Genomic DNA, 55,413 nt, shown 5'->3' on the forward strand with positions numbered 1-55,413 from the left:
AGAAGTACCAGCTGCGACCGCGCGACTGGGCGGCCGCCGAGCGCGAGGGACGGACCATCGCGCCCCTCATCACCCGGCTCAACACCGTCCGGCGGAAGCACCCCGCGCTACAGCGCCTGCGGAATCTCCGCTTCCATCAGACCGACAACGACGCCGTGCTCGCCTACAGCAAGAGCACGGGGACGGACACGGTCATCGTGGTCGTCAACCTCGACCCGCATCACACCCAGGAGGCCACGGTCTCGTTGGACATGCCGCAACTCGGCCTGGACTGGCACGCCGCCCTGTCCGTGCACGACGAACTGACGGGCGAGACGTACCACTGGGGCAGGACCAACTACGTGTGTCTCACGCCCGGCCGGACGCCGGCGCACCTGCTCCACGTCGGGCGAGCGACGCACCCGATCGGAGGGCCCGCAGCGTCATGACCGTCAACGAACCCGTACTGGACACCTTCGAGGACACCCCGGCCAAGGACCGGGACCCGGAGTGGTTCAAACGCGCCGTCTTCTACGAGGTCCTGGTCCGTTCCTTCCAGGACAGCGACGGCGACGGCATCGGTGACCTGAAGGGCCTGACGGCCAAGCTGGACTATCTCCAGTGGCTCGGGGTCGACTGTCTGTGGCTGCCCCCCTTCTTCAAGTCGCCCCTGCGGGACGGCGGTTACGACGTCGCCGACTACACCGCCGTACTGCCGGAGTTCGGTGACCTCGCCGACTTCGTGGAGTTCGTGGACGCGGCCCACCAGCGCGGCATGCGGGTGATCATCGACTTCGTCATGAACCACACCAGCGACCAGCACCCGTGGTTCCAGGAGTCCCGCCGCAACCCCGAGGGCCCCTACGGGGACTACTACATGTGGGCCGACGACGACAAGCAGTACCCGGACGCCCGGATCATCTTCGTCGACACCGAGGCCTCCAACTGGACCTTCGACCCGGTGCGCGGCCAGTACTACTTCCACCGGTTCTTCTCGCACCAGCCCGACCTCAACTACGAGAACCCGGCGGTGCAGGAGGAGATCCTGGCCGCGCTGCGCTTCTGGCTGGATCTCGGCATCGACGGCTACCGCCTCGACGCGGTGCCCTATCTCTACGCCGAGGAGGGGACCAACTGCGAGAACCTGCCGGCGACGCACGCCTTCCTGCGGCGGGTGCGCAAGGAGATCGACGCGCTCTATCCGGACACCGTGCTGCTGGCGGAGGCCAACCAGTGGCCGGAGGACGTGGTCGACTACTTCGGGGACTACGGCTCCGGCGGCGACGAGTGTCACATGGCCTTCCACTTCCCGGTCATGCCGCGCATCTTCATGGCCGTACGGCGGGAGTCCCGCTACCCCGTCTCCGAGATCCTCGCCAAGACCCCGGCCATCCCCTCCGGCTGCCAGTGGGGCATCTTCCTGCGCAACCACGACGAGCTGACCCTGGAGATGGTCACCGACGAGGAACGCGACTACATGTGGGCCGAGTACGCCAAGGACCCGCGGATGCGCGCCAACATCGGCATCCGCCGCCGCCTCGCGCCCCTGCTCGACAACGACCGCAACCAGATCGAGCTGTTCACCGCCCTGCTGCTGTCCCTGCCCGGCTCGCCGATCCTCTACTACGGCGACGAGATCGGGATGGGCGACAACATCTGGCTCGGCGACCGCGACGCCGTACGCACCCCGATGCAGTGGACCCCCGACCGCAACGCGGGCTTCTCGACGTGCGACCCGGGACGCCTCTTCCTCCCCACGATCATGGACCCGGTCTACGGCTACCAGGTCACCAACGTCGAGGCCGCCATGTCCTCCCCGTCCAGCCTGCTGCACTGGACCCGCCGCATGATCGAGATCCGCAAGCAGAACCCCGCCTTCGGACTCGGCTCCTTCACGGAACTGCCGTCCTCCAACCCGGCGGTGCTCGCCTTCCTGCGCGAGTACGGCGACGACCTGGTGCTGTGCGTCAACAACTTCTCCCGCTTCGCCCAGCCCACCGAGCTCGACCTGCGGACCTACGACGGACGCCACCCGGTCGAGCTGATCGGCGGGGTGCGCTTCCCCGCCATCGGTGAACTGCCGTATCTGCTGACCCTGCAAGGCCACGGTTTCTACTGGTTCCGGCTCACCCGAGTCGCATCCCGCATCGGCCGCCGCCGCTGACCGCGGCGCCGAGGAAAGGACGCGTCACCATGCCGAAGACCATCACGCTCCGGCCGAGAACCGCGGCCGGCGCCGACGGGCCGCTGGCCTCGCTCGGCGGGCTGTTGCGCGACTGGCTGCCCCGGCAACGCTGGTTCGCGGGCAAGGACCGGCCCGTCACCGATCTTTCGGTGCTCTCCGTGACCGAGCTGTTCCCCGGGTGTCTGCATCTGCTGGTGCACGCCTCGCACGCGCCGGTGCCCACCCCCGGCGGCACTCCCCCGCCCGGTGACTGCTACCAGCTGCTGCTGGGGCTGCGGCAGCACCTCGCGCCGCGCCTGGAGCGGGCGTTCATCGGACGCGCCGAGGAGGGTCCGCTGGCCGGCTTCGCGGTCTACGACGCGCTGCACGACCCGCGCTCGGCGAACCTGCTGCTGGAGCGGCTGCGCCGGCCGGGCACGGCGGGTCCGCTGCGCTTCGAGGCCGACCCGGCCGTCCTGCTGCCCGGAGGTCTTCCCCCGCGGCTGCTGGACGCCGAGCAGTCCAACACGTCGATCGTGTACGGCGACGCCTTCATCCTGAAGCTGTTCCGCCGGATCCAGCCGGGCGTCAACCCGGACCTGGAGGTCTCGGCGGCACTCGCCGCACAGGGCTGCACCCGGGTCCCGGCGCCGGTGGCCTGGTTCACCACCAGCGCGCCGCGGCCGGCGACGCTCGGGGTGCTCCAGCCCTTCCTGCCGGACGCCACCGACGGCTGGACGCTGGCGCTGCGCGCGCTCGCCGCCGGCGACGACTTCACCGCCGAGGCCCGGGAACTGGGCCGGGCGATGGCCGAGGTGCATCTGGCGCTGGCCGGTGCGTTCCCGCCGGCCGGGCCGGGCGAGACGGGCCGTACGGCGCAGGAGATGTGCGCCCGGCTGGAGGCGGCCGCGCACGCCGTGCCGGGGCTACGGCCGTTCGTGCCGGGGCTGCGGGCGGCGTTCGGGGCGCTCGCCACGTGCGACGCCGGTCCCCCGGCGCAGCGCGTGCACGGCGATCTGCACCTCGGACAGGTACTGCGGGCCGGACGCGACTGGTTCGTCATCGACTTCGAGGGCGAGCCGTCCCGGCCGCTCGCCGAGCGGCGGGCCCCGCAGTCCCCGGTGCGGGACGTGGCCGGGATGCTGCGCTCCTTCGACTACGCGGCCCGGCAGCGCCGCCCCTGGCGACCCGAGTGGGCGCGCCGCTGCCGGGAGGCGTTCTGCGCGGGCTACGCGGCCCGTGCCGGCTGGGATCCACGCAAGAAGCACGCGCTGCTGCGCGCGCACGAGACGGACAGGGCGGTCTACGAGGTGCTGTACGAGGCGAGACACCGGCCGGACTGGCTGCCGGTACCGATGGCGGCGATCAAGCGGCTCGCCGTGTGGGGAGGCTGAGGTCATGGCACTGCGCGACACCGCACGTCCCGAGGCGGCCGGCCCCGCACCGGCCGCGGCCCCGCCGCTCGACCCGGACGACCGGGGCCGGCTGCTGGCCGGCGCCCACCACGACCCGCACGCCCTGCTGGGCGCGCATCCGGTGCCCGGCGGCATGTGTGTGCGGGCCCTGCGCCCGAACGCCCGCGAGGTGAGCGTCGTCGCCGACGGCGTGCGCACCCCGCTCGCCTCGGAGGGCGACGGCCTCTTCGCCGCCGTCCTTCCCTGGGCGGAGATCCCGTCGTACACCCTGCTGGTGGCGTACGACGACACCGAGGTGGAGACAGACGACCCGTACCGCTTCCTGCCCGCCCTGGGCGAGCTGGACCTGCATCTGATCCGGGAGGGCCGGCACGAGCAGCTGTGGCGGGCGCTCGGCGCCGAGCCGATGACCCACCAGGGCGTGGCCGGCACCCGCTTCACCGTGTGGGCGCCGAACGCCCAGGGCGTGCGGGTGGCCGGGGAGTTCACCTACTGGGACGGCACCCAGTACCCGATGCGGTCGCTCGGCGCGTCCGGGGTGTGGGAGCTGTTCCTGCCCGGGATCGGCGAGGGCGCCCGGTACAAGTTCGAGATCACCTCCCGGTACGGCCACCGGTTCCTGAAGGCCGACCCGATGGCACGGGCGACGGAGGTGCCGCCGGACACGGCGTCGGTCGTCACGGTCTCGCGGTACGAGTGGGGCGACGCCCAGTGGATGGCGCACCGCGGCGACACCCCGGTCCACGAGGCGCCGTTCTCCGTGTACGAGGTGCATCTGCCCTCGTGGCGGCCGGGCTCGACCTATCGCTCGCTGGCGGAGGAACTCCCGGCGTACGTCAAGGAGATGGGCTTCACCCATGTGGAGCTGATGCCGGTGGCCGGGCATCCGTTCAGCGGCTCCTGGGGCTACCAGGTCACCTCCTACTACGCGCCCACTCCCCGGCTCGGCTCGCCGGACGACTTCCGGTACTTCGTGGACGCCTGCCACCGGGCCGGAATCGGCGTGATCATGGACTGGGTGCCGGCGCACTTCCCGAAGGACGACTGGGCGCTGGCCCGGTTCGACGGGGACCCGCTGTACGAACCCGGGGACTGGCGTCGGGCGGAGCATCCGGACTGGGGCACCTACGAGTTCGACTACGGGCGGACCGAGGTGCGCAACTTCCTGGTCGCCAACGCCGTCTACTGGTGCGAGGAGTTCCATGTCGACGGGCTGCGGGTGGACGCGGTCGCCTCGATGCTCTATCTCGACTACTCGCGGGACTCCGGGCAGTGGGAGCCGAACGTGTTCGGCGGGCGGGAGGACCTGGACGCGGTCGCCTTCCTCCAGGAGATGAACGCCACGGTGTACCGGCGCTGCCCCGGCGTGGTGACCATCGCCGAGGAGTCCACCGCGTGGGACGGGGTGACCCGGCCGACGGACGGCGGGGGGCTCGGGTTCGGGCTGAAGTGGAACATGGGCTGGATGCACGACTCGCTGGAGTACGTGCAGAAGGAGCCGGTGCACCGCAAGTACCACCACCACGAGATGACCTTCTCGATGGTGTACGCCTACAGCGAGAACTACGTGCTGCCGATCTCCCACGACGAGGTGGTGCACGGCAAGCAGGCGCTGGTGTCGAAGATGCCCGGCGACTGGTGGCAGCGGCGCGCGAACCACCGCGCCTACCTCGGCTTCATGTGGGCCCACCCGGGCAAGCAGCTGCTGTTCATGGGGCAGGAGTTCGCGCAGGGCGCCGAGTGGTCGGAGGCGCACGGCCCGGAGTGGTGGCTGCTCGGTGACGACTACCACTCGGCGGGCGATCACCGGGGCGTGCAGCAGCTGGTCCGGGACCTGAACGCGCTGTACCGGGCGACCCCGGCGCTGTGGCAGCGGGACACCGACCCGGGCGGCTTCCGGTGGGTGCTGTGCGACGCGGCGGACGACAACGTCTTCGCGTTCCTGCGCTACGACAGCACGGGCACCCCGCTGCTCGCGGTCTCCCACTTCTCGCCGGTCGTCCGGGAGGACTACCGGCTGTGGGTGCCCGAGGAGATCCCCGCCTGGCAGGAGGAGCTGAACACCGACGGTCTCCAGTACGGCGGCAGCGGCGTCGTCGTCGGCGCGCCGGGGGCGCTCAAGCCCGAGGACGGGTCGCTGCGGGTGACGCTGCCGCCGCTCGCCACGGTGTTCCTGACCCCGCTGCGCTGAGCACCGTCAGGTGTCGACGGCCGTACCAGGGGCATTCGGGGGTCGTACGGACCCACGACTGTCCCTGGCGGCATGAGCGGGACAGCACGTCCCGTGGCCCGACAGGAAGGAAGGGCGGCACTCGGTGCGCACGGTCGGTGTGGAGGAGGAACTCCTTCTGGTCGATCCGGACAGCGGTGACCCGAAGGCGCTGGCGGCGGCCGTGCTCGCGCAGGCCGCGCAGGACGATCCCGGACAGGAGGTCTTCGACAAGGAGCTGTTCCGGCAGATGCTGGAGTTCGCCACGCACCCGCAGTCGGACATGGCGGCACTGGGTGCCGAGATCGTGCGCTGCCGGAAGGAGGCGGCCCGGCACGCCGGGCAGTTCGGCTGCTCGGTCGCCGCGCTGGCCTCCTCCCCGCTGCCGGTCAGCCCCAGCCTCACCGTGAACGAGCGGTATCAGTGGCTGGCCGAGCATTACGGGATCGGCACCCGGGACCAGCTGGTCTGCGGCTGCCATGTGCATGTGTGCATCGAGTCGGACGAGGAGGGTGTGGCTGTCCTGGACCGGATCCGGCCGTGGTTGCCGGTGCTGTCCGCGATGAGCGCCAACTCGCCGTTCTGGCAGGGCCGGGACACGGGGTACGCCAGCTACCGAACCCGGGTGTGGGAGCGCTGGCCGTCGGCCGGGCCGACCGAGCCGTTCGGGTCGCCGGAGCGGTACCACGGGCGGGTGGCGGACATGGTGGCCACCGGCGTCATCCTGGACGAGGCGATGGCGTACTTCGACGCGCGGCTGTGCGCCCACTATCCGACGGTGGAGATCCGGGTGGCCGATGTGTGCCTGCGCGCGGAGACCGCCGTACTGATCGCCACGCTGACCCGCGGCCTGGTGGAGACGGCCGCCCGGGACTGGCGGGCCGGCCGGCCGCCGTGCGGGCACAGTGTGAGCCTGCTGCGGCTGGCCGCCTGGCAGGCGGCCCGCTGGGGGCTTCAGCGGGAGCTGCTCGATCCGGTGGCCATGCGGCCCCGGCCCGCCGCGGACGTGCTGCGCTCGCTGCTCGACTACACCAAGGACGCGCTGCGCGAGAGCGGTGACACGGAGCGCGCCGAGGAGGGTGTGGCGGAGCTGCTGCGGCGTGGCAACGGCGCGCAGGAGCAGCGCCGGCTGATGGAGCACACGGACAGCCTGCGCGGTGTGGTCACCGCGTGCGTGCGGCGCACCCTCGACTGAGGGCCGGGCCGGTCAGAGCATCAGCACCAGGGCGTACACCAGGAAGAAGGCCGCGATCAGGACGACGAGGACGAGGATCACCGTCAGCGGCGCCTTGGCCCAGCCTCTGCTCGTGGCGTCCGGCTCCCGCGGCCCGGCCTGGGGCATGCTGCTCTCGGCGGGCGGGGTCTCGCCGGGCGGGACGCCGCCTCCGGGCTCCAGGCCCGTGGTGCGCTCGGGTTCGGGATCGGGGTTCACATGGCTCATGTCTGCCGAGTCCCCAGGACACGCCGACATCATCAGCCGATCACGACTTCCGCATTCCAGACCCCGGAGGCGGTCCGCTGGGCTACATTCGAGCACCGCCGACGACAGAGCCGATCGGCGGAGTGACCCTCCGTACTCCGGGAGCAGCGCATGCGGGACGTCGCCCTCGCTCCGGCCGGCCCCTCCGTGCTGACCGGCGGTCTCGCCGACAGTGTCTTCGAGAGGGCCGACCGCCGGCCCACCCTGCCCGTGCTCGCGCACCGCGCGGACCGGACCGCGAGCCGGTGGGAGGAGGTGACGGCGGTGGAGCTGCGGGACGCGGTGGCCGACCTGGCCAAGGGGCTGATCGCGGCCGGTGTCGCCCCGGGACGGCGGGTGGCCCTGATGGCGCGCACCCGCTACGAGTGGACGCTGTTCGCCCTGGCCCTGTGGGCGGTGGGCGCCGAGGTCGTACCGATCCATCCGGCGTCCTCCCGGGACCAGGCCGAGTGGATCCTGCGGGACGCCGACTGCGAGGCGGTGGTCGTCGAGGACGAGCAGGGCGTGATGACCGTCGGCACCGTGTGCGCCCGGCTGCCCCGGCTGCGGCATGTGTGGCAGCTGGACGCGGGCGCGGTGGCCGAGCTGGTGGAGCGGGGCGCGGCCGTGCCCGACGCGACGTTGGAGTCCCTGCGCCGGCTCGTGCTGCCGGACGCCACGGCGGCCGTCGTCTACACGTCCGGCACCTCGGGCCACCCGCTGGGCTGCGCGCTCAGCCACCGCGGCCTGGCCTATCCCTGTGACACCCTGCTGACCGGCTGGCTGCACACCGCGGCACCGCCGGGCGAGCAGCCCTCGGTCCTGGCCTTCCTGCCGTTCTCGCACGTCTACGGCATCATGATCATGCTGACCTGTGTGCGCGGCGGGGTCCTGATGGCGCACGAGCCGGAGCTGACCGAGGAGGCGCTGGGGTCGGCGCTGGCCACCTTCCGGCCCACCTATCTGTACGGCGTGCCGTCGCTGTTCGAGAAGCTGTACAAGAAGTTCCTGCGCGCCGCCCAGCAGTCCGGCCGGGGCGCCCTGTTCGAGCGGGCCGCGCAGACCGCGCGGGACTTCGCGGCGGCCGAGGAGCGGCGGCGGCTCGGCACCGGGACAGGTCCCGGCCTCGAACTCAGGGTCCAGCACGCCCTGTACGAGCGCACGGTGTACCGCAGACTGCGGGCGGCGCTCGGCGGCCGGGTGCTGCGCGGCACGTCCGGCGGTTCCCCGCTCAGCCGTGAACTGTCGCTGTTCTTCGCGGGCATCGGGGTGTACGTGCACGACGGCTACGGGCTCACCGAGACCTCCGGCGGGATCACCATGCAGCCGCTCGGCCGGGAGAAGTCCGGCACGGTGGGCCGGCCGCTGCCCGGTACCGAGGTCCGGGTGGCCGACGACGGGGAGATCCTGGTGAACGGCCCGTCGGTGTTCCAGGGGTACGCCGGCGACGAGGCGGCGACCCGGGCGGCGCTGCGCGGCGGCTGGCTGGCCACCGGGGACATCGGGCATCTGGACGCGGAGGGCTATCTGACGATCACCGGCCGGAAGAAGGACATCATCGTCACCAGCGGCGGCACCAGCGTGGCGCCGGCCCCGCTGGAGCAGCGGCTGCGGCAGCATCCGCTCGTCCACCAGGCGGTGGTGATCGGCGACAACCGGCCCTGTGTGGGGGCGCTGATCACCCTGGACCCGGAGTTCCTCGCGCACTGGCGGGCGGCGCTGGCGCTGCCGCGCGACGCCCCGGGCCGGGAGGCCCGCGAGGAGAACGCGCTGCGCGAGGAGATCGCGCGGGCGGTGGCGGCCGCCAACACCACGGTGTCCCGCGCGGAGTCCATCAGGGTCTACCGTGTGCTCCAGGAACCGTTCGCCGCGGACAACGGCCTGCTGACGCCGTCTCTGAAACTGCGCCGGGACGCGATCGTGCGGCACTGGGCCGCCGAGATCGACGCCATGTACGAGGCGCGCTCCTGGACCGGGCGCAGCGTGCCGGAGCCGGCCGACTGGGAGGAGTCGGACGACGTCTTCCGCTGAGCGTGCCGAGGAGGTGCAGCCGTACGGACCGCCTTTCCGGACGCACGGATATCCCGGCCCGGGTGGGGGAACCCGCAGCGCAGGAAGAGCAGCGACGACGACCGACCCGGTCGCCACGGGCCGCAGGGGCCCGTGGCGCGTCCGGGGGCGGGGAATGCGAGATGACGACGGAGCCGCGTTGGGACGACACGCCGGACTCGGAGGAGAGGTGCGAGCGCACGTTCTCCTTCGACGGCGAGCTGCGCAACGTCACGGAGGCGCGGCTGGCCGCCGAGGAGTTCCTCGGTGCCCTCGCCCGGGACACGCCGCCGGGCGCGCACGAGTACTGGGACGACATCCTGCTGGTGGTGACCGAGCTTGCCGCCAACGTGATCCAGTACGCGCCCGGCCCGTTCGGGCTGCGGATGCGCCGGACCTTCGACGGTGTGCACGTGACGATGCGCGACAGCAGCACGGTGAAGCCGGAGCCGCGGCCCTTCCGGCCGCACACGGGCGGCGGCGGCATCGGCTGGCATCTGGTGCACACGCTGTGCACCCAGGTGAGCGTCGTCGTCCATGACACCGGCAAGGACATCCATGTGTTCCTGCCCTGGTGACCGCGGGGCAGCGGGGTATCCGCACGGGTAGCCGTACCCAGCTGGCGGAACGGCTCGGCCGGCTGTGGGATCGAAGGTGCCGCGCAGAAAGGGATGAACACCGTGACACGACCCAGGATCCTGGTGGTGGGCGCAGGCTTCGCCGGAGTCGAGTGTGTCCGCCGCCTGGAGCGGAAACTCGGCCCCGACGAGGCCGACGTCACCTTGGTGACGCCGTTCGCCTATCAGCTCTATCTGCCTCTGCTGCCACAGGTGGCCTCCGGCGTCCTCACCCCGCAGTCCATCGCCCTGTCGCTGCGGCGCAGCAAGAAGTACCGCACCCGGATCATCCCGGGCGGGGCGATCGGGGTGGACCTGAAGGCCAAGGTGTGCGTCGTACGCACCATCACCGACAAGCTGGTCGACGAACGTTACGACTACATCGTGCTGGCACCGGGCAGTGTGACCCGGACCTTCGACATCCCGGGGCTGACCGAGCACGCCTTCGGCATGAAGACCCTGGCCGAGGCGGCCTACATCCGCGACCACGTCATCTCCCAGCTCGATCTCGCGGACGCCAGCGACGATCCCGCCGAGCGGGCGGCCCGGCTCCAGTTCGTGGTGGTCGGCGGCGGCTATGCCGGCACCGAGACCGCGGCCTGTCTCCAGCGGCTGACGCACGCGGCCGTGACCCGGTACCCGCGGCTGGACCCGGGCCTGATCAAGTGGCATCTGATCGACATCGCGCCCAAGCTCATGCCGGAGCTGGGCGACAAGCTCGGCCGCAGTGCGCGGGAGATCCTGGGGCGGCGTGGCATCGAGGTGTCGCTGGGGGTGTCGATCGAGAAGGCCGGGCCGGAGGAGGTCACCTTCACCGACGGCCGGGTGGTGCCGACGCACACGCTGATCTGGACGGCGGGTGTGGTCGCGAGTCCGCTGATCGCCACGCTCGGCGCGGAGACGGTCCGCGGCCGGCTGGCGGTCACCGCCGAGATGTGCCTGCCCGGCCACGACGGGGTGTTCGCGCTCGGCGACTCGGCGGCGGTGCCGGATCTGGCCAAGGGCGAGGACGGGGCGGTCTGCCCGCCCACGGCGCAGCACGCGATGCGGCAGGGCCGGACGGTCGCGGACAACGTCATCGCGACGCTGCGGGGGCAGCCGCGCCAGCCGTACGTGCACAAGGACCTGGGTCTGGTCGTGGACCTCGGCGGCAAGGACGCGGTGTCCAAGCCGCTCGGGGTGGAGTTGCGCGGGGTACCCGCGCAGGCGGTGGCCCGCGGCTACCACTGGTCGGCGCTGCGCACGAACGTGGCCAAGACCCGGGTGATGACCAACTGGCTGCTGAACGCGGTCGCGGGCGACGATTTCGTCCGCACCGGCTTCCAGGCCCGCAAGCCCGCCCGGCTGAAGGACTTCGAGTTCACCGACGCGTATCTGACGCCGGAGGAGGTGCGGGCCCGGGTGGAGGGCGGTGCCACCGCGAGCCCCTGACCTGAGCCGGGGACGTGACCGGGCCGGTTGCCGCACCCTGGCCGAGGGCCGGTGGTGCGGCGGCTCGTGCGATGCTGGGGTTGATCGGTTTCTGGCACGGCATGCACGGACACGGGAGAGCGCGGCGGCGTGAGGGTGGCGAGGCGGTCGGGGCGGGTGCGGGTGTGGGACCGGCTGGCGGCGTCCGATCCCGGGCTGCTGCGGCTCACCGCCGGACTGCGCACGGTCACCGCGATCGCGCTCACCCTCGCCGTCCTCGCCGTGCTGCGGGTCCCGGTGCCGCTGCTGGTGGCCGGGGCGATGGCGGCGATGGTGGCGACCTTCGCCATCCGGGAGAAGCAGCGCGCGCAGCAGGCCGTGACCCTCGCGCTCGGCCTGCCGGTGGCGCTGGCCTCGGTGTCGCTGGGTGCGCTGCTGAACCAGCGGGTGGTCGTCGGCGACCTGTTCTTCGTCCTGCTCATCTTCAGTGCCGTCTACGGCCGCCGGTTCGGCGACCGCGGCACCGCGCTCGGGCTGATCGGCTTCCAGATCTACTTCCTGTCCCTGTTCGTGCACGCCACGCCCGCCGTGCTGCCGCAGCTGTACGGAGTGCTCTGCGTGGCGTTCGCGTGCAGTGCCACCGCCCGGTTCGCGCTGCTGCCGCAGACCCCGGCGGGCACCCTGGACCGGCTGCGGCGCGCCTTCCGCGCGCGGCTGGCGCAGCTCATCGCCACCCAGGCGGAGCTGCTGGACGCCGGCCCGGCCGACGCCGAGAAGGTCCTGGACGACCTGCGCACCGGCACGGCACGGCTGCACGAGACGGCGCTGCTGATCCAGGGCCGGCTGGAGGACGGCACCTTGGACGAGGGGGCGGCCCGGCTGCTCCAGCGCCGGATCGCGGACGCCGAGATCGCCGCCGAGCGGCTCGGGCTGCTGCTGCTCACCGCGCGCAGCGCCCAGCGCACCGACACCCTCACCCTGCATCTGCCGGGCGCCCCGCTGCCCTCCGGGGGCGAGCTGCCGGTGCGGGACGAGGCGTCGGCCGCGCTGCGCCGGGACCTGGGGGCGCTGCGGGAGCTGATGGTGCGTCCGCGCGGCGAGGCGTCGGGGACGGCGCTGGCCCAGGTGCGCAACCGGCTGCTCGGCTATCGCGACGAGGAGAACCTGCCGCCGGCCGCCCCGGCGGTGCAGGACGTGTTCCGCGGCCTCGGCGAGGCGGCCCGGGCGGCGCTCGGTCTGCGGATGGCACTGGACGGGCCGCAGGACGAGTCGGACGACAGCCCGGCGACCACCCGCTCGCGCGAGGAGCTGGACGCGGAGGACGCCGCGATCGAGGCCCGCGAGGAGAGCGAGCCGGAGGAGGCGGAGGCGACCGGGCTGCGCCGGCCCACCACCCGGGCCGCCGTCCAGGTCGCCGTCGGTTCCTCGCTGGCCATCGTCGGTGGTGAACTGCTGTCCAGTCAGCGCTGGTACTGGGCGGTGCTGACCTGCTGGATCGTGTTCCTCAACACCGCCTCCACCGGCGAGATCCTGGTGAAGGGCTACCGTCGGCTGCTCGGCACGGTACTGGGCGTGGTGGCCGGCATCGGGCTCGCCGGTCTGGTCGGGCAGCACACCTGGACGGCGTTCGGGCTGGTGCTGGTGTTCATCTTCGCGATGTTCTACAGCGCTCCCCTGTCGTACACGCTGATGTCGTTCTTCGTCACGGCGATGCTGGGACTGCTGTACACGCTGCTGAACACCTACAGCATGGCGGTGCTGGTGCTGCGGGTGGAGGAGACGGCGCTGGGCGCGGCCTGCGGGGTGATCGCGGCGGCGCTGGTGCTGCCGGTGCGCACCGACCGCCGTACCAACGAACTCCTCGGCACCGTCCTGGACCGGCTCGCCGGGCTCACCCGGGGCGCCGTCGACCAGCTGAGCGGCGGAGCGGGCGCCGACCTGGTGGAGCAGGCGCGGGAGCTGGACCAGGCGCTGGCCGACCTGCGCGCGGCCACCCAGCCGCTGACCCACCCGATCACCCCGCTGCGCTCCCGCCGGGACACCGCCCGGTACGTGGTGGCGCTGCTGGAGACCTGCGCGTATCACGGGCGGTCGCTGGCGGCGACGGCGGAGCTGCTGCCGACCCACCCCTCGATCGCGGCGGACCCCCGGCTGCGCGGCGCCTGCGCGCGGATCGTGCACAACATCGAGGCGATCGCCGCGCACGTCGCCGATCCGCGGTCCGCCGAGGAGCTGGAGTCGGGGCCCAGCATCGCCTCGATGCTGGAGCCCGGCACCCTGCACACGCCCCGCTACGGCCGGGTGACCGACCGGGTCCTCAGGCATCTCCAGCGCCTGGACGAGGCGGTCTCCGGTCTGGCCCGGCCGCTGGGCATGGGCGCGCGGGCCTGAGGCCGCGACGCCGGCTCAGCAGGTGCCGGTGCCGCCGGGGCGCGAGCCGAGCGCCTCGTCGCGGACGCGGGCGCAGCTGCGGCTGATCAGCCGCGAGACGTGCATCTGGGAGATGCCGAGTTGGTCGGCGATCCGGCTCTGGGTCATGTCCTCGAAGAAGCGCATGTAGAGGATGGCGCGCTCCCGCTCGGGCAGCCGGCGCAGCCCCTCCTTGGCGGCCTCGCGATCGACCACGACGTCGTAGGAGGTGTCCGGGGAGCCCAGGGTGTCGGCGAGGCTGTAGCCGTCGTCGCCGGTGTTCAGCTCGGCGTCCAGGGACAGGGTGCTGAAGCTCTCCAGCGCCTCCAGGCCGGCCGTGACCTCCTCCTCGGTGAGGCCGGTGTGCTCGGCGAGGGCGGCGACGGTGGGTTCCGGGCTGCCCGGGTGCTGGGTGAGTTCGCGGCGGGCCACCCGGACCCGGTTGCGCAGCTCCTGCACCCGGCGGGGTACGCGCAGAGCCCACATCCGGTCCCGGAAGTGCCGCTTGACCTCGCCGGTGATGGTGGGCACGGCGTAGCTCTCGAAGGCCCCGCGCGAGGGGTCGAAGCGGTCGATGGCCTTCACCAGGCCGAGCGCGGCGACCTGGCGCAGGTCCTCGACGGACTCGCCGCGGTCGCGGAAGCGGCTGGCGATCCGGTGGGCCATGGGCAGCCAGGCGGTGGTGAGCTCGTCGCGTACGGCGTCCCGCTCCGGGCCGTCGTCCAGTTCCGCCAGCCGGGCGAAGAGCGCCGCGGTGTCCGGGGCGTCGTCGTGGGGGCGCCGGGTGGGCGCGGCGGCGGTGCCGGTGTCGGTGTCGGGCGTGCCGGGACGGCTTGTCGAGAGGTCGGTCAGCATGCGGATTCGCTCCTGAACGTGGTTTCAGGGCACGACCGGAAGAGGATTTCCGGTTCCGGGCCCGAACGGTGGTGTCAGGGTTCGCCGCGGGTGGGCCGCCGGTCCGCCGGGAGGGACCCGGGCAACCGTACGGTTCCCGCTGGGCGCGCGCCTCCGGTCCGAAGCACGAGACTCCGTCTGCCCCCCGACCCGACGAGCAAACGCCCTCGTCCCCGACGGTGGAACGTCCCTGGCCGAAGGGTCCAAAGTTCTCCTCCCCGCCGGACAAACGCCCCCCACCGGACACACGGAAATCCCCGCCCCCAGCAGCCACACGCCGCCGACGAGACACACGAACACCCTCGGCCTCGCCTGCCAGACGCTCCCAGGCCAACGGCCCCACCGAGCAAACGCACCTCGCCGGACACACGGAACTTCCCGACCCCAGCGGGCACACGCCCCCGGCCAGACACGTGAACACCTTCGGCCTTGGCAGCCAGACGCTCCCAGCCGAACGGACAAAAGTCCTCGGCCCCCGCACGCAAAGGCCGCGGGCAGACACGCACAACACCCGCGGCCTCGCCAGGCAGACACTCACAGCCCAGCAGGCGAAAGCCCTCGGCGCCAACGGGCAAAGCGCTCCCCGGCCAGAAGCCCCGCCCCGACAGGCAGCCCCCAGACCGGACACGGGCAAGTTCCCGACCGGCCCAGCGGCAGAGTCCCCGGCCGAACACACGCAAGCCCCGCCCACGACAGGCAAGCCCTCCCCGGCCACACGCGCGCAAGACCGGCACCCCCACCAGCCACACGCCCTCGGCGGGACACCAGAGCCCCGGCCTCAACAGGCAGACGCCCGCCCCGGCCGGCGAAAGGCCAGGGCACGACGGGCAGACCGACCGGGTGGACGGGTGAGTCGCGCCGGACGGCGTCAGCGCAGCGGGACCACGGCCGTGACGCGCTTGCCGCCGCAGGGCAGTTCGGCCACCCGGACATCCCGGGAGAGCCGGCAGACGATGGGCCAGCCCCGGCCGCCCGGCCGGGCCAGTCCGCGCTCGTCCGTGGCGGCGAGCGCCACCGGCACCTCTTCGCTGCGGTCGCTCACCGACACCCGTACGCCGCCGGAGTCGACGGCGACGTCGAAGCCGGTGATGCCGCCGCCGTGGAGGATGGCGTTGGTGGTGAGTTCCGAGGTGACCAGCAGGATGTCCTCCATGGTCTCCGGGGCGCACGGCAGGGCCCGGTCCCGGCACCGCTCGGCCACCACGCGCTGGACCGTTCTGCGGGCGTCGGCCGGCCGGCACGGCAGCCGGCGCGGTTCCCGTCGGCTCGTCGAGGAAATGGTCCGGTGCTTGATGGACATCCGATCCCTCCTGAGACGTAAGCCCTCACCTTTCGGCTGACCTCTCAGGGCGCAGCCAAACACCCTCGGTACGGATGCCATCACCGCGCCGCGGCCGGGTACCCGAGCCACATGACCGATGTGGTGGACGCGGACGAGTTGTTGCGGCGCATCCAGCGCGCCCGGGCCTGCGCGGCCGAGGAGGAGCGGGCCTGGCACGGGCGGGCCGGAAGTCTGTCGGCGAGCGATCCGGACGGCGCGCGGGAGGCGGCGGGGCGGGCGCGGGCGTACGAGGCGGTGCGGCGGGTGCTGGACGAGATCGTCAACCCGGGCAGGGCCGCGAGGAGCGCCGACGCGGCGGCTGAGGGACCGGCGGAGGGCGCGGGAGTGAAACAGGTCACTTGACCCGTTCTCGAGTACCGGAACGCACTCCAAGTGGTTTATCGTTCATACATACGTGGTGCGGAGCGGACCGGAACCGTCCTTCTGTGCTCCCCGCATCACCGCATACGGCCCTGGCCGGCCTCCCCCGTCCGGCCAGGGCTTTTTGCTGCCCGAGATCGCCGCCGACCGGCGCAAAGCCCGCGTTTCGAGGTGCCCCGGGCGGCCGCAGCGGCTGAAATGGGCTGAGGGAAAGCACCCGAACCGCCGCCGGCGAGGAGCCCCGCCCCATGACCAAAGCGATCAAACTGCTCACCGCCCTGCCCCAGACGCAGCGCGAGCGCCTGATGGAGCTGGCCAAGGAAGTGTCCTTCCCGGAGGACACCCGCATCTTCGAGGCGGGCGGCACCGCCGACCGCTTCTGGGTGATCCGCTCCGGCGCGGTCCACCTGGACCAGCAGGTCACCGCCCGTCAGCGGGTCACCGTGGCCACGCTCGGCGCGGGCGACCTGCTGGGCTGGTCCTGGCTGTTCCCGCCGTACGAGTGGGACTTCGGTGCGGTCGCCTTCAGCAATGTGAGGGCCTACGAGTTCGACGGGCCCTCGGTGCTCGGGCTGTGCGTGGAGGATCCGCTGCTCGGGCTGTCCCTGGTGCGGACGGTGGCGGAGGTCCTCGCCAGCCGGCTGGAGGCGACCCGAGGCAAGCTGCTGGACCAGTACGCACTGCGCCGCAGCCCTCCGCTGTAGGGCGCGGCCGTCAGATCCGGTAGCGGCGCAGGGCCGGCATCGCGGCGGCCAGCGTCAGCATCACCACGACGACGAGCGCGCCGCCGCCCGCGACGGCGGCGCGCGGACCGAACGCGGAGCCGGCCGTGCCGTGCAGCACGTCGGCCAGGCGCGGGCCGCCCGCCACCACCACGGTGAACACGCCCTGCATCCTGCCCCGCATCTCGTCCGTCGCGGCCGACAGCAGGATCGCGCCGCGGAACACCATCGAGACCATGTCGGCCACCCCGGCCGCCGCGAGGAGGACCAGAGCGAGCCAGAGGTTGCCGCTCAGCCCGAACCCGGCGACGGCCACGCCCCAGCCGACGACGGCGCCGATCACCATCGCGCCGTGCCGGCGGGCGCGGGAGAACACCCCCGAGAACAGGCCGCCGAGCACCGCGCCGACCGGGATGCCCGCGAACAGCACACCGAGCGCGAGACCCTCGCCGTAGGAGTGGTACGTCTCCGCGGCCAGCTGCGGGAACAGGGCGCGGGGCATGCCGAGCACCATGGCGACGATGTCGGCGAGGAAGGACAGCAGCAGCACCTTGTGCCGGGAGATGTACCGGAACCCGGCCGCTATCTCGCGCACCCCGGCCCGGCGGGCGGGGCCGTCGCCGAGCGGGGGCAGCGCGGGGAGCCGGAACACGGCCCACACGGTCACGCACAGCGCGAGGGCGTCGATGAGATACAGCTCGGGCAGGCCGATGACCGGGATGAGCACACCGGCGAGCAGCGGGCCGGCCACCAGCCCGGTCTGCATCACCGTGGAGCCCAGCGCGTTCGCGGCGGGCAGCTCCTCCGCCGGGACCAGGCGGGCGATGGAGGCGTTGCGGGCGGGCGCGTTGAGCCCGAAGAAGGCCTGTTGCAGCGCGAGCAGGACCATGAGGACGACCACGGAGTCCAGCCCGGTGACGGCCTGGGCGAAGAACAGCAGGGAGGTCACCGCGATCCCGCTGTTGGTGACCAGCAGCAGCTTGCGGCGGTCCACGGTGTCGGCCACCGCGCCGCCCCACAGCGCGAACGCCACCATGGGTATCAGCCCGGCCAGGCTCGCGTAGCCGACCCAGGCCGAGGAGCGGGTGATGTCGTAGATCTGCTTGGGCACGGCGACGGCGGTGAGCTGGCTGCCGACGGCCGTGACGATGGTCGAGGACCACAGCCGCCGGTAGGCGGGGATGCGCAGGGGCCGGGTGTCCATGGCCCAGCGGCGCCAGCCGCGCCGGGGTGCGGGCGGGGCCGCCGGGGTGAGGGAGTCGGTTTCGCTGGTGCTGCTCTCGCTGGTGTCCACGGGTGTCCTGTTGCCGGTCCGCCGATGAAGGTTGCTCCCTCCATCTTTTTCACTTCGAGAGCCTAACTATCTCAGCAACCGCTGTGGACGCCACCGCTATTTCGCTCAGGCCCCGGCGATCAGCGCCGCGCCGAGCCCCAGCATGGTGACGGCGACCAGCCCGTCCAGCACCCGCCAGGCGCCGGGGCGGGCCAGGAAGCGGCCGAGCAGCCGGGCACCGAAGCCGAGTGCGGCGAACCAGCACAGGCTGGCGAGCGCGGCGCCCAGGCCGAAGGTCCAGCGCAGCGGGCCCCGGTCGGCGGCGAGCGAGCCGAGCAGGAAGACGGTGTCCAGGTAGACGTGCGGGTTGAGCCAAGTCATGGCCAGGCAGGTGAGCACCGCGCGGCGGCGGGAGCCGGCGGCCTCGCCCTCGGTGCTGAGGCCGGCCGTGCCGGGCCGCAGCACCCGGCGCGCGGCGAGGGCGCCGTAGCAGAGCAGGAAGGCGCCGCCGACGATGCCGACCGCGCGCAGCGCGCCCGGCCAGGTCACGACGACGGCGCCGACCCCGCCGACGCCGAGCGCGATGAGCACCGCGTCGGACAGGGCGCAGATGCCGACCACGGCGAGGACGGCGTTCCGGCGCACCCCCTGGCGCAGGACGAAGGCGTTCTGGGCGCCGATGGCGACGATCAGGGACAGGCCGGTGCCGAATCCGGCGGCCGCGGCGGCCAGGGTGTGGTTCATGCCGTCGACGCTAGGCAGGCCGACTGTCTCAAGTACAGCTAAAGATTCTTACGTACCCTTAGCCGATGTGATGACCGACCTTCCCGTGGAGCAGGTGCGGACGCTGCTCGCCGTGGTGGACGAGGGCACCTTCGACGCGGCGGCCGCGGTCCTGCATGTGACGCCGTCGGCGGTGAGCCAGCGGATCAAGGCGCTGGAGCAGCGGACCGGCCGGGTGCTGCTCCAGCGCACCAAGCCGGTGCGGCCCACCGAGTCCGGCGCGGTGCTGGTGCGGTTCGCCCGGCAGCTCGCCCGGCTGGAGCGGGACGCCTGGGGCGAGCTGGGGCTGAGCGGCGCCGGGGAGCCGACGCGGGTGTCGGTGGCGGTGAACGCGGACTCGCTGGCGACCTGGTTCCTGCCGGCGCTGTCCCGGGTACCGGGGCTCTGCTTCGAGCTGCACCGGGAGGACGAGGACCACACCGCGGCCCTGCTGCGCGAGGGCCTGGTGATGGCGGCGGTGACCTCCGCGGCCGATCCGGTGCCGGGCTGCACGGTCCGTCCGCTCGGCCGGATGCGCTATCTGCCGGTGGCGGCACCGGAGTTCGTCGCCGCGCACCTGTCGGACGGGTCGCTGCCCGAGGTGCTGCCCCGGGCGCCGGTCGTCTTCTTCGACCGCAAGGACGACTTCCAGGACGTGTTCCTCCGGCGGCTGGGCCATGCGCCCGCCGGTCCGTTCCGGCACTATGTGCCCACCTCGGAGGGGTTTGTCGACGCGGTGGCCGCGGGGCTCGGCTGGGGCCTGGTCCCCGAGGACCAGGCCCGACCGCTGCTGGCCGAGGGGCGGTTGGCGCTCGTCGCGGCCGGCGAGTGGGTGGACTGCGCGCTCTACTGGCAGCAGTGGAAGCTCGACTCCCCCGCGCTGGCCGCCCTGGCCGAAGCGGTGACCGCCACCGCGGTGCGGGCGCTGCGCCGTTGACCTCTGCGCTTCCGGGGCGGCGCCGGCCGGCCGGAAGCGGAGTACGGTGGTCCGCGACGGCGGAGCGGCCGGCACCCCGGCTCGCCGCCGGGTGCCCGCCCGGGCGGGCTCGCCGCGGTGCCCCAAAGGCCCTTCCGCCCTGCCCAGTTGAGCGCGTACGGCCCACCACGGGACCGCGTGCGCCGTGACCCGCAGACGGTCGTCCTCCGATTTCCCTCCGGTCGCGTCGTTTCACCCCGCCCCGACCGGTCACCCGAATCGGCAGCACTCAATCGACAGGCACGGACGACTTCGATTCCGAGCAGGAGACTTCGATGGACAACTGGCGCGACCATGCCGCGTGCCGTCACGAGGACCCCGACCTCTTCTTCCCCGTCGGCACCACCGGGCCCGCGCAGGTACAGATCCAGCGGGCCAAGGAGGTGTGCGTGCGATGCCCGGTCCGGGAGCAGTGCCTGGACTGGGCTCTGGACACCGGTCAGGGCATCGGCGTCTGGGGCGGGAAGACCGAGCTGGAGCGGCGCGCGCTGCGCCGCCGGGCCTCGTCCCGGCCGCGCTCGGGCTGATCCCCGGCACGCTCCGCCCGCACCGGGCGCGGCACCCCGGCCGGCTCAGCGGCCGCTGCGGCGCAGGGTCCCCCAGTGCCGCTCCTGCCGGGCGACCTCGGCGCGGGCCGCGTGGATCACCCGGTCGGCGATCCAGCACACCGGCTCGACATCGGCCACCAGCGGCTCGTTGTCGGGACCCCGGCCGGTCTCCCGGCCCCTGAGCACCCAGGGCCGGACGCCGGGGCCCTTCTCGTGCGGCAGGTGTGCGTAGTCGTACAGGCGGCGGGCCACCCACAGCTCCACCGAGCGGCCCGCCCACCAGTCCTCGACGTCGAGCGGGTTCGCGGACAGTCCGGGGAGGGGTATGCCGGTGAGCGCGTCCAGGCTGGAGACCCGGTCGAGGTCGGGGCCGGGCCCGGTGGACCAGCGCACGTACAGGCCGCGCTGCCGCTGCACCAGGCCGGCCATGTCGGCGAGCGTGGACACGACCGGCAGGTCATCCGCTGGACTCATGGCATGACCTCTTCCTCGGCACCGCCCCCACCGCTTGCGTCCCCCGGTCGGTCGGAGTACCCCGGGGGCGGTCCGGGAACCGGAGCCGCCGGGCCGGGGTGCGACACCGGGGGGACTCAGGCGCCGGCCGGCTTCCCCTTGTCGTACAGCCAGGTGTGCAGCAGTCCTGCCACCGGCTTCCCCGACGTCTTCTCGGCGAGCCGGACGAACTGCGCGGTGGTGCCGTGTCCGTCCCGGTGTGCGGCGGCCCAGGCACGCAGGATGCGGAAGAAGTCCCGGTCACCGACGGCCTTGCGCAGCTCGTGCAGGGCCATGGCGCCCCGGGCGTAGACGGGGGTGCCGAAGATGTGCGCGCCGCTGCCGGGGTCGCCGGGCGGGTAGGCCCACAGCGCGTTGCCCGCGGGGCGGGCGTACAGGGCGTCGAAGGTCTTCTGGGCGCTGTCGCCGCCGTGCTGCTCGGCGTAGAGCCACTCGGCGTAGGTGGCGAAGCCCTCGTTGAGCCAGATGTCCTTCCAGGCGGTCAGCGAGACGGAGTCGCCGAACCACTGGTGGGCGCTCTCGTGCACGAGGGTGCTGATGTCGGGCGCGGAGTCGTAGAGCGGCCGGGTCTGGGTCTCCAGGGCGTAGCCCACGTTCGGGGCGTGGTCGACGATCGAGCCGGCGGCGCGGTACGGGTACGGCCCGAAGAGCTTGCTCTCCCAGGCCAGCACGGAGGGCAGCTTCTTCAGCACGGGAGCGGCGGCGCGCGCCTCCCGGGGGTCGACGGCGTTGTACACCTGGATGCCGTCGCGGGTGGTGTACCGCTCGACCTGGAACTTTCCGACGGTGGCGGTGGCGAGGTAGGCGGCCATGGGCCGGCTCTCGCGCCAGCGGAAGGTGGTCCAGCCGTGGTCGGTGTGCGTCCCCCTCAGGACGCCGTTGGCGACGGCGGTGCGGCCCTTGGGCACGGTGAGGGTGAAGTCGTACGACGACTTGTCCCGGGGATGGCTGTTCGCCGGGAACCAGGTCATCGCGCCCTGCGGCTCGCCCGCGACGAACGCGCCGTCGTCGGTGGCGATCCAGCCGTCCGCGGAGCCGTCGGGGTCGGTGACCGGCTTCGGGGTGCCGTGGTAGGCGACGGTGACCTCGAACTCCTGGCCCGCGCGGAGCGGGTGGGCCGGGGTGACGACGAGTTCCTGGCCGCTGCGGGTGTAGCGGGCGGCGGTGCGGCCGACGGTGACACCGGTGACCGTCAGGCCCGCGAGGTCCAGGTCGAACCGGGTGAGCGGCTGGGTGGCGCGGGCGCTGAGGACGGCGGTGCCGTCCAGCCGCCGGCCGGCGGTGTCGTAACGGAGCGTCAGACCGTAGTGCCCGACGTGGTAGCCGCCGTTGCCGCTCAGCGGGAAGTACGGGTCGCCGGCGCCTGCCGCGCCGATCGTGCCGGCCGACGCGGGTACGGCGGTGCCGACGAGCGCGGCGAGGGCGAGGGGCAGGGTGGCGAGCACCGCGGTACGGCGGCGGTGCGGTCTGCTGGGCGGCGTCACGGGCGCTCCTGTCAGCGGGGAGGCGGATGATCCAGAGTAGGCGCAGAGGGGCCCTGATCCGCCGGGTTCCGGCCAACTCGCGTCGGGGCGTGGCCGGATGGCCGAGGGCCGCCGCCGTACGCTCGCGGCACCGTCGGCGACCCGAGAGGGGCCGCTCCCTGAGCGTGCGCGTACGCCGAGTCTACGGTGGTTCCGCGGCGGCGGCTTGTACGACGGGTTCCGGGTCCGGTACGAGGCGGAGCCGGCCGCTCCCGAGGCCGCCGGGCTTCCGGACGGCCTGCGCGCGTCGGCCCGCGCGGGGCGCGTGACCCTGCTGACGGCGTCCAGGACGCCGGAGCGGAGCCACGCGCAGGTACTGCTGGAGTTGCTGGGCGGCCGAGGTCAGCCCGTGTGCCGGGCCGCGTGTCGGCCGGCCGCCCGCCCGGAGAACAGGCAGCCGCCGAGGAAGGTGCCCTCCAGCGCGTTGTAGCCGTGCACACCGCCGCCGCCGAACCCGGCCACCTCGCCCGCCGCGTACAGGCCCTCGATCGGCGTGCCGTCGGTTCCGAGGGCGCGGGAGTCGAGGTCGGTCTGGATGCCGCCGAGGGTCTTGCGGGTCAGCACGTGCATCCGGACGCCGATGAGAGGGCCGGCGGCCGGGTCCAGCAGGCGGTGCGGGGCGGCGACCCGGCCGAGCCGGTCGCCGATGTAGCGGCGGGCGTTGCGGATGCCCTGGACCTGGGAGTCCTTGCTGAAGGGGTTGGCGATCTGCAAGTCGCGGGCCTCGATCTGGCGGCGCACCTCGGCGGCGTCGAGCAGCGCCTTGCCGGTCAGCCCGTTCATCTTCTGCACGAGCTGTTCCAGGTTGCCCGCGGTGACGAAGTCCGCGCCATGGTCGAGGAAGGCCTGCACGGGCCCGGGGGCGCCCTTGCCGAGCAGCCGGTCGCGCAGGACGGCCTTGCGGTCCTTGGCGGTGATGTCGGGGTTCTGCTCGGAGCCGGAGAGGGCGAACTCCTTCTCGATGATCTTCCGGGTGAGGATGAACCAGGAGTGGTCGTACCCGGCGATGTCCTCGGTGGTGCGCAGGTACTTGAGGGTGTTCAGGGTGTCGTAGCCGGGCAGGCAGGGGTCGGGCAGCCGGCGGCCGAGGGCGTCCAGCCAGACGGAGGAGGGGCCGGGCAGGATGCGGATGCCGTGGCCGGGCCAGACCGGGTCCCAGTTCTGCAAGCCCTCGGTGTAGTGCCACATGCGGTCCCGGTTGACCAGCCGGACGCCGGCCCCGGCGCTGATGTCCAGCATCCGCCCGTCGACATAGGCGGGCACCCCGGTGACCATCTCGGCGGGCGGGGTGCCGAGCCGCTCGGGCCAGTAGCGGCGGACGATGTCGTGGTTGGCGCCGATCCCGCCGGTGGTGACGACCACGGCCTGGGCGGTGAGTTCGAAGTCGCCGATCCGCTCGCGGCTGGAGGCGACGCCGCGCGGTGCGTCGTCGGCGGCGAGGACGGTGCCGCGCACCCCGCGGGCCGTCCCGTCCTGGATGACCAGCTCGTCCACCTGGTGGCGGTGGTGGAAGGTGAGCAGCCCGTCGCGTTCGGCCTGCTTGGCGTAGCGGACGAAGGGCGCGACCACCCCGGTGCCGGTGCCCCAGGCGACGTGGAAGCGCGGCACGGAGTTGCCGTGGCCGTTCGCCCGGAGGTCGCCGCGCTCGGCCCAGCCGACGGTGGGCAGCAGCTCGATGCCGTGGCCCTGGAGCCAGGAGCGCTTCTCCCCGGCCGCGAACTCGACGTAGGAGCGGGCCCAGCGGACCGCCCAGGAGTCCTCGTCGTCCTGCCGGTCGAACTGGGCGCTGCCCTGCCAGTCGTTCCAGGCGAGTGCGAAGGAGTCCTTGATGCCGAGGCGGCGCTGTTCCGGGGAGTCCACGAGGAAGAGCCCGCCGAAGGACCAGAACGCCTGGCCGCCGAGGTTGGCGGCGTTCTCCTGGTCGACCAGGGCCACCCGGCGGCCCCGGCTGGTGAGTTCGTGCGCCGCGACCAGGCCGGCGAGGCCCGCTCCGACGACGATGACGTCCGCGTCCATGGCGACTGTGTCCTTCCTCAGATCCTCGATGGGGAGCTGCTGCCGTCGGTGAGAAGTGCGGTGAGCAGTTGCTTCAGCCAGGCCCGCGCGGCCTCGACGTCCCGGTCCAGCAGAAGCTGGACGGTGACGCCGTCGTACGCGGCGACCACGGCGTGCGCGGCGCCGTCCGCGTCGCCGAGCACGGCGGGCAGTTCGGTGTGGCCCCGGGACCGGAAGAGCCGGTCGGCGACGGCCTGGCGCAGCCGGGCCCGGTGGTCCAGGAGGGCCTGGGCGACGCCCGGGTCGCGGGCCGCGTGCACCAGGAAGTCGGTCTTGACGAGCAGCCAGTCCACGTCGAGGAGCAGCACCTCGGTGACCCGGTCCACGGCGGTGGGCACGTCGAGGCCGGGGCCGTCCTGGGCGAGCGCGTCGGCGACCTGGGCCGCGATGAGGTCGGCGCGCTCCTGGTAGAGGGCGAAGAACAGCTCGTCGAGGGTGGCGAAGTTCGAGTAGAAGGCGCCCCTGCTGTAGCCGGCGGCGTCGCAGATCTCCTCGATGGAGACCCGTCCGAAGCCCTTGGCGGCGAACACCGTGAAGGCGGCGTCGAGCAGCTGGGCGCGCGTCCGGGCCCGCCGCCGGGTGACCCGCGGGGCCGTCTCCTCGGCCGTCATCTGCACCGCCTTCCACATGGGATACGTGAATGTATCGGATACATCGATGTATCGAAAGCGCACGGACGCAGACACGGAAATTCCCTTGGAACACATTTTCGATTACGGAGTACGCTGGGCCTATGGCCACGCACCTCCAGGGCTCCCTGTTCGACCAGACCGACGAGCTGCGGCTCGGCCCGCTCACCGGGCTGCGCCGCACCGAGCTGGGTGCCGGCGCCTGGATCGACGTCCTGCCGGGCTGGCTGAGCGGGGCCGACGCCCTGTTCGAGACGCTCGCGGCGGAGGTGCCCTGGCGGGCGGAGCAGCGGAAGATGTACGACAACGTGGTCGCCGTACCGCGGCTGCTGGCGTTCTACGGGGCGGACGACCCGCTCCCCCACCCCGTCCTGGCCGAGGCGCGCGACGCCCTGTCCCGGTCCTACGCCGAGGAGCTGGGCGAGCCGTTCGCCACCGCCGGGCTCTGCTTCTACCGGGACGGCCGGGACAGCGTGGCCTGGCACGGGGACCGGATCGGGCGGGGCGCCCGCGAGGACACCATGGTCGCGATCCTCTCCGTGGGCGCGCCCCGGGACCTGCTGCTCCGCCCGGCCGGCGGGGGCGGCCCGACGGTACGGCGGCCGCTCGGGCACGGCGACCTCATCGTCATGGGCGGCTCCTGCCAGCGGACCTGGGAGCACTGCATCCCGAAGACCGCCCGGGCCACCGGACCGCGCATCAGCATCCAGTTCCGCCCGCAGGGCGTGCGCTGACCCCGGGCGGCCTGGTGGCGGACCGGCGCATCTGGTTGGCTGTCCCCCGACGATCACATTCGGGTGCCGGGGAGACTATGACCGCCGACGTACACCAAGTCGCCGACCACACCTATCTGGTGCACGGCCACCACACCAACTGGGTCATCCTCAAGGACGGCGACGCCGTCACGCTGGTGGACACCGGCTACCCCGGGGACCGCGAGGGGCTCCTCCAGTCCCTCGCCGCGGTGGGCAGCGCACCGGAGGCGGTGGCCGCGGTGCTGATCACCCACGCGCACAACGACCATCTGGGCTCGGCCGAGTATCTGCGCACGGCCCACCACACCCCGGTCTATCTGCACCCGGCCGAAGTGCCGCACGCCCGCCGGGACTTCCTTCAGCAGGTCACCATCGGCGAGCTGGTGCGCAATGCCTGGCGGCCCGGGGTGGTCTCCTGGGCACGGCATGTGATCCAGGTGGGCGGCACCCAGCACAACCCCGTCATCGAGCCCCAGCCGTTCCCCGGCGAGGGCCCGCTCGATCTGCCGGGCCGGCCGGTGCCCGTGCACACCCCAGGGCACACCGACGGCCACTGCGTCTACCACCTGCCCGAGGCGGGCATCGTGATCTCGGGTGATGCCCTGGTCAGCGGGCACGCGACCTCCCGGCTCAAGGGCCCGCAGCTGCTGCCGGACTTCTTCCACCACGAGCGCGCCCGGGCGATCGCCTCCCTGGAGCTGATCGGCGCGCTCGAGGGCGACGCCCTGCTGCCCGGCCACGGGCCGCTGCACCGGGGCTCGGTACGGGCCGCCGCCGAACAGGCCCGGGAGCGGGCCGCCTAGGGCCTTTCCGGCCCTCGGGGTCACGTCTTCAGCTTGCCGGCGTGGGCGCCGTGCCCTTGGTGCGGATGTGCTGGCGGAGGAAGAGAGCGGCGCGCTCCAGTGCCTCGTCGGCTTCGTCCAGGACGCCGGCGAACGCCTGGAAGACATGGGGAACGTCGGCGGTGACGTCCAGGATGACGTCCACTCCGGCTTCCCTCGCGCGCGTGGCCATGCGGGTGGAGTCGTCCAGGAGCATTTCGTTGGTGCCCGCCTGGAGGAGCATCGGGGGGAACCCGGTCAGGTCGGCGCAGACGGCGGGGCTGAGCAGGGGCTGGTGCGGGTCCTGTCCCGCAAGGTACATGGCCCCGGTGTGTTCCATGCCCTCCCGCGTGAAGAACGGATCGACGCCCGCCTTGCTGTCCATGCTCCCGCCCGTCCGGGTCATGTCGAGGCCCGGGGAGAACGCCACGATCGCGGCGGGCATGGGCAGGCCCGCTTCGCGAGCAGCGAGGCAGACGGTGACCGTGAGGCCGCCACCGGCGGAGTCTCCGGCGAACGCGATCGTCGAAGGGTCTTCGCCGCTGTCGAGAAGGGCGCGGTAGGCGCTCAGCCCGTCCTCGATCGCGGCCGGGAACGGGTGCTCGGGGGCAAGCCGGTAGTCCAGCGAGAATGCCCTGATTCCTGTCCTGGTCACCAGGTTCCCCGTCAGCGACATCGCCGTCTCCGGTGAACCGACCACGTAGGAGCCGCCGTGGAAGTAGAGGACTGTCCCGGCCTTCGGAGTGCCGGCCGGCTCGACGAGCACCGCACGCCGGTCGCCGAGCGTCGCACTCCGGGTGCGGATGCCGGCCGGGACGATCATTTCGGCCATCATCGCCCTGAACCCGGCACGGAGCCCCTCCACCGACCGAGGACCCTCGGGCCCGGGCTGCCGGACCCTCGCGTCGATCTCCGCGCGCTGTTGCCTGCTCATGGCCGCCTCCCTGGCAAGTGGATGCCCAGGAACTATATGCCTGGGCATATGAACTAAGATATATGCCATGGCATCTAAGTCAAGCGGTGGCCGGATGGACCTCCCGGGCTTCTTCGACGACCTCGTGCGCTGTGAGACGCGCCTCTACAACGCGCTGAACGACCGGCTGCGCGAGCGGCACGGGATCGTCACCTCGCAGTTCGAGTTCCTGCGCTTCCTGCGTGACCACCCTGGGTCCCGGGTGGCGGACCTCGCCGCCGCGTTCGCCATCGGGATCGGTGCGACCAGCAAGGGCATCGACCGCCAGGAGAAGAACGGATGGGTCGTACGGCGAACCAATCCCGCGGATCGTCGCTCATCGCTGCTGGACCTGACCGATGACGGCCTGCGACTCGTCGAGGCGGCGGAGGCGACCTTCACCGAGGCGCTGGCCGAGCTGACCGCGGGCATCCTCGGCGGCCCCTCCGGACCGGCCGCCGTACAGGTCCTTGCGGAGCTCCGCGCCGTTCTGGAACGCGACCGGATCGGCCTGCCCACCGGCTGACGGACAGGTCCGGCAAGGCCTTAGGGTTCGTGCCATGGCCTTGCAGATCAGTGCCACGAACCCGGAGCACCCCGCGCTGCTGCTCGCCCTGCCCTGGGACGTGCCACTGGAGGAGTGGCCCGAGGAGTACCTCGTGCCGCTCCCCCGCGGCATCTCCCGGCACGTCGTGCGGTACGCGCACGCCGGGGACGAGGTGATCGCCGTCAAGGAGCTGGCCGAGCGGCCCGCGCTGCGCGAGTACGAGCTGCTGCGCGACCTCGACCGGCTCGGCATCCCCGCCGTCGACCCGCTCGCCGTGATCACCGGCCGCACCGACCGCTCCGGCGCTGCGCTGGAGCCCGTGCTGGTCACCCGGCATCTGCGCGGCTCGCTGCCGTACCGGTCGATGTTCGAGACGACCATGCGCCCGGCGACCATGCACCGCCTGATGGACGCCCTGGCCGTGCTGCTGGTCCGGCTGCATCTGGCCGGGTTCGCCTGGGGCGACTGCTCGCTGTCCAACACACTGTTCCGGCGCGACGCGGGCGCCTACGCCGCCTACCTGGTGGACGCCGAGACCGGCGATCTGCACCCGCGGCTGAGCCCCGGGCAGCGGGAGTACGACCTCGACCTGGCCCGGGTGAACATCAGCGGCGAGCTGCTGGACCTGGAGGCGTCCGGCGCGCTGCACCCGTCGGTCGACCCGGTCGAGTTCGGCCACGAGATCTGCACCCGCTACGGCGGGCTCTGGCAGGAGCTGACCCGCACCTCGGTGTACCCGGCGGGCAAGTACCACTACATAGAACGCCGGATACGCCGGCTGAACGACCTCGGCTTCGACGTGGCCGAGATGCAGATCGAGCACTCCTCCACCGGCGACAGCGTCACCTTCGTGCCCAAGGTCGTCGACGCCGGGCACCACCAGCGCCAGCTGCTGCGGCTGACCGGACTGGACGCCGAGGAGAACCAGGCGCGTCGGCTGCTCAACGACCTGGAGAGCTGGATGGCCACCCAGGACGACCACGCGCCCGGCGATCCTCCCCCAAGCTCTCGGCTTCGCTCGAGCAGGGGGGACCCCCATACCGCCCGCCCGGAAGTCCTCGCCCACCGCTGGGTGCGGGAGGTGTTCCGGCCCACCGTACGGGCGGTGCCGGCCGAGGCGCGCGGGGCGATGGACCCGGCGCAGATCTACCACGAACTCCTGGAACACCGCTGGTATCTGTCCGAGCGCGCCCAGCACGACATAGGCCTCGACACCGCCGTCGCGGACTACATCGAGAACGTCCTGCCGAAGGCCCGCTCCCCGCTGGAACCGACCGCACCCGAGTAGCGGCCGCCGGGCTCCGGCCGGCTCACTCGTGCGGGACCACGGCCACCGGGCAGTCCGCGTGGTGCAGCACCCCGTGGGCGACCGAGCCGATGCGGCCGCCGACGGCCGTGCGGTGGGCGCGGCGGCCGACGACCACCAGCTGGGCCCCGGCCGCCTCCGACAGCAGCACCTGACCCGCACTGCCCATCTCGATGTGCTCGGCGACCGGCACCTGCGGGAACCGCTCCTGCCAGGGCTTGAGCGCCTCGGCGAGCGCCGTCCTCTCGTACGGCTCCAGGCCGCCCGCGTCGTCCAGCAGCTGGAGCGAGCCGGGGCTGTAGGCGAAGACGGGCGGCAGGGTCCAGGCGCGGACGGCACGGACGGTGGCGCCCCGGGCGGCGGCCGTCTCGAAGGCGAACCGCAGCGTCTCCGCGCTGTCCTCGGGGCCGCCGTGCTGGCCGACCACGACGGGCCGGCCGGCCGCCTCCGCCGCCGCCCGGTCGCCGGCCCGCACCAGGACCACCGGCCGCGTCGCCTCGGCGATCACCTGCTGCCCGACCGAGCCCAGCAGGAACCCGACGACCGGTCCGTGCCCGCGCGATCCCAGCACCAGCAGCTCCGCGTCGGCGCCCGCCCGGGCCAGCACCTCCGGGGCGGCGCCCTCGACCACGTCGACGCTCACCGCCGGCTCCGGATGGTGCTCGGTGACGGCACGTACCGCCTGCGCCACCCCGTCCGACACCCACCCGTGCTGGGTGGTGCGGTCAGCCGCGGCGAGCGAGTCCGCGTACCGCCAGGCGTGCACCACCCGCAGCGGCAGCCGCCGGCGCACGGCCTCCCGCGCCGCCCACTCCAGCGCGGCCAGACTCTCCTCGGTACCGTCCACCCCTGCCGTGACCGGGCGCGTCATCTGCGGGCCTCCTTCTCGTCGCCGCGTTCCTGTGCTGCTGCTGGTGCCCACTATCGGGCACGGTCAGGCGGGCCGCCGGGAGCGCTGCCGTGATCCGGAGCGAAACGGCGCCATCGAACATACGATGGGGCGCGTATGGGTGCGGTGGTCCCCACGACACCCGCCCGGGGCACCGACCAACGGGGTGGGACGTTATATGGCTCAGGCTGCCGAAGCAGCGCGGACCGTCATCCTGACCGTGGACGACGACCCCGGGGTCTCCCGGGCCGTCGCCCGCGATCTGCGGCGGCGCTACGGCGCGGCGCACCGGATCGTGCGCGCGGAGTCCGGCGAGTCCGCGCTCGAGGCACTGCGCGAGCTGAAGCTGCGCGGCGAGCCGGTGGCGGTCATCCTGGCCGACTACCGGATGCCGCAGATGAACGGCATCGAGTTCCTGGAGCAGGCGCTCGACATCTACCCGAGCGCGCGGCGGGTGCTGTTGACCGCGTACGCGGACACCAACGCGGCGATCGACGCGATCAACGTCGTCGACCTCGACCACTATCTGCTCAAGCCCTGGGACCCGCCGGAGGAGAAGCTCTACCCGGTCGTGGACGACCTGCTCCAGGCGTGGCGGGCCGGCGGCCACCGGCCGGTGTCCAGCACCAAGGTGGTGGGGCACCGCTGGTCGGCGCGGTCCTCGGACGTCCGCGAGTTCCTGGCCCGCAACCAGGTGCCGTACCGCTGGTACTCGGTGGACGAGCCGGAGGGCCGGCGGCTGCTGGCGGCGGCCGGGCAGGACGGACAGCGGCTGCCGCTGGTGATCGCGCCGGACGGCACCGCGCTGGTCGAGCCGGAGGCGCCCGAGCTGGCCGCCCGGGTGGGCCTGGCGACGAACCCGACGGCCGACTTCTACGACCTGATCGTGATCGGCGGCGGACCGGCCGGGCTCGGTGCCGCCGTCTACGGCGCCTCGGAGGGGCTGCGGACCGTCCTCGTGGAGCGGTCGGCGACCGGCGGCCAGGCCGGGCAGAGCTCACGGATCGAGAACTACCTCGGCTTTCCCGACGGTGTCTCGGGCGCCCAGCTCACCGACCGGGCGCGGCGGCAGGCGGCCAAGTTCGGTGCCGAGCTGCTGACCGCGCGGGAGGTGACCGGCCTGGAGGTCAACGGGGCTGCGCGGGTGGTCCGGTTCTCGGACGGCTCGGCGATCGCCGCGCACACGGTGATCCTCGCGACCGGGGTGCAGTACCGGCAGCTGGACGCCACCGGCTGCACCGGCCTGACCGGGTGCGGGGTGTTCTACGGCTCGGCGCTGACCGAGGCGGCCTCCTGCCAGGGCCAGGACGTGTACATCGTGGGCGGCGCCAACTCGGCCGGGCAGGCGGCCATGTACCTCGCCCGGGGCGCGAAGTCGGTGACGCTGCTGGTGCGGGGTCCGGATCTGGCGGCGTCGATGTCGCACTACCTGATCCAGCAGATCGCCGAGGCGCCGAACATCCGGGTGCGCGCCCACACCGTGGTGGACGCGGCCCACGGGACGGACCGGCTGGAACAGCTCACGCTGCGGGACACGGTGACCGGGGAGACCGAACGGGTCGACACGCACTGGATGTTCGTGTTCATCGGGGCCGCCCCGCTGACCGACTGGCTGGGCGACACCGTGCTGCGCGACGACCGCGGATTCATCCTGGCCGGCCCCGACCTGGGCGCCGAGGGACGGCCGCCGGCCGGCTGGGAGCTGGACCGGCCGCCGTACCACCTGGAGACCAGCATTCCCGGCGTGTTCGTCGCGGGCGACGCGCGCGCCGAGTCAGCCAAACGCGTCGCGTCCGCCGTCGGAGAGGGAGCCATGGCCGTCATGCTCGTCCACCGGTATCTGGAGCAGTCGTGAGCGGGCGGGTGATGCCGTGCAGCCCCGGGGAGATCGGCTCCCTGTTCCTGTTCGAGAAGCTGACCCCCGAGCAGCTGGGCCGGCTGTGCGGCGAGGGCCGGGTGGAGCTGTTCGAGCCCGGCCCGGTGTATGGCGAAGGCGCCCCGGCCACCTGTTTCTTCGTGCTGATCGAGGGCACGGTGGTGCTGTCCCGCCGGGTCGGCGGTGACGACGTCGAGGTGACCAGGACCGACCGGCCCGGGGTGTACGCGGGCGCGATGCAGGCGTATCTCGGCGACCGGGTGCCCCAGGTCTACAACAACTCGCTGCGGGTGACCCGGCCCACCCGGTTCTTCGTGCTGCCGGCGGATGTGTTCGCGGAGGTCATGCGCGAGTGGTTCCCGATGGCGGTGCATCTGCTGGAGGGGCTGTTCTTCGGGTCGAAGAGCACGCAGGCGGCGATCGGGCAGCGGGAGCGGCTGCTGGCGCTGGGCTCGCTGTCGGCCGGGCTGACGCACGAGCTGAACAACCCGGCGGCAGCGGCGGTGCGGGCCACCTCGACGCTGCGGGAGCGGGTGGCGAAGATGCGGCACAAGCTGGCCGTGATCGCCGAAGGCCCCTTCTCGCGCGATGCGCTGGCCGGGCTGATCGAGATCCAGGAGCGCACCGCCGAGCGCGTCGCGAAGGCGCCGGTGCTCAGCCCGCTGGAGGCCGCCGACCGGGAGGACCTGCTCGGCGACTGGCTGGCGGACCACGGCATCGACCACGGCTGGCAGCTGGCTCCCGTCTTCGTACAGGCGGGCCTGGACACCGACTGGCTGGAGCAGGTCGCGGCGGCCGTGGACGCGGAGATCCTGCCCGGCGCGGTGGCCTGGCTCAACTACACCATCGAGACCGAGCTGCTGATGAACGAGATCGAGGACTCCACCTCGCGGATCTCGCACCTGGTCGACGCGGCCAAGCAGTACGCGCAGCTGGACCGGGCCCCCTACCGGGTGGTGGACGTGCACGAACTCCTCGACAGCACCCTGCTGATGCTGTCCGGGAAGCTCGGCTCCGGCATCACGGTGGTGAAGGAGTACGACCGTTCGCTGCCGCCGGTGCCCGCCTACCCGGCGGAGCTGAACCAGGTGTGGACCAACCTGGTCGACAACGCGGCCGCCGCCATCCGGAGCGCGGGCGGCGAGGGCACGCTGACCGTGCGGACCGCGCTGGACCACGAGCGGCTGCTGGTGGAGTTCCGGGACACCGGGCCGGGGGTGCCCGCGGAGATCAGGGACCGGATCTTCGACCCGTTCTTCACCACCAAGCCGGTCGGTGAGGGCACCGGGCTGGGGCTGGACATCTCCTGGCGGATCGTCGTCAACAAGCACCACGGCACCCTGCGGGTCGAGTCGGTGCCCGGTGACACCCGCTTCCAGGTGCTGCTGCCGCTGGAGGCCGAGACACCCGTGGAGGAAGCAGTATGAACCCCGTCGACGGCATCGACCCCGGCGTGCCGCCCAGCGGCACCGGCTGCGTGGAGTGCGAGCGGGCGGGCGGCTGGTGGTTCCATCTGCGCCGGTGCGCGCTGTGCGGGCACATCGGCTGCTGCGACGACTCGCCCGCGCGGCATGCCACGGCGCACTACCGGGACACCGGGCATCCCGTGATCCGCAGCTTCGAGCCGGGCGAGGACTGGTTCTGGAACTTCGCCACCGAGGAGCTGTACGGCTCGGGGCCCGAACTCGCCCCGCCGGCCAGCCGGCCGGTGGACCAGCCGGCGCCGGGCCCGGCGGGGCGGGTGCCCGCCGACTGGGCCGAGATCCTGCGGCGCTGACCGGCGGCCCGCTCAGCGGGCGCAGTCCAGGCGGTGCGGGGCCACGGCGTCGGCCAGCGCCCGCATGCCGCGGTCGCCGGGGTGCAGATGGTCGCCGCTGTCGTACGCGGGCCGCAGCCGCGCGGGGTCGTGCGGGTCGCGCAGCGCGCGGTCGAGGTCGAGGACGGCGTCGAAGGCGCGGGTGCCGCGCAGATAGCGGTTGACCTGGCGGCGTACGGCCTCGGCCGCCGGGTCCCATTCGGGCCAGCCCTGGAAGGGACTGAGGGTGGCGACGGCCACGCACAGGCCGGCCGCGTGCGCCCGCCGCAGGATCCGCAGATAGCCGGCGATCAGGCGGGAGGCGGTGACCCCGGTGTGCGCCTTGATGTCGTTCACGCCCTCGAAGAGTACGAGGGTGCGCACCCCGGGCAGGGCGAGGACGTCCTGGTCCAGCCGGTGCAGGGCGCTGGGCGCGGCGCCGTCGGCGAGCACCTGGTTGCCGGAGATGCCCTCGTCGGCCACGCCCTGGACGGCGGTGCGGGAGGCGGCGAGGCGCCGGGCGAGCAGGTCGGGCCAGCGGCGGTTGGTGTCGGGGGTGGAGCGGCGGCCGTCGGTGAGGGAGTCGCCGAGCACGGCCACGGCACCGGTGCCCGGCCGGGACGGTCGTACGGCCACCGCGTCGAGGTACCACCAGGACCGGGTGGTGTGCGTCCAGTGCGCGCCGCTCTCCTCTGCGGTCGGGTCGCCGGGACCGGTGTAGGAGGTCTGCAAGGCCAGCGCGTGGCCGGTGGCCGGTCCCTGCCCGCCGGGGGTGTGCAGGCTGACGACCAGGTCAACGTCGGCCGGGAGGCTGCCGGGCAGCGGATCGCTCCAGACGGAGGCGCCGGGCGGGACGGTGACGGTGCGGGCGCCGGCGAAGGTCAGCCGCCGGTTGCTGCCCGGGCGCAGGGCCGGGCCCCGCGCGCGCAGGCCGGCGTAGACGCTGTCCAGGGTCAGCGGGCGGTCGCCGAAGGCGTTGGAGAGGCGGACGCGCGGTGCGCGGCCGGCCACGCTGGTGTGCACGACCAGCCGGTAGGCCTGGCCGGGGGCAGCCTCGCCGAGGGGCTGTGCGCTCGCCGCCCAGGTGACCACGCCGGGAACCGGGGCGGCGGGCCTGGGGGGTGGCGCGGGCCGGGCGGGGGCGGGCCCGCAGGCGGCGGGGGCGGGCAGGACGGCGGCCGTCAGCAGGGCGGCGGCGAGGGCGCGGCCGCGGAGGCGCCGGCCGGTCACGGGGCCGGGCCCCGGGGTACGGCGGTTCTCCCCGGCCGGGTGTGGACCGGCCGGGACGTGTCTGCGTGTCCCACGCAGGTCATGGTGGCGCCGGGGCGGCTCGGGCGCATCCCGGCCCCGGTGCGGCCGGCCCCGGAAAGGGGGATGCCCCGCGCGGGGCGGGGCATCCGGTGCGCTGCCGTCCGTCAGTGGCGGGCGGCCGGCTTGTTGGCGGCGGTGACGTTGACCGCGGCCCACGCCTTGTCCACCGTCTTGTACTCGGTGCTGTTCGCGCCGTACAGGTCCTTGGCCGCCTTCAGCGTCGCGACGCGCGCGTCGTGGAAGTCGGTCGTGGAGACCATGTAACGGGTGAGCGCACGGTAGAAGATGGCGGTGGCCTTGGCGCGGCCGATGCCCTTCACCGTGGAGTGGTTGTACGTCGGCGAGTTGTAGGCGACCCCGTTGATCGTCTTCTTGCCGCTGCCCTCGGCGAGCAGGTAGTACGCGTGCGAGGAGACACCGGAACCGGCGTGCACCTCGGTGTAGTACGTGTCCGACGACCAGTAGTCGATCGTGCCCTCGAGCTTGTCGAGCGAGGGGTGGTCCAGGCGGCGCAGGAACTTCTGCGCGAGGCCCAGCTTCTCGCCGATCAGGTAGTCGGGGGTGTCCTTCTTGTTGTTGGCGTAGAACTCGACGTTGGAGCCGAAGATGTCCGCGAGGGACTCGTTCAGCGCGCCGGGCTCGCCGTACTGGTTGCCGTCGGAGTCGACGTAGGTCGGCTCCAGCTTGGCGGTCGCGTCCACCACGCCGTGGGTCAGCTCGTGACCCGTGACGTCGATGACCACCAGCGGCTTCTTGAAGGTCTGGCCGTCACCGTCGCCGTACAGCATGCAGCCGCAGGTCGGGTCCCAGAAGGCGTTGGCGACCTTGTTGCCCCAGTGGACCATGCCCTGGGCGGCCTTGCTGTTGTTGGCGATGCCCTTGCGCCCGAAGGTCTTCTTGTAGAAGTCCAGGGTCTTGGTGATGCCGTACTGGGCGTCGGCGGCCGCGCTGGTGCGGTTGCCGGTCGTGCCGTTGCCCCACACGTTGGTGGTGCTGGTGAACTTCGTGCCCTTGCCGAAGTTCTCCGTGTACGAGCCCTTGGCGTCCCGGGTCTCGGTGCCGTACCGGTTCGGGTCCTTGAGCTGGTAGTGGCCACGCGAGGTCTGCGTGGTGGTGAGGCCGACGCTGCCGACGAAGAGCGTCTTGCCGGTGCCGTAGGCGGCCGACGGGTAGCTCGTGGCGCCGGTGGTCGCGCCCGAGCCGAGCAGGCCCGAGGCGGCGGAGGCGGTGCCGGTGGCCGGGTCGGCCGTCTCGCCGCGCTGGTGCAGCGCGTTCAGCAGCTTCGGCGACAGGAACTCGTCGCTGTCGGGCGTGTTGCTGCGCACCTTGCCGGTGACGGCGTCGATGACGACGGTGTTGGTGCCGGTCTGGTCGGTCACGGTCACCTGGTAGGCCAGGGCCGAGGAACCGCCGCGGGCGTCGACGACGAGCTGGGCGTCGCCCGCCTCGCCCTTCGCGGCCTTGGCGGCCTTGGCGGCGGCCTGGTCCGCCGTCACCTTGGCCTGGGTGGCGTCCGGCGCGACGGAGTGGCCGGCGGCGCGGGTCACGCCGTCGTAGGCCAGCTGGTGGGTCAGGTGGACGACGAGGTCACCGCCGAGGACCGGCATTCCCTCGTGCGTACGGACGAAGCGGACGTGCCGGGCACCCTCGGGGTCCAGCATGACGTCCTGGGCGTGGAGTTCGTCGCCCTTGGTGACGCCGGTCGCCGACGCGTGGGCGAAGGCCGCGGCGCGCGCCGCGTTCACCACCGCGGTCGCGTCGGTCGTGACGGCGGCGGACCGCTCCGTCCCCGTGGCGGGGCCCGCGAAGGCCGTACCGGCCAGGCCCGTGGCAGCGGTCGTCACCGCGATGGCGACGGCCACGCTGCGTATGTGCGGTCTGCGCACTATTCAGGGTTCCTTCGTTCAAAGGCGGCCGGGATCCCCAACCGCCTTGACGCATGGCGCAGTTCAGCGCGCCACGGGGGCTGGTAGGGCCCCGGGGAGTACCCTTACGGATCAGTCATGTCCACGTAAAGGTGGAATGATCGATTTCGCGACTTTCTATGACAATCTTTTGCAAATGCACGCCATAGGGTGATCACGAGATGACCAACTGTGTGTCGGTTGTGGAGACGCGCCCCTCATGCCCTAGGTTCCCAGGCCGGAATGTGACCGATGTCGCAGCAACAGACGTACAGAGGAAAGTGGGTGCCGGATGGTTCCAGCGACGGTGAGCAGAGGCGCGGTCCTCGGAGCGGTCGCGCTGTCGCTCCTGGCGACCCCGGCGTGGGCCGCCACCGGGGCGCCGCAGGCCCCGGCCGCGGCGGCGCTTCCGGCGCCCGACACGGCGGGCCTGGGCACGGTGCTGCGCTCGGTGGTGAACCAGGGCGCGCCGGGCGCGCTGGCCCGGATCGACGACCACGGCACGGTGTACAAGGTGACGCGCGGCGTGGCCGACCGCGGCACCGGGCGGGCCATCAGCACCGCCGACCGGTTCCGCATCGGCAGCGTGACCAAGACCTTCTCGGCCGTCGTCCTGCTGCAACTCGCCGACGAGCACCGGCTCGACCTCGACGCCCCGGTCAACCGCTATCTGCCCAAGCTGCTGCCCGACGACCGCATCACGGTCCGCCAGGTGCTCAGCCACCGCAGCGGGCTGTACGACTACACCAACGACCTCTTCGCCGACAGCGTCTCCGGCTTCGAGGCGGTGCGGAACAAGGTCTTCAGCTACCGCGATCTGGTCGCGCTGTCGCTGAAGCGGCCGCGCACCAACGCGCCGGGCGCCGCGTACTCGTACTCCAACACCAACTTCGTCGTCGCGGGCATGCTCATCGAGAAGCTCACGGGGCAGCCGGTGCGGACCGCGTACGAACAGCGCATCTTCCAGCCGCTGAAGCTGAAGGACACCTTCTACGTCCACCCGGACACCGCGATCCCCGGCCGGTACACGCGCGGCTACCTCACCAACAACGGCTCGGGCGCCCGGCTGATCGACGCCACCCGGCAGACCGTGTCCTGGGCGCAGAGCGCGGGGGCCATCATCTCCAGCGCGCAGGACCTCGACACGTTCTACAGCGCGCTGCTCGGCGGCCGGCTGCTGTCCGCCGCGCGGCTCGCCGAGATGGAGCGGTTCAACAGGGTGGACAGCACGACGTCGTACGGGCTCGGACTGCGCCGGCGCGATCTGTCCTGCGGGCTGTCGGTGTACGGGCACACGGGGGCGGTGCAGGGCTACTACACCTACGCGTTCGCCACGAAGGACGGCGGGCGCAGCCTCACGGCCGTCGCCAACGCGTCGAACAGCAGCGGGGTGCTGAAGGCGCTGGGCGGCGCGCTGGAGTCGGCGTTCTGCGGGAAGCAGGCCAAGCAGGCCAAGCCGGCCGTGAATTGACCGCAGCCGGGCGGGCCGGTTCCGCGAACTTGGCGGAACCGGCCCCTCCGGGACACCATGCCCGGCATGAAGGGTGATCTTTTTTCGCATCAGAACCGGGTCCTGCCGGCCACCGAGCCGGGCATGACCGTGGAGAACGCCAAGTGCATCAGATACGTGGTGCACGGCGAGATGTACGCCCGGCAGGGCGCGATGATCGCCCACCGCGGCGGCCTCGCCTTCGAGCGCAAGGGGCAGGGTGTCGGCGGCATGCTCAAGCGAGCGGTCACCGGGGAGGGGCTGCCGCTGATGGCGGTGCGCGGGCAGGGCGAGGCCTGGTTCGCGCACGAGGCGCAGAACTGCTTCATCGTCGAGGTGGAGCCCAGTGACCGGTTCACCGTCAACGGCCGCAACGTCCTGTGCTTCGACGCCTCGCTGTCGTACGAGATCAAGGCGGTCAAGGGCTCCGGCATCGCCGGTGGCGGGGTGTTCAACAGCGTGTTCAGCGGGCACGGCCGGCTCGGGCTGGTCTGCGAGGGCAACCCGCTGGTCATACCGGTTACGCCCGAGGCGCCGGTGTACGTCGACACGGACGCGGTGGTCGGCTGGTCGGCGCAGCTCGAGACCTCGCTGCACCGCTCGCAGTCCATCGGCTCGATGCTGCGCGGCGGTTCGGGCGAAGCGGTCCAGCTGATGCTCCAGGGCGAGGGGGTCGTCGTGGTGCGGCCGAGCGAGCTGACGCCGCAGAAGAACCAGCAGCACTGAGCCTTCCGATGTGATGCGCGTCGCACAGTCAACCCCGGCGGCGGAACCCGCGTCTTGATCCACAACAGACCGAAGCCCCGGTCCCGCACGGGACTCGGGGCATGTTTCCGAGACGCTATACACGTCATGTATACACTCCGTGTATAGAAGGGTACGCATGTACGGCAAGGCTTTCGCCCCGGAGTACCAGGGCGCCCTGACCACCCTGTCCGTCAACTCCTCGCTGGTCGATGTGCTGGCCGAGGCCACCGAACGGCTGCGCGAGGCCGAGCGCTCCGGGCGCCCGGGCGAGGCGGCGCGCTGCGGACTCGCCGTCGCCGAGGCACACCGCCGGCTCGGCCATGTGCAGGACGCGGACCGCGCCTGGAAGGCGAGTTACCGCGCCGCCCGGGAGGCCGGCGACACCGCCGCGATGGCCTGGGCGCTGTGGAGCGGCGGCACACTGGCCCGGCAGCGCGGCGCCTTCCCGCTGGCCTGGCGGCTGCTGGGACTCGCGGCCGAACTCGGCGAGCGCGGCGGGGACGTCGTCGTCCGCGGCTACTCCCTGGCCGGGCTCGCCGAGACGGGCCGGATCCAGGGCGACTACGCCGCGGTCGGCCGGCTGCACGAGCAGCTGCTGGCCGAGGCCCGCCGGCGCGGCGAGGCCCGGCACACGGTGTGGGCGCTGGAGGGCATCGCCCAGATGCACCGCAACACCGGGGAGTACGACAGGGCGTACGCGCTGTTCGAGGAGGCGGCGGAGATAGCCGCGCGGGCCGAGGACCGGCGCGGCCACGCCTGGGCGCTGCGCGGACTGGCCGACGTCCTCTCGGTGCGCGACGGCGACACCGGGCGGGCGCTGGAGCTGTTGTCCGAGGCGGAGACCATGTGTCGCGCGATGAACCTCTCCAGCGCGCTCGCCTACAACCACAAGATGCGCGGCAACGTCCTCTACCGCGCGGGACGTTACGCCGAGGCCCGGGAGCTGTACGAGCTGGCGCTGGAGGAGTTCCGCGCGATGAGCGAGCCGCGCGGCGAGGCGCTGTCCCGGCTGGGCCTGGCGAAGGCGCGGGCGATGCTGGGCCGGAGCCCCGCCGAGACGGCGGCCGAACTCGCCGAGCTGGCCCGCTCCCTGGAAGGCGGCGGGCTGAAGCACGTACGCGAGCTGGTGGCCCGGGCCCGGCAGGAGTTCGCGCCGGCCGCGGAGGCCGTGCGATGACCGCGCTCCAGGCGCCGCCGGGCGCCACCGAGATCCTGGCCGGCTGCCGGGAGCTGGTGCGGCCCGCGCTTCAGGAGGCGGTGGGGCGGCTGCATCCGTGGGTGGCGGAGATGGCCGCGTACTCCTTCGGCTGGTGCGAGGTCGGCGGAGCGCCCGCCGCCGCGCCGGGCGGCAAGGGCGTCCGGCAGACGCTGGCGGTGCTCGGCGCCCGGGCGGCGGGCGCCGACGAGCAAACCGGTGTCCCGGCGGCGGTCGCGGTGGAGCTGGTGCACGCCTTCTCGCTGCTGCACGACGACATCATGGACGGCGACCCGACCAGGCGCCGCCGCCCCGCCGTGTGGCAGGCGTACGGCACCGGCCCCGCGGTGCTCGCCGGCGACGCCCTGTTCGCGCTGGCGGTGGAGACGGTCGCCGCCACGCCCCAGGGTCCCGGCGCGGTACGGCTGCTCTCCGCGGCCCTCGCCGACCTGGTGCGCGGGCAGGCCGACGACCTGGTGTTCGCGGCCCGGCCGTGCACCGGTCCGGACCGGGTGACGGCCGGGGAGTACCGGGCGATGGCCGAGGGCAAGACCGGCGCGCTGCTCGGCTGCGCGGCCGCGCTGGGCGCCGCGCTCGGCGGGGCGCCCGAGGCCACGGTCACCGCGCTGGACCGGGCCGGACGGCACCTCGGCATCGCCTTCCAGCTGGTCGACGACGTGCTGGGCATCTGGGGCGACCCGGCGGTCACGGGCAAGCCCGTGGGCGGCGATCTGCGGGCGGGCAAGAAGACGTTCCCGGTGCTGGTCGCGCTCGCCTCCCCGGCGGCCGGGCGGCTGCCCGCGCTCCTCGGCACCGAGGAGGGAGCGCCCGAGGCGGCCGCGCTGATCGAGGAGGCCGGGGGCCGTGCGGCGGCGCTGGCCGAGGCGCGGGCCCACACCGCCGCGGCGCGCGGGCTGCTCGCCGGTGCCCCGCTGGCCGCCGGCGCCGCCGCGGACCTGGTCCGGCTACTGGAGTTCCTGCTGGGCCGGGCCCTGTAGCCGTACCGCGAAACGGTGTTGACCAGGGACACCCTCCCGGGTCAGGGTGCGACCGGCGCGGCTCCCACCCCCGCGCCGGAAGGGTGAAGCACCTTGATCGGCATCTCGGACATCGAAGCCGCGGCGGAGCGGATCGCCGGACACGTCGTGCGCACACCGACGGTCCCCAGCCCCGGGCTGACCGCGCTGCTCGGCGTCCCGGTCACCGCCAAGCTCGAACTCCTCCAGCGCACCGGCTCGTTCAAGGCCCGCGGGGCCATGGCGAAGCTGCTGTCACTGAGCGCGGCCGAGCTGGCGGCGGGCGTCGTCGCGGTCAGCGGCGGCAACCACGGCATCGCCGTCGCCCAGATGGCGGCGGCGCTCGACGTCAAGGCGACGGTGGTGATGCCCCGGACCGCGCCCGCGCGCTCCGTGGAGATCGTGGAGCAGGCGGGGGCGTCGGTGCGGCTGACCGACGGCATGGACAGCGCCTTCGAGCTGGTGACGCGGCTCAGGGACGAGGGGCTGACGCTGGTCCATCCGTTCGACGACCCGCTGGTGATCGCGGGTCAGGGCACGGTGGGTGCCGAACTGGCGGAGGACGCGGGCGAGCTCACCGATGTCGTCGTCAGCATCGGCGGCGGAGGGCTGATCGCGGGCATCGCGGCGGCCCTGCGCGCCCTGCGGCCCACGGTGCGCGTGTGGGGCGTGGAGACGGAGGGCGCGGAGGCCATGTCGGCGGCGCTGCGGGCGGGCGGCCCGCTGCCGGTGCCGGTGTCGTCGCTGGTCACCACGCTCACCGCGCCCTCGGTGTCCCAGCTGACGTACGACCATGTCGCCGCGCTGGTCGAGGAGGTGCTGGTGGTCCCGGACCGGGACGCCGTGCAGGGATGCCTGGACCTCGCCGACCACGCCAAGGTGTGGGCCGAGCCCGCCGCGGGCTGTGTGCTCCCGGCGGCCCGGCAGGTGGTGGAACGGGTCGGCCCGGACGCCCGGATCGGGCTGGTGGTGTGCGGGGGCAACACGACGCCCCGGGAGGTCGCCGACTGGGCCGAGCGCTTCGGACTGCTCAGGCCCGTCGGCTGAGCGCACCGCCGCGGTGTGTTGACCGAAAGACAGGAAGTGGGCCGGAGCCGGGCATCCTTGAACGCACCCCCACATGCCGCGCGTACCCCTGGGCGACACCGGGCAAGGGGTTTCAGCGAGGGATGACCATGGTCAAGGCGCACGTCTCCGCGCACGCGTCGGTCGCCGGGCGGTACCGGCTCCTGGAGGTCTTCGCCCGCGAGACCAACCGACTGTGGTGGTACGCCGAGGACATGGCGGCGGCACAGCCCCGCCTGATGGCGCAGACCGCCCTGCCGGAGTCCGCCGGCGAGGACGGCGCGCACCGGATCACCGCCCGCCTCGTCCGCACCTCCGAGACGCTGCGGCTGCTGCGGCCCGGCCGGGTCGCCGCGGTCGTCGACGCGGTGGTGGAGTCCGGCACGCTGTGGACGGTCACCGAGTGGATCGACGGTACGGCGCTGTGCGAACTCCTCGACCGCGAGGGGCCGTTGGATCCGGCGCGTGCGGCACGGATCGGCCTGGAGCTGCTCGACGTGCTCCAGGCCGCGCACGACGAGGGCGTCACGCACGGTGAGCTGAGCCCGGGCCAGGTGTTCGTGCGGGAGGACGGGACCGTCGTCGTGGCCGGGTTCGGGCTCGCGGGCGCGACCCTCGTGCCCCGGCTCACGGCACCGTCGTACGCCTCGCCGGAGCAGGCCCGCGACGAGCGCATCGGCCCGGCCGCCGACCTGTGGGCGCTGGGCGCGCTGCTCTACACGATGGTCGAGGGCCGGCCGCCGTTCCGGGACCGCGGCCGTCCCGACGCCACGCTGAAGGCGGTGGACCGGCTGCCGCTGCGCACCCCGCTGCGCACGGGAGCGCTGACCCAGGCCGTGGAGGGTCTGCTGCGGAAGGACTCCCGGGAGCGGCCGTCCCGGCAGCAGCTCCGCGAGGCGCTGCTCCGGGCACGCGACGCCGGTTCCGACGCCGGGCGGGAGCCGGAACCGGAACCCCGGCCGCGCGGGGCGTACCGGTGGGCGTCCCTCGCCGTGCCGGGCCGGAGCAGACGGGTCCTGGCCCTCGGCACCGCGCTCGCCGTGGGCACCGTCGCGGCCGGGGTGCTGGCCGCGACCCACCTCCTCCCCGGCACGGCCCCGGCCGGGCCCCCGCCCCGGGCCGGCGCCCCGGCCGCCCCCTCCTCCGCCCGGCCGGCCGGCACACCGACCGGCACACCGACCGCCCCGGCCACGGCCGCATCCCCGGCACCGGTCCCGGACGGGCTGCCGGCCGGTTACCACCGCTACACCGCCCCCGAAGGCTTCCAGGTGGCGCTGCCCGACGGCTGGCGGCGGCTGGCCACCTCGCGGGTCACCGACCGCACCTACCGCGTCACCTTCGGGACCGGCGGCTCCTCCCCCACCCTCGCCGTCACCTCCAGCGAGCACGTCGGCCCGGACCCGGTGGCCGTCTGGCGGGACGACGTCGAGCCGGGCCTCGCGCGGACGCCCGGCTACCAACGGGTCGGCGCGATCCGCGCCACCGGCTACCACGGACACCCGGCCGCCGACCTGGAGTGGCTCTCGGGGACGGGAGCGGCGCGGGTGCACACCTTCGGGCGCGGCTTCCTGCTCGGCGGCCACCGGGGCTGCTCGCTCCGCTTCACCGCGCCGGCCGGGGCCTGGGACACCCCGGCCGTCCGGCTGGCACTGAAGACCTTCCTGGCCACGTTCCGCGAGCCGAACGGCTGAGCCGCCGCTCCGGTCCGTTTTCCTGCGGCCGAGCCGGGGACTCGCACCCTATGGTGCAAATCGGATACACGATGATGACCGAGCAGGCCGGTCCGCGGGATCTCGTGGACCACCTGGTGCGTGCCGAGGAGGCCGGCTTCGACTTCTCGGTGACCTCGGACCACGCCTTTCCCTGGCTGCGCTCGCAGGGCCACTCACCGTACGCGTGGAGTGTGCTGGGCGCGGCCGCGCAGGCCACCTCGCGGATTCCGCTGATGACCTATGTGACCTGCCCGATCCTCCGCTACCACCCGGCGGTGGTGGCGCAGAAGGCGGCCACCATGCAGCTGCTGTCCCAGGGCCGCTTCCGGCTCGGGCTGGGCGCGGGCGAGAACCTGAACGAACACATCGTGGGCGGCGGCTGGCCTCCGGTGGACGTGCGCCACGAGATGCTCGAGGAGGCCGTACGGATCATCCGCGCGCTGTTCGAGGGCGGCCATGTCACCCATCACGGCCGCCACTTCGAGGTGGACTCGGCCCGGCTGTGGGATCTGCCCGACCAGCCGCCGCCCATCGGCATCGCCGTCTCCGGCGAGCAGTCCTGCAAGCTCGCCGGGCATCTCGCCGACCTGGTCATCGCCACCGAGCCGAAGGCGGGTCTGCTGGAGGCCTTCGACCGGCACGGGGGCTCCGGCAAACCCCGGGTCGGCCAGCTGCCGGTGTGCTACGACCCCGACCGGGACGCTGCGATCAAGCGCGCCCACTCCCAGTTCCGCTGGTTCGGCCTCGGCTGGAAGGTCAACGCCGAACTGCCCCACCCGGACTCCTTCGAGGCCGCCACCCAGTTCGTGACCCTGGACGACGTCGCCTCGGCCATCCCGTGCGGCGACGACCCGGACGCCTTCGTGGACGCCGTAAGGCCGTACGCCGAGGCCGGGTTCGAGGAGGTCGCGCTGGTGCAGATCGGCGGCGACTCCCAGCCGGAGTTCCTGGACTGGTCGGCGAAGACCCTGCTGCCCGCGCTGCGGGAGGCACTCGGCTGAGGCCGGCCCGCGACGGAGGCCAGGAGTTCCGGGGAGTTCCGGCCGTCGCGGGACCGGGCGTCACCCGTCGTCGCGTCCGTCCCGGCCCGGGGCGGACGCGGAACTCCCCGGCCCGTCGCCGACACTGGTCGTGTGCCGGTGGCGGGCCCACAGGGGCAGGCCGAACCAGCACGTCAGGTACCAGGCGACGACCGCGGTCACCAGGTACGGCACATAGGAGCCGTGCGTGGCCACGCGGAGGATGAGCAGCAGCGCCGAGGTCATGGTGGTGAGCAGCAGCACCAGGCCGACCAGGGTCATCCGGGACGCCAGCCGCACCGCCTCCGGCTTGACCCGGCGGCCGGAGACCAGGCGGTGCAGGGAGACCGGGCCGACCAGGGCGCCGGTCGTGCAGGCGCCCAGGAGGACGGTCACGATGTAGATGACCTGGTCCACGTGGGGCAGCATGGTGTACTTCGGGTAGAAGACGACGGTGAGCAGGAAGCCGAAGAGGATCTGCACACCGGTCTGGGCCACGCGGACTTCCTGGATGAGCTCGCCCCACATCCGGTCGGCCCGCTCCTCCTCGGTCTCGTTCCGCCCTCTGCGCCGCCCGTCCTGCGTCATGCGGTGCGTGTAACCGGCCGGCCGTCCCTTCAAACGAGCCTCCTCACCAGCGGTGCTCCACCTGTTCCCGGATGCGCCGCTCGTACAGGTCGCGGATCGCGGCGAAGGTCTCCTCGGGCAGCGGCGGCAGCTTGGCGGCGGCCGCGTTGGCGCGGGCCTGCCCGGGGTTGCGGGCCCCGGGGATGACGGTCGTCACGCCGTCCTGTTCGATGATCCAGCGCAGCGCCAGCTGCGCCGGGGTGTAGCCCTCGGGGGCGAGCGCGGCGAACTCGGCGGCGGCCTCGACGCCGGAGGCGTAGTCGACTCCGGAGAAGGTCTCGCCCTGGTCGAAGGCCTCGCCGTGCCGGTTGAAGGTGCGGTGGTCGTTGGCGGCGAACACGGTGTCCGCGGTGTACTTGCCGGACAGCAGGCCGGAGGCGAGCGGCACCCGCGCGATGATGCCGACGCCGGCCTTCTTCGCCGCCGGAAGCACCTCGTACAGCGGCTTCATGCGGAACGGGTTGAGGATGATCTGGACGCTGGCCACGTTGGGCCGGGCGATGGCCGTCAGCGCCTGCGCGCAGGTCTCCACGCTGACCCCGTAGGCGGCGACGCGCTCCTCCTCGACCAGGGTGTCCAGGGCGTCGAACACCTCGTCCGAGGAGTAGACGGGCGTCGGCGGGCAGTGCAGCTGCACCAGGTCGATGCGGTCGACGCCGAGGTTGCGGCGCGAACGGTCGTTCCACGCACGGAAGTTGTCCAGCACGTAGTTCTCGGGGAGCTGCTCGACCCGGCGGCCCATCTTGGTGGCCACCAGCACATGCAGATCGGGCCGGCCGCGCAGGAAGCCTGCGATGGTCTCCTCGCTGCGTCCGTCGCCGTACACATCGGCCGTGTCGAAGAAGGTGACCCCCGACTCGGCGGCCGCCTCCAGGACGGCGCGGGCCTCCTTGTCGTCCACCTCGCCCCAGTCGGCACCCAGCTGCCAGGTGCCGAGTCCGACGACCGATGCCCACTGGCCCGACCTGCCGATCACGCGTTCGTCCATGACATCAGTGTGGCATCCGGCGGCGCGCTCCGCGGAACGGGCCGCTCCGCCGAGCACCGACGAGAATCACCCGAACGAGTGATCCGGTGTGCCGTGGGCCGGCAGAGTGCCGGGCGGCGCCTAGCGTGACCGTGTGATCGATCATTCCCTGGACGACGCCAACTCCCGCTCCTCGGACCCGACTTCCGGCTCCGTCGGCCGCCGTGGTCTGCTGCGCGGCGCCGCCGCCCTGGCCGCCGTACCGGTGCTGCTCGCGGCCGATCCGGCGGTGGCCGCGGCCGAACTTCCGGGGTTCCCGGCCGAGGTGGCGCTCTACCGGTCGGCCTACCGCAACTGGGCGGGTGAGATCACCGCCGACGGGCTGTGGGCCTGCGCCCCGGGCGGGCCGGAGCAGGCGCTCGCCGTCGTCAACTGGGCCTGGCGGAACGGGTGGCGGGTGCGGGCCCGGGGTGCTGCGCACGGCTGGTCGCCGCTCACCGTCACCGAGGGCACGACGACACGGAACCGGGTCCTGCTGGTCGACACGGCGCCCCGGCTGACCCGGCTCGCCCTGGACTCGCCGACGGCGGTCCGCGCGGGCGCGGGCGTCACCCTGGAGACCCTGCTCACCTTTCTGGAGGGCCATGGGCTGGGGCTCACCGCGGCTCCCGCGCCGGGCGATCTGACCCTGGGCGGCGCCCTGGCGATCGGCGCGCACGGCACCGCCGTACCGGCCGCCGGCGAGGAGCCCCCGCCCGGCACCGCCTACGGCTCGCTGAGCAACCGGGTGCTGGAGCTGACGGCGGTGGTGTGGGACGCGGCCGCCGGGTCCTATGTGCTGCGCACCTTCCGCCGCGGGGAGGCGGACACCGCCGCGCTCCTCACCCATCTGGGCCGGTCCCTGGTGACCGAGGCGGTGCTGCGGGTCGGCCCCGACACCCGGCTGCGGTGTGTCAGCCGGACCGATGTCCCGGCCCGGGAGCTGTTCGCGGCGCCCGGGTCCGGCGGGCGGACCCTGGAGAGTTTCCTGCACCGCTCGGGCCGGGTGGAGGCGATCTGGTTCGCCTTCACCGAGCACCCGTGGCTGAAGGAGTGGAGTGTCGCCCCGGTCCGCCCGGCGGGCTCGCGGCACGTCACCTCGCCGTACAACTATCCCTTCTCCGACAGCGTGCCGACGCCCGTCGCCGATCTGGTCGGGCGGCTGTTCTCCGGCGCCGCCTGGTATCTGGCGCCGGTGCTGGGCCAGGCCCAGCTGACCGCCGCCCGGCTGGGGCTCGCGGCCACCTTCTCCGCCGATCTGTGGGGGCCGTCGAAGAACACGCTGCTGTACATCCGGCCGACCACCCTGCGGGTGACCGCGAGCGGGTACGCGGTACTGACCCGGCGGTCCGGCGTGCAGCGGGTGGTGCACGAGTTCACCCGGTTCTACCGGGAGCGGCTGGCCGCGTACGCGGCCCGCGGCCGCTTCCCGGTGAACGGCTCGGTGGAGATCCGGGTGACCGGCCTGGACGACCCCGCGGCCACCGGCGTCCCGGGCGCGCAGGCCCCGCTGCTGTCGGCCGTACGGCCGGACCCGGCCCACCCCGAGTGGGACACCGCGGTGTGGCTGGACGTGCTGACCCTGCCCGGCACCCCGTACGCGGGGGCGTTCCAGCGGGAGCTGGAGCGGTTCCTGCTCGACAGGTACGACGGCGGGTACGCCCGCACCCGGGTGGAGTGGTCCAAGGGCTGGGCGTACACGGCGGACGACGCCTGGCGGGATCCGGACGTGCTCGGCACGGATGTGCCCGGCTCGTTCGGTCCCCGGGTGTGGGCCCGGGCGGTGACCACGCTGGACCGGCTGGACCCGCACCGGGTCTTCGGCAACGGCTTCCTGGACCGGCTGCTGCGCTGACCACCGCCCGGACGCGGGTACCCGGCCCGAGGGCAAGGATCGGGGCGGCCATGGCAGGTGACACCGGCGGCGGTGCGCGCGGGCGGCGCGGGGGCGCGAGCGGCCACTGCGCGATGCCGCACACCGCCGACACCCTCCTGCACGCGTGGGGCCCCAGCCGGGAGCGCTGCCTCGCCGAGGCCGTGCACGCCCTGGTGGAGACCTTCGCCGAGGTGGCGGACGTGCGGCCGGTCACCGGGGGCCGGGTCCGGCTCGGCCCGGCCGAGGACGAGGAGCTGCTGGTCGCGCTGCTGGACGAGGTCGTCTTCCGGCTGGAGGTGGCGGGGCTGGTCCCGGTCGGCGTGGACGTGGAGCCTGTCGGCGCCGGAGTGCTGGAGGCGCGGCTGTCCCTGGCCCGCCTCGCGGACGTCACCGTCGTCGGTGCCGCCCCCAAGGGCGTCTCCTGGCAGAACCTGCGGATCGGCCCGGACGCCCACGGCTGGTCCTGCGCGGTGATCGTGGACGTGTGACCGGCGCCCCGGGGCCGGGACCCGCCCGGTCAGCCCTTCACCACCCCGAGCGGCACCAGCCGGGCGACCTTCCGGCACAGGCCGGCGCCCTCGCTCGCGGCGACGACGGCGTCGACGTCCTTGTACGCCTCCGGCGCCTCCTCCGTCAGACCGCGCCAGGACCGGGGGCGCGCGGCCACCCCGGCGCCGCGCAGCCGGGCCCGCAGCTGGCTGCCGGTGATGGTGCGGGCGGCCTGGTGGCGGCTCATGGTGCGGCCCGCGCCATGGCAGGTGGAGTGGAAGGCGTCGCCCCCGGGCACGCCGGTCAGCACGTACGAGGCGGTGCCGAGGGTGCCGGGGATGAGCACCGGCTGTCCGAACTCCCGGATGTCCTCGGGGAGTTCGGGGTGGCCGGGCGGGAAGGCGCGGGTGGCGCCCTTGCGGTGCACGCACAGCCGGCGCCGCTCGCCGTCCACCGTGTGCGGCTCGATCTTGGCGAGGTTGTGGGAGACGTCGTACACCAGCGACAGCCGGGCGCCCAGGGCGCGCCGGAAGACCGTGCGCGCCGCGTCGGACAGCAGTTGCCGGTTGGCGCGGCCGTAGTTGGCGGCCGCCGCCATCGCGCCGAGGTACGCCCGGCCCTCCGCCGAGTCCACCGGGGTGCAGGCCAGCTGCCGGTCGGGCACGGTGATGCCGTACCGGGTCATGGCGCGGTCCATCAGCCGTACGTGGTCGGTGCAGATCTGGTGCCCGAGCCCGCGCGAGCCGCAGTGGATCATCACGCAGACCTGTCCCGGTCCGATCCCGAAGGCGGCGGCGGCCCGGTCGTCGTACACCTCGGCGACCCGCTACACCTCCAGGAAGTGGTTGGCGGAGCCCAGGCTGCCCACCTGGCCGAGGCCGCGTTCCCGGGCCCGCTCCCCGACCTGGGCCGCGTCGGCGTCGGCGACCGCGCCGCCGTCCTCGCAGCGCAGCAGGTCGCGTTCCTCGCCCAGGCCGCGCTCCACGGCGTAGCGGGAGCCGCCGGTGAGCAGCCTTTCCAGCTCGCCGGGGCGGTCCGGCCGCCATACGCCGCCGGGCCCGGCCCCGCGCGGGATCGCCCGGTCCAGGCCGTCCATGACGGCGGTCAGCGCGGGGCGGAGCGCCGCGCCGTCGCAGTCGGCGGCCAGCAGCCGCACCCCGCAGGAGATGTCGAAGCCGACGCCGCCCGGCGAGACCACCCCGCCGGCGTCGACGTCGGTCGCGGCGACCCCGCCGATGGGGAAGCCGTAGCCCCAGTGGATGTCCGGCATGGCGTACGAGGCGGTGACGATCCCGGGCAGCTCGGCCACGTGCACGACCTGCTCCAGGGACTGGTCGGCGTCCGCGAGCAGGCCTGGGGAGGCGAACACCACGCCGGGCACCCGCATGCCGGCGTGCGGTGCGATGCGGTAGCGGAAGGGGCCTTCCTGGACCAGTTCCATCTCGACCTCCGCCCCGGTACGGCCCGGCGTCCGCACACCGCCGGAGGGGAGCCGGCCGGCTCCCCTCCGGCGGTGTGCGGCACGAGTACCCGTGCGCGGGGGTGCGTCACACGGCGGGAGCGGCCCGGGTGCCGGGGGTGAGCTGCTGCTGGACGAGCGGGCCGTAGCGGTCGGCGAGGGCGTCGGTGTCGGCCCCGTGCAGGTGCGGTCCGCGGGCGATGCCGTACATCACTCCGACGCCGACCACCGCGGCGACGGCCAGTTCGGCGCGCAGACCGGCGTCGGGGCCGGTCAGCCGGGCGGCGAGGCGCTCGGTCACCTGGGCGCGGAAGTTGGCGCGCAGGAGGTCGCCGAGGTCTCCGTGCAGCGGGGCGAAGGTGATGCGCAGCAGCGGATCGGTGCCGCGCTCGCGCTGGCTGGTCAGCACCTGGCGGACCATGTGCCGGCCGAGGGCGTCGAGCGGGGCGTCCAGCAGGTCGTCGGCGTCGGTGTCGAAGGACATGACGCGGGCGAACAGGTTGTCCTTGTTGCCGAAGTACTTCAGGATCAACGGCGGGCTGACACCGGCTCGTTCGGCTACGGCCTTGAGGGTGATGTCGGCGTGCGCGTGGCGGGTCAGCAGATACCGGCACGCCTTCAGGATCGCCGCCTTGGTGGCCTCGGCGTCGCGGCGGGCGGGGGCGGTCGTACCGGGTCGGGGCGGGGTGGTGCTCACGCTCCTCATGTTCCCTCCAGCGCCGCGTCGCGGGCGCCCCGGGTGCTCCGGGTGTTCCGGACACGCCGGTGGCGGCCGCGGGGACCGTCGCCCGGGATGGCCAGGGCGGCCACGCAGGCGGTGAGGGCGACGGCGCTCGCCATCGCGAAGGCGAGCAGATAGCCGTTCAGGGTGGGTACGGGGATGCCGGCCACGGCGCTACTGTGGTGGACGAGGACGGCGGCGACGGCCGCGCTGGAGGTGGCCTGGCCGATGGTGCGCATGAGGACGTTGACGCCGTTGGCGGAGGCGGTCTGACCGGCGGGGACGGCCCGCAGGATCAGGGTGGGCAGCGCCGAGTAGGCGAGGGTGGTACCGGCCGTCACCACGGTCGCGCCCAGGATGATCATCCAGAGTTCGCGGCTGTCGGCGATGCGGACGGCGTAGCCGAAGGCGATGACGGCGGCGCCCAGTGCGAGGGTGATCCGGGGACCGCGCGCGGCCGAGATCCGGGCGGACAGCGGGGAGAACAGCAGCATGGTGATGCCGCCGGGCAGCAGGCACAGACCGGTCTCCACGAGCGACAGGCCGAGGCCGTAGCCGGTGGCCTTCGGGGCCTGCACGAGCTGGGCGGTGACCAGGGAGTTGGCGTAGAAGGCGAATCCGACCAGCAGCCCGGCCACATGCGACAGGCCCACCTGGGGTCGGCGGACCAGCCGCAGGTCGACCAGCGGCCGTTCGGCGCGCAGCTGCTGCCACCACCAGCCGGCCAGGACCACGACGGCACCGAGGAACAGCCCGAGCACCCGGGGGCTGCTCCAGCCCCAGGTGCCGCCCTGGGACACGCCCAGCAGCAGGCAGACCAGCCCGGCGGCGAGGCCCAGCGCGCCGGGCACGTCGAAGCGGCCGGGCTCGCGCACGGGTGACTCGCTGACCGCCCACCAGGTCGCCGCGACCCCGAGGGCGCTGAGTGCGCTGGTCATCCAGAACATGGTGTGCCAGTCGGCGTACTGCACGACCAGTGCGGCGAGCGGCAGGCCGAGGGCGGCGCCGATGCCGACGGTGGAGCTCATCATCGCCACCGCCGAGCCCCGGCGCTCGGGCGGGAGTTCGTCGCGCAGGATGCTGATGGAGAGCGGGACCACGGCGGCGGCCGCGCCCTGGAGCGCGCGGGCGGCGATGAGCACCCCGATGTCGGAGGTCAGGGCGCACATCACGGAGCCGACGGTCATCAGGACGAGTGCCGAGATGAGCACCCGGCGTTTGCCGTACATGTCGCCGGCCCGGCCGAGCACGGGGGTGAGGACGGCGCCGGAGAGGAGGGTGGCGGTGACCATCCAGGAGACGGCGGCGGCCGAGGCGCCGGTGAGCCGGGGCAGGGCCGGGAGCAGGGGGACGACGACGGTCTGCATGATCGCCATGAGGATGCCGCCCGAGGCCAGCACCGGGATGGTCAGCCGGTCCCGCAGCCGGGGTGGCTTGACTGCGGGCGGGGGTATCGGTGCGGGGTGCTCCATCGGTTCTCCTGCGGACGGCACATGGGCGGCGAGGTGAATGACCATTCACCCTAACGGGTGAATGGTCATTCACCAACGCTTTAATGTGTGCGCCCCCGGCTTTTCGTGCCGGCGTGAGAACCGTCAGACGAGGTTTTTCTCCAGGGCCAGGAGATAGTTCCCCATGAAGTGGTCGCGGATGCCGTCGGAGGCGGGCGCGAAGGCGTCGGCGGTCAGCCCTTTGGCCCGGTCACCGAGGGCCGACAGCATCGGCATGGACTCGTGCACCTTGCCGTGGGAGTCGATGTAGCGCAGTGCCCGGACGTGGGTGAAGGCCGGCTCGGGCGGGAGTTGGGGGACGATGTCGTTGTTGTTGACGAAGCGGTACATGCGGCCGCCGAAACCCTTGTGGAAGGCCTCGGCGAGCAGCCGGTCGCAGGTGCGCGGCTGACCGTAGGTGTAGACGCCGTCCGCGGCCAGGTGCGGCTGCTCCAGGTAGAGCCGGGCGCCGGCCAGCATGGCGAGGGCGCCGCCGAGGCTGTGCCCGGTGAAGTAGACGGTGTGGCCGTCGGTGCGCAGCTCCTGGAGGGTGTCGTGGACGTCGGGGTAGACCGATTCCAGGGCCTCGGCGAATCCGTGGTGGACGTATCCGTGCCCGCCGGGGCCGGGCCAGGGCGGGGTGGTGGCATCGGAGAGCCAGTCCTTGATCTGGGCGGGTTCGGTGCCCCGGAAGGCCGTGACGATCATGCGGTCGCTCGCCAGCGTGTACGCCTGGGTGTCCTGCAACGGGAAGGGCGGGGTGAAGCGGGTCTCGTGGTGGCGGACCTGGTCGAAGCCCCACTGGGCGGCCTGGTCCTCGATGACGGCCCGGTCCTTGTAGGCCAGTTCGGCGGCGCGGGCCAGCCAGTAGGCGCGTTCCAGGCTGTAGCCGGACGAGGTGTGGTCGAAGGCGGTGGGTACGGCCATGCGGGGGGGATCCCTTCCGGGGTGTGGGGGGTGGGGAGCCGGTCCGTCGGTCAGCTGCGGCCGGCGGTGGAGCGGGCGTGCTGGAGGGCGCGGGCCGCCCGGGGGCCGAGCCAGCGCTTGAGCCGGCGCAGGACCTCGAGCTGTCCGGCGGCCTTGTCGAGGCCGTAGTACAGCTGCGGCGGGACGTACGGCAGCAGCGGCGAGTGGCGCTGGCCGAGCAGGGCGAACATGCGGTGCGGGGGCAGGTCGATGTAGCGGGGCAGGTTCTCGTACCACTGGGCGCTGTACCGGGCGGCGCTCTGCGCGGACAGCAGCTCGGACCTGCGCCGGCGTTCGTAGGCGGCGAGGGCCTGGGGCAGGGTGGCGTGCTCGGTCAGGGCGGTGGCCAGGCACATGGCGTCCTCGAGGGCGAGGGTGGTGCCGGCGCCGATGGAGTAGTGGGTGGTGTGGGCGGCGTCGCCGAGCAGCACCAGGTTGCCGTGGTGCCAGCTGCGGTTGGTGACGGTACGGAAGGTCTGCCAGCCGGCTCCGGGGCGGCCGATGAGGGGGTGGCCGTCGAGGACGCCGGCGAAGAGCTTCTCCAGCAGGGCGAGCCCCTCGCTGCGGTCCGCCCGGTCCAGGCCGAGGCCGGTGCGGGTCTGCGGGGAGCATTCGACGACGCAGGTGCTGTGCTCCTCGCTGTAGCCGTAGCCGTAGGCCCAGATCCAGCCGTGCTCGGTCTCGGTGAAGGCGAAGGTGAAGGCGTCGAAGACCTTGGTGGTGCCGAGCCAGACGAAGGAGTTGCGTCCCGAGGCGATCTCGGTGCCGAAGCGGCCGGAGTGCCGGCGGCGCAGGGCGCTGTGCACACCGTCGGCGGCCACGACGAGGTCCGCGTCGGCGGGCGGTTCGGTGATCTCGCTCTCGTACTCCAGCCGCACACCGAGGGCGCGGGCCCGGTCGGCGAGCAGCTCGAGCAGCCGGTGCCGGCCGATCCCGTAGCCCTCGTCGCCGCGGTGACGGGTGGTCAGTCCCCGTACGTGGGCGACGCCTTCGCTCCAGCGGACGGAGTGCTCCTCGATCGCCCGGGCCGACTCGGGGTCGTGCGCCCGGAGCCGGTCGAGCAGGCCGTGCC

The 55,413-nt window shown here is 73.2% G+C and carries 49 protein-coding genes and 1 pseudogene (1 of these 50 only partly in view); 30 read left to right on the forward strand and 20 right to left on the reverse strand.

Annotated features, from left to right (window positions below):
- From ACZ5CZ_RS20555 to ACZ5CZ_RS20575, 5 genes are all read left to right on the forward strand, one after another.
- Positions 1-428: alpha-glucosidase C-terminal domain-containing protein (locus tag ACZ5CZ_RS20555; RefSeq protein WP_468944665.1), on the forward strand; the 428-nt coding region annotated here is incomplete at its 5' end.
- On the forward strand, positions 425-2,143 hold the full coding sequence (gene treS / locus ACZ5CZ_RS20560) for a maltose alpha-D-glucosyltransferase (protein ID WP_385841008.1): 1,719 nt from the start codon (positions 425-427) through the stop codon (positions 2,141-2,143). The genes ACZ5CZ_RS20555 and treS, both read left to right, overlap by 4 nt.
- Positions 2,144-2,172: 29 nt before the next feature.
- Positions 2,173-3,537, forward strand: a complete 1,365-nt coding sequence (locus ACZ5CZ_RS20565) for a maltokinase N-terminal cap-like domain-containing protein (protein ID WP_385841009.1) — start codon at positions 2,173-2,175, stop codon at positions 3,535-3,537.
- A 4-nt stretch (positions 3,538-3,541) separates the two neighbouring features.
- On the forward strand, positions 3,542-5,749 hold the full coding sequence (glgB, locus tag ACZ5CZ_RS20570) for a 1,4-alpha-glucan branching enzyme (RefSeq protein ID WP_385841010.1): 2,208 nt from the start codon (positions 3,542-3,544) through the stop codon (positions 5,747-5,749).
- 124 nt (positions 5,750-5,873) lie between these two features.
- Positions 5,874-6,962 (forward strand): glutamate--cysteine ligase 2, encoded by a 1,089-nt coding sequence (locus ACZ5CZ_RS20575; RefSeq protein ID WP_385841011.1) that lies wholly within the window; start codon positions 5,874-5,876, stop codon positions 6,960-6,962.
- Positions 6,963-6,974: 12 nt separating this feature from the next.
- Here ACZ5CZ_RS20575 and ACZ5CZ_RS20580 read toward each other — a convergent pair whose 3' ends face one another.
- Positions 6,975-7,208, reverse strand: a complete 234-nt coding sequence (locus ACZ5CZ_RS20580) for a DUF6480 family protein (RefSeq protein WP_468944670.1) — start codon at positions 7,206-7,208, stop codon at positions 6,975-6,977.
- A 150-nt stretch (positions 7,209-7,358) separates the two neighbouring features.
- Between ACZ5CZ_RS20580 and ACZ5CZ_RS20585 the strand changes: the two genes are divergently transcribed.
- The 4 genes from ACZ5CZ_RS20585 to ACZ5CZ_RS20600 all read left to right on the forward strand — a co-directional run bounded on the left by ACZ5CZ_RS20585 (position 7,359) and on the right by ACZ5CZ_RS20600 (position 13,693).
- Entirely contained in the window at positions 7,359-9,257 is a 1,899-nt protein-coding gene (locus ACZ5CZ_RS20585) for an AMP-dependent synthetase/ligase (protein ID WP_468944673.1), read from the forward strand.
- Positions 9,258-9,418: 161 nt separating this feature from the next.
- The gene (locus ACZ5CZ_RS20590) at positions 9,419-9,853 is read left to right on the forward strand and encodes an ATP-binding protein (protein WP_387054782.1); all 435 of its coding nucleotides are present in this window, start codon (positions 9,419-9,421) and stop codon (positions 9,851-9,853) included.
- 93 nt (positions 9,854-9,946) lie between these two features.
- Entirely contained in the window at positions 9,947-11,323 is a 1,377-nt protein-coding gene (locus ACZ5CZ_RS20595) for an NAD(P)/FAD-dependent oxidoreductase (RefSeq protein ID WP_468944677.1), read from the forward strand.
- A gap of 129 nt (positions 11,324-11,452) precedes the next feature.
- Positions 11,453-13,693 (forward strand): FUSC family protein, encoded by a 2,241-nt coding sequence (locus tag ACZ5CZ_RS20600; protein WP_385841017.1) that lies wholly within the window; start codon positions 11,453-11,455, stop codon positions 13,691-13,693.
- Positions 13,694-13,708: 15 nt separating this feature from the next.
- On the opposite strand, the gene ACZ5CZ_RS20605 is transcribed toward ACZ5CZ_RS20600, so the two are convergent.
- On the reverse strand, positions 13,709-14,566 hold the full coding sequence (locus ACZ5CZ_RS20605; protein WP_468944681.1) for an RNA polymerase sigma factor SigF: 858 nt from the start codon (positions 14,564-14,566) through the stop codon (positions 13,709-13,711).
- Between the two features lie 907 nt (positions 14,567-15,473).
- Entirely contained in the window at positions 15,474-15,905 is a 432-nt protein-coding gene (locus ACZ5CZ_RS20610) for an ATP-binding protein (RefSeq protein WP_385841020.1), read from the reverse strand.
- A 111-nt stretch (positions 15,906-16,016) separates the two neighbouring features.
- Here ACZ5CZ_RS20610 and ACZ5CZ_RS20615 point away from each other — a divergent pair, with 111 nt between their 5' ends.
- Together ACZ5CZ_RS20615 and ACZ5CZ_RS20620 are read left to right on the forward strand one after the other, a co-directional pair.
- Positions 16,017-16,289 (forward strand): hypothetical protein, encoded by a 273-nt coding sequence (locus ACZ5CZ_RS20615; RefSeq protein WP_468944685.1) that lies wholly within the window; start codon positions 16,017-16,019, stop codon positions 16,287-16,289.
- A gap of 266 nt (positions 16,290-16,555) precedes the next feature.
- A complete protein-coding gene (locus tag ACZ5CZ_RS20620; RefSeq protein WP_385841022.1) occupies positions 16,556-17,011 on the forward strand; it encodes a cyclic nucleotide-binding domain-containing protein in 456 nt (151 codons plus the stop codon).
- 10 nt (positions 17,012-17,021) lie between these two features.
- Here ACZ5CZ_RS20620 and ACZ5CZ_RS20625 read toward each other — a convergent pair whose 3' ends face one another.
- Together ACZ5CZ_RS20625 and ACZ5CZ_RS20630 are read right to left on the reverse strand one after the other, a co-directional pair.
- Positions 17,022-18,323, reverse strand: coding sequence for an MFS transporter (locus ACZ5CZ_RS20625; protein ID WP_468944688.1), 1,302 nt, complete (start codon positions 18,321-18,323; stop codon positions 17,022-17,024).
- A 105-nt stretch (positions 18,324-18,428) separates the two neighbouring features.
- Complete coding sequence (locus tag ACZ5CZ_RS20630) at positions 18,429-19,046, reverse strand: LysE/ArgO family amino acid transporter (protein WP_385841024.1); 618 nt, start codon at positions 19,044-19,046, stop codon at positions 18,429-18,431.
- A gap of 70 nt (positions 19,047-19,116) precedes the next feature.
- On the opposite strand from ACZ5CZ_RS20630, the gene ACZ5CZ_RS20635 reads away from it, so the two are divergent.
- Together ACZ5CZ_RS20635 and ACZ5CZ_RS20640 are read left to right on the forward strand one after the other, a co-directional pair.
- Positions 19,117-20,001, forward strand: coding sequence for a LysR family transcriptional regulator ArgP (locus tag ACZ5CZ_RS20635; RefSeq protein ID WP_468944691.1), 885 nt, complete (start codon positions 19,117-19,119; stop codon positions 19,999-20,001).
- Positions 20,002-20,315: 314 nt separating this feature from the next.
- Complete coding sequence (locus tag ACZ5CZ_RS20640) at positions 20,316-20,567, forward strand: WhiB family transcriptional regulator (protein WP_385841026.1); 252 nt, start codon at positions 20,316-20,318, stop codon at positions 20,565-20,567.
- A 45-nt stretch (positions 20,568-20,612) separates the two neighbouring features.
- Here ACZ5CZ_RS20640 and ACZ5CZ_RS20645 read toward each other — a convergent pair whose 3' ends face one another.
- Together ACZ5CZ_RS20645 and ACZ5CZ_RS20650 are read right to left on the reverse strand one after the other, a co-directional pair.
- The gene (locus ACZ5CZ_RS20645) at positions 20,613-21,062 is read right to left on the reverse strand and encodes a DUF6098 family protein (protein ID WP_468944693.1); all 450 of its coding nucleotides are present in this window, start codon (positions 21,060-21,062) and stop codon (positions 20,613-20,615) included.
- A 116-nt stretch (positions 21,063-21,178) separates the two neighbouring features.
- Positions 21,179-22,585, reverse strand: a complete 1,407-nt coding sequence (locus ACZ5CZ_RS20650; RefSeq protein ID WP_468944696.1) for a M1 family metallopeptidase — start codon at positions 22,583-22,585, stop codon at positions 21,179-21,181.
- Positions 22,586-22,682: 97 nt separating this feature from the next.
- Between ACZ5CZ_RS20650 and ACZ5CZ_RS20655 the strand changes: the two genes are divergently transcribed.
- Positions 22,683-23,054, forward strand: coding sequence for a DUF488 family protein (locus ACZ5CZ_RS20655; protein ID WP_468944699.1), 372 nt, complete (start codon positions 22,683-22,685; stop codon positions 23,052-23,054).
- Here ACZ5CZ_RS20655 and ACZ5CZ_RS20660 read toward each other — a convergent pair.
- Positions 22,967-24,640 carry an FAD-binding dehydrogenase gene (locus ACZ5CZ_RS20660; RefSeq protein ID WP_385841031.1) on the reverse strand — a complete coding sequence of 558 codons (1,674 nt, stop codon included), beginning with the start codon at positions 24,638-24,640 and terminating at the stop codon, positions 22,967-22,969. The two genes, ACZ5CZ_RS20655 and ACZ5CZ_RS20660, sit on opposite strands and share 88 nt — an antisense overlap.
- A 17-nt stretch (positions 24,641-24,657) precedes the next feature.
- Complete coding sequence (locus tag ACZ5CZ_RS20665) at positions 24,658-25,290, reverse strand: TetR/AcrR family transcriptional regulator (protein ID WP_385841345.1); 633 nt, start codon at positions 25,288-25,290, stop codon at positions 24,658-24,660.
- A gap of 122 nt (positions 25,291-25,412) precedes the next feature.
- Here ACZ5CZ_RS20665 and ACZ5CZ_RS20670 point away from each other — a divergent pair, with 122 nt between their 5' ends.
- Together ACZ5CZ_RS20670 and ACZ5CZ_RS20675 are read left to right on the forward strand one after the other, a co-directional pair.
- A complete protein-coding gene (locus ACZ5CZ_RS20670) occupies positions 25,413-26,042 on the forward strand; it encodes an alpha-ketoglutarate-dependent dioxygenase AlkB family protein (RefSeq protein ID WP_468944703.1) in 630 nt (209 codons plus the stop codon).
- Between the two features lie 77 nt (positions 26,043-26,119).
- Positions 26,120-26,866: an MBL fold metallo-hydrolase gene (locus ACZ5CZ_RS20675; RefSeq protein ID WP_468944705.1), complete on the forward strand. Its 747-nt coding sequence runs from the start codon at positions 26,120-26,122 to the stop codon at positions 26,864-26,866.
- A 28-nt stretch (positions 26,867-26,894) separates the two neighbouring features.
- On the opposite strand, the gene ACZ5CZ_RS20680 is transcribed toward ACZ5CZ_RS20675, so the two are convergent.
- Entirely contained in the window at positions 26,895-27,818 is a 924-nt protein-coding gene (locus ACZ5CZ_RS20680) for an alpha/beta hydrolase (RefSeq protein WP_468944707.1), read from the reverse strand.
- 67 nt (positions 27,819-27,885) lie between these two features.
- Here ACZ5CZ_RS20680 and ACZ5CZ_RS20685 point away from each other — a divergent pair, with 67 nt between their 5' ends.
- Both ACZ5CZ_RS20685 and ACZ5CZ_RS20690 read left to right on the forward strand, forming a co-directional pair.
- Positions 27,886-28,362, forward strand: a complete 477-nt coding sequence (locus tag ACZ5CZ_RS20685) for a MarR family winged helix-turn-helix transcriptional regulator (RefSeq protein ID WP_385841035.1) — start codon at positions 27,886-27,888, stop codon at positions 28,360-28,362.
- A gap of 34 nt (positions 28,363-28,396) precedes the next feature.
- Positions 28,397-29,671 (forward strand): DUF4032 domain-containing protein, encoded by a 1,275-nt coding sequence (locus ACZ5CZ_RS20690; protein ID WP_385841037.1) that lies wholly within the window; start codon positions 28,397-28,399, stop codon positions 29,669-29,671.
- Positions 29,672-29,693: 22 nt separating this feature from the next.
- Here the strand turns inward: ACZ5CZ_RS20690 and ACZ5CZ_RS20695 are convergent, their stop codons facing one another.
- Positions 29,694-30,560, reverse strand: a complete 867-nt coding sequence (locus ACZ5CZ_RS20695) for a universal stress protein (RefSeq protein WP_385841038.1) — start codon at positions 30,558-30,560, stop codon at positions 29,694-29,696.
- A gap of 196 nt (positions 30,561-30,756) precedes the next feature.
- Between ACZ5CZ_RS20695 and ACZ5CZ_RS20700 the strand changes: the two genes are divergently transcribed.
- Genes ACZ5CZ_RS20700 through ACZ5CZ_RS20710 form a run of 3 tightly spaced genes read left to right on the forward strand, consistent with a single transcriptional unit; the run spans position 30,757 to position 34,231 of the window.
- Positions 30,757-32,433 (forward strand): NAD(P)/FAD-dependent oxidoreductase, encoded by a 1,677-nt coding sequence (locus ACZ5CZ_RS20700; protein WP_467540052.1) that lies wholly within the window; start codon positions 30,757-30,759, stop codon positions 32,431-32,433.
- Positions 32,430-33,881, forward strand: coding sequence for an ATP-binding protein (locus ACZ5CZ_RS20705; RefSeq protein WP_385841041.1), 1,452 nt, complete (start codon positions 32,430-32,432; stop codon positions 33,879-33,881). Before ACZ5CZ_RS20700 ends, ACZ5CZ_RS20705 begins: the two co-directional genes overlap by 4 nt.
- Complete coding sequence (locus tag ACZ5CZ_RS20710; RefSeq protein WP_385841042.1) at positions 33,878-34,231, forward strand: UBP-type zinc finger domain-containing protein; 354 nt, start codon at positions 33,878-33,880, stop codon at positions 34,229-34,231. The genes ACZ5CZ_RS20705 and ACZ5CZ_RS20710 overlap by 4 nt, the downstream gene beginning before the upstream one ends.
- 12 nt (positions 34,232-34,243) lie before the next feature.
- On the opposite strand, the gene ACZ5CZ_RS20715 is transcribed toward ACZ5CZ_RS20710, so the two are convergent.
- Positions 34,244-35,479 (reverse strand): SGNH/GDSL hydrolase family protein, encoded by a 1,236-nt coding sequence (locus ACZ5CZ_RS20715; RefSeq protein ID WP_468944714.1) that lies wholly within the window; start codon positions 35,477-35,479, stop codon positions 34,244-34,246.
- 185 nt (positions 35,480-35,664) lie between these two features.
- On the reverse strand, positions 35,665-37,446 hold the full coding sequence (locus ACZ5CZ_RS20720; RefSeq protein ID WP_467540058.1) for a M4 family metallopeptidase: 1,782 nt from the start codon (positions 37,444-37,446) through the stop codon (positions 35,665-35,667).
- A gap of 310 nt (positions 37,447-37,756) precedes the next feature.
- Here ACZ5CZ_RS20720 and ACZ5CZ_RS20725 point away from each other — a divergent pair, with 310 nt between their 5' ends.
- The 7 genes from ACZ5CZ_RS20725 to ACZ5CZ_RS20755 all read left to right on the forward strand — a co-directional run bounded on the left by ACZ5CZ_RS20725 (position 37,757) and on the right by ACZ5CZ_RS20755 (position 45,689).
- Positions 37,757-38,935: a serine hydrolase domain-containing protein gene (locus ACZ5CZ_RS20725; protein ID WP_468944718.1), complete on the forward strand. Its 1,179-nt coding sequence runs from the start codon at positions 37,757-37,759 to the stop codon at positions 38,933-38,935.
- 66 nt (positions 38,936-39,001) lie between these two features.
- Entirely contained in the window at positions 39,002-39,679 is a 678-nt protein-coding gene (locus ACZ5CZ_RS20730) for an AIM24 family protein (protein WP_468944723.1), read from the forward strand.
- Between the two features lie 157 nt (positions 39,680-39,836).
- On the forward strand, positions 39,837-40,877 hold the full coding sequence (locus ACZ5CZ_RS20735) for a tetratricopeptide repeat protein (RefSeq protein WP_468944726.1): 1,041 nt from the start codon (positions 39,837-39,839) through the stop codon (positions 40,875-40,877).
- Complete coding sequence (locus tag ACZ5CZ_RS20740) at positions 40,874-41,893, forward strand: polyprenyl synthetase family protein (protein WP_468944728.1); 1,020 nt, start codon at positions 40,874-40,876, stop codon at positions 41,891-41,893. The genes ACZ5CZ_RS20735 and ACZ5CZ_RS20740 overlap by 4 nt, the downstream gene beginning before the upstream one ends.
- A gap of 93 nt (positions 41,894-41,986) precedes the next feature.
- A complete protein-coding gene (locus tag ACZ5CZ_RS20745; protein WP_468944731.1) occupies positions 41,987-42,958 on the forward strand; it encodes a threonine/serine dehydratase in 972 nt (323 codons plus the stop codon).
- 122 nt (positions 42,959-43,080) lie between these two features.
- Complete coding sequence (locus ACZ5CZ_RS20750; protein ID WP_468944734.1) at positions 43,081-44,667, forward strand: protein kinase domain-containing protein; 1,587 nt, start codon at positions 43,081-43,083, stop codon at positions 44,665-44,667.
- 50 nt (positions 44,668-44,717) lie between these two features.
- Positions 44,718-45,689, forward strand: a complete 972-nt coding sequence (locus ACZ5CZ_RS20755) for an LLM class F420-dependent oxidoreductase (RefSeq protein WP_468944737.1) — start codon at positions 44,718-44,720, stop codon at positions 45,687-45,689.
- A gap of 60 nt (positions 45,690-45,749) precedes the next feature.
- Here the strand turns inward: ACZ5CZ_RS20755 and ACZ5CZ_RS20760 are convergent, their stop codons facing one another.
- Positions 45,750-46,295, reverse strand: a complete 546-nt coding sequence (locus ACZ5CZ_RS20760; RefSeq protein WP_467540071.1) for a DUF6328 family protein — start codon at positions 46,293-46,295, stop codon at positions 45,750-45,752.
- Positions 46,296-46,338: 43 nt separating this feature from the next.
- Entirely contained in the window at positions 46,339-47,322 is a 984-nt protein-coding gene (locus ACZ5CZ_RS20765; protein WP_385841056.1) for an aldo/keto reductase, read from the reverse strand.
- Between the two features lie 148 nt (positions 47,323-47,470).
- Between ACZ5CZ_RS20765 and ACZ5CZ_RS20770 the strand changes: the two genes are divergently transcribed.
- Both ACZ5CZ_RS20770 and ACZ5CZ_RS20775 read left to right on the forward strand, forming a co-directional pair.
- On the forward strand, positions 47,471-49,195 hold the full coding sequence (locus ACZ5CZ_RS20770) for a cholesterol oxidase substrate-binding domain-containing protein (RefSeq protein WP_468945073.1): 1,725 nt from the start codon (positions 47,471-47,473) through the stop codon (positions 49,193-49,195).
- A gap of 50 nt (positions 49,196-49,245) precedes the next feature.
- Positions 49,246-49,704 carry an archease gene (locus tag ACZ5CZ_RS20775; RefSeq protein ID WP_385841058.1) on the forward strand — a complete coding sequence of 153 codons (459 nt, stop codon included), beginning with the start codon at positions 49,246-49,248 and terminating at the stop codon, positions 49,702-49,704.
- 29 nt (positions 49,705-49,733) lie between these two features.
- On the opposite strand, the pseudogene ACZ5CZ_RS20780 reads toward ACZ5CZ_RS20775, so the two are convergent.
- The 5 genes and pseudogenes from ACZ5CZ_RS20780 to ACZ5CZ_RS20800 all read right to left on the reverse strand — a co-directional run.
- A pseudogene (locus ACZ5CZ_RS20780) lies at positions 49,734-51,146 on the reverse strand (RtcB family protein).
- 106 nt (positions 51,147-51,252) lie between these two features.
- Positions 51,253-51,870, reverse strand: coding sequence for a TetR/AcrR family transcriptional regulator (locus ACZ5CZ_RS20785; RefSeq protein ID WP_385841060.1), 618 nt, complete (start codon positions 51,868-51,870; stop codon positions 51,253-51,255).
- Positions 51,867-53,357 (reverse strand): MFS transporter, encoded by a 1,491-nt coding sequence (locus ACZ5CZ_RS20790; protein WP_468944743.1) that lies wholly within the window; start codon positions 53,355-53,357, stop codon positions 51,867-51,869. Before ACZ5CZ_RS20790 ends, ACZ5CZ_RS20785 begins: the two co-directional genes overlap by 4 nt.
- A gap of 123 nt (positions 53,358-53,480) precedes the next feature.
- Positions 53,481-54,302 carry a lipase family protein gene (locus tag ACZ5CZ_RS20795; protein ID WP_468944745.1) on the reverse strand — a complete coding sequence of 274 codons (822 nt, stop codon included), beginning with the start codon at positions 54,300-54,302 and terminating at the stop codon, positions 53,481-53,483.
- Positions 54,303-54,352: 50 nt separating this feature from the next.
- On the reverse strand, positions 54,353-55,413 hold the 3' portion of the coding sequence (locus ACZ5CZ_RS20800; RefSeq protein ID WP_385841063.1) for an FAD-dependent monooxygenase. The gene runs 145 nt beyond the window's last position; the window shows 1,061 of its 1,206 coding nt (coding positions 146-1,206); its start codon lies beyond the right edge, outside the window — the gene reads right to left on this strand; its stop codon occupies positions 54,353-54,355.

Source organism: Streptomyces sp. NPDC031418, assembly GCF_055581605.1.

Bases quoted from the DNA above. Each gene is read 5' to 3' on its own strand.
- treS (WP_385841008.1), top strand. From the start codon at position 425: ATGACCGTCAACGAACCCGTACTGGACACCTTCGAGGACACCCCGGCC.
- ACZ5CZ_RS20565 (WP_385841009.1), top strand. From the start codon at position 2,173: ATGCCGAAGACCATCACGCTCCGGCCGAGAACCGCGGCCGGCGCCGAC.
- glgB (WP_385841010.1), top strand. From the start codon at position 3,542: ATGGCACTGCGCGACACCGCACGTCCCGAGGCGGCCGGCCCCGCACCG.
- ACZ5CZ_RS20580 (WP_468944670.1), bottom strand. From the start codon at position 7,208: ATGAGCCATGTGAACCCCGATCCCGAACCCGAGCGCACCACGGGCCTG.
- ACZ5CZ_RS20585 (WP_468944673.1), top strand. From the start codon at position 7,359: ATGCGGGACGTCGCCCTCGCTCCGGCCGGCCCCTCCGTGCTGACCGGC.
- ACZ5CZ_RS20590 (WP_387054782.1), top strand. From the start codon at position 9,419: ATGACGACGGAGCCGCGTTGGGACGACACGCCGGACTCGGAGGAGAGG.
- ACZ5CZ_RS20595 (WP_468944677.1), top strand. From the start codon at position 9,947: ATGAACACCGTGACACGACCCAGGATCCTGGTGGTGGGCGCAGGCTTC.
- ACZ5CZ_RS20605 (WP_468944681.1), bottom strand. From the start codon at position 14,566: ATGCTGACCGACCTCTCGACAAGCCGTCCCGGCACGCCCGACACCGAC.
- ACZ5CZ_RS20610 (WP_385841020.1), bottom strand. From the start codon at position 15,905: ATGTCCATCAAGCACCGGACCATTTCCTCGACGAGCCGACGGGAACCG.
- ACZ5CZ_RS20615 (WP_468944685.1), top strand. From the start codon at position 16,017: ATGACCGATGTGGTGGACGCGGACGAGTTGTTGCGGCGCATCCAGCGC.
- ACZ5CZ_RS20620 (WP_385841022.1), top strand. From the start codon at position 16,556: ATGACCAAAGCGATCAAACTGCTCACCGCCCTGCCCCAGACGCAGCGC.
- ACZ5CZ_RS20630 (WP_385841024.1), bottom strand. From the start codon at position 19,046: ATGAACCACACCCTGGCCGCCGCGGCCGCCGGATTCGGCACCGGCCTG.
- ACZ5CZ_RS20635 (WP_468944691.1), top strand. From the start codon at position 19,117: ATGACCGACCTTCCCGTGGAGCAGGTGCGGACGCTGCTCGCCGTGGTG.
- ACZ5CZ_RS20640 (WP_385841026.1), top strand. From the start codon at position 20,316: ATGGACAACTGGCGCGACCATGCCGCGTGCCGTCACGAGGACCCCGAC.
- ACZ5CZ_RS20645 (WP_468944693.1), bottom strand. From the start codon at position 21,062: ATGAGTCCAGCGGATGACCTGCCGGTCGTGTCCACGCTCGCCGACATG.
- ACZ5CZ_RS20655 (WP_468944699.1), top strand. From the start codon at position 22,683: ATGGCCGAGGGCCGCCGCCGTACGCTCGCGGCACCGTCGGCGACCCGA.
- ACZ5CZ_RS20660 (WP_385841031.1), bottom strand. From the start codon at position 24,640: ATGGACGCGGACGTCATCGTCGTCGGAGCGGGCCTCGCCGGCCTGGTC.
- ACZ5CZ_RS20665 (WP_385841345.1), bottom strand. From the start codon at position 25,290: ATGACGGCCGAGGAGACGGCCCCGCGGGTCACCCGGCGGCGGGCCCGG.
- ACZ5CZ_RS20670 (WP_468944703.1), top strand. From the start codon at position 25,413: ATGGCCACGCACCTCCAGGGCTCCCTGTTCGACCAGACCGACGAGCTG.
- ACZ5CZ_RS20675 (WP_468944705.1), top strand. From the start codon at position 26,120: ATGACCGCCGACGTACACCAAGTCGCCGACCACACCTATCTGGTGCAC.
- ACZ5CZ_RS20680 (WP_468944707.1), bottom strand. From the start codon at position 27,818: ATGAGCAGGCAACAGCGCGCGGAGATCGACGCGAGGGTCCGGCAGCCC.
- ACZ5CZ_RS20685 (WP_385841035.1), top strand. From the start codon at position 27,886: ATGGCATCTAAGTCAAGCGGTGGCCGGATGGACCTCCCGGGCTTCTTC.
- ACZ5CZ_RS20690 (WP_385841037.1), top strand. From the start codon at position 28,397: ATGGCCTTGCAGATCAGTGCCACGAACCCGGAGCACCCCGCGCTGCTG.
- ACZ5CZ_RS20695 (WP_385841038.1), bottom strand. From the start codon at position 30,560: ATGACGCGCCCGGTCACGGCAGGGGTGGACGGTACCGAGGAGAGTCTG.
- ACZ5CZ_RS20700 (WP_467540052.1), top strand. From the start codon at position 30,757: ATGGCTCAGGCTGCCGAAGCAGCGCGGACCGTCATCCTGACCGTGGAC.
- ACZ5CZ_RS20710 (WP_385841042.1), top strand. From the start codon at position 33,878: ATGAACCCCGTCGACGGCATCGACCCCGGCGTGCCGCCCAGCGGCACC.
- ACZ5CZ_RS20725 (WP_468944718.1), top strand. From the start codon at position 37,757: ATGGTTCCAGCGACGGTGAGCAGAGGCGCGGTCCTCGGAGCGGTCGCG.
- ACZ5CZ_RS20730 (WP_468944723.1), top strand. From the start codon at position 39,002: ATGAAGGGTGATCTTTTTTCGCATCAGAACCGGGTCCTGCCGGCCACC.
- ACZ5CZ_RS20735 (WP_468944726.1), top strand. From the start codon at position 39,837: ATGTACGGCAAGGCTTTCGCCCCGGAGTACCAGGGCGCCCTGACCACC.
- ACZ5CZ_RS20740 (WP_468944728.1), top strand. From the start codon at position 40,874: ATGACCGCGCTCCAGGCGCCGCCGGGCGCCACCGAGATCCTGGCCGGC.
- ACZ5CZ_RS20750 (WP_468944734.1), top strand. From the start codon at position 43,081: ATGACCATGGTCAAGGCGCACGTCTCCGCGCACGCGTCGGTCGCCGGG.
- ACZ5CZ_RS20755 (WP_468944737.1), top strand. From the start codon at position 44,718: ATGGTGCAAATCGGATACACGATGATGACCGAGCAGGCCGGTCCGCGG.
- ACZ5CZ_RS20760 (WP_467540071.1), bottom strand. From the start codon at position 46,295: ATGACGCAGGACGGGCGGCGCAGAGGGCGGAACGAGACCGAGGAGGAG.
- ACZ5CZ_RS20765 (WP_385841056.1), bottom strand. From the start codon at position 47,322: ATGGACGAACGCGTGATCGGCAGGTCGGGCCAGTGGGCATCGGTCGTC.
- ACZ5CZ_RS20775 (WP_385841058.1), top strand. From the start codon at position 49,246: ATGGCAGGTGACACCGGCGGCGGTGCGCGCGGGCGGCGCGGGGGCGCG.
- ACZ5CZ_RS20785 (WP_385841060.1), bottom strand. From the start codon at position 51,870: ATGAGGAGCGTGAGCACCACCCCGCCCCGACCCGGTACGACCGCCCCC.
- ACZ5CZ_RS20790 (WP_468944743.1), bottom strand. From the start codon at position 53,357: ATGGAGCACCCCGCACCGATACCCCCGCCCGCAGTCAAGCCACCCCGG.
- ACZ5CZ_RS20795 (WP_468944745.1), bottom strand. From the start codon at position 54,302: ATGGCCGTACCCACCGCCTTCGACCACACCTCGTCCGGCTACAGCCTG.